Here is a 57,671-nt window from a genome sequence, read left to right on the forward strand (position 1 = left end):
AATCACTCAATATTTCTGCAAAATTTTTCGGTGATGATGCTTTAGTTGACCGTGCAATTGTGACGTTATTAGGTAAACAAGGGTTAATGTTAGTCGGGGAGCCTGGGACGGCAAAATCCATGTTATCGGAGTTATTAGCTGCCGCAATTAGTGGTGATTCAGGTTTAACCATTCAAGGAACCGCGGGTACAACTGAAGATCATATTAAATATTCATGGAATTATGCATTGCTACTCGCTGAAGGCCCGACAGAGAAGGCACTGGTTAGCTCGCCATTATACCAAGGTATGCAAGAAGGTAAAATTGTGCGTTTTGAAGAGATCACGCGCTGCCCTCCTGAAATTCAAGATGTACTGGTTAGTTTGATGTCAGAAAAGCAAATGATGATCCCTGAAATGAAAGACAATGCACGGATCAGCGCGAAGCAAGGGTTTAATTTAATTGGTACAGCAAACTTGCGTGATCGCGGCGTTCATGAAATGTCATCAGCGTTAAAACGTCGATTTAATTTTGAAACGGTACGGCCTATCCAAGATCCCGCATTTGAAATTGAGCTGATCAATAAGCAATTAACCGTAGAGTTAGCTGACCTCAATGGTCAAGTAACCATCCCAAGCAACGTGATAGAGCTGTTGGTCACCACGTTCCAAGAATTACGTTCAGGAAATACCAAAGGTGGGGGCAATATTAAAACGCCAGACGCGGTGATGTCGACAGCTGAAGCCGTTAATATTGCTTATGCATGTGCACTTGAAGCCCATTACTTGGGTGATGGCACACTCAATGCAGGAGCAGTTGCACACCAGCTTATTGGCGTGGTTTTAAAAGATAACGCAGACGATATCAAACGGATGCGTTATTACATTGATAATGTCGCGAGAGAAAGGGCGAAACATAGCCAAGAGTGGAAAGCCTTTTTTGATGCTTCGAGGGCATATTGGCAATAAATTTTCATAACAAGGGTAGAGCCACTATGGTTCTACCAACCCTTCGTCATGATGACTGAATCAGTACAAGGCCATTCAAGACGAATAACCCTTAGGGAAATCAGCGGTGAGCTTGCTATCTATACCTTTACCAAAACGCATTGAAAATGCATTACACGACAGGCAACAACTTGAATCAGCCGGTATCTACTTTGCACCTATTCGGCATCATAGTCCTGCATGTGCATACAGCACGTTGTCGTTGATTGAACACATCGAACCTGACTATGTTTTAATCGAGGGGCCCGATAGTTTTAATGGGCTACTGGCGAGCTTATTACATCATGATACCCAGCCACCTGTCGCTATTATGGCACAAACAGAAGTAAAACCCGCACAGGTAGAAGATAAAAGTGACACTGTCACTCGATCTGCTTATTTTCCTTTCTGTGAATATTCCCCTGAATGGCAGGCGTTACAAATCGGCCAGCAACACCAAGCCCAGTTGCGTTTCATTGACTTACCATGGACAGCGCAAGTTAATGAAGACGAAGCCAATGATTTGCAATCTCAAAGTTTGCAGAAAGAGCGCTACTTAGCCCATAGCCTATTTATTAGCCAGCTTGCGAAGAAAAGTGGCTGCCGTGACCATGATGAATTATGGGAACAAATTTTTGAATTGCGGGCGATTGAACAACTCGCGGATTGGCAGACATTTTTCATGGATAGCTTTATTTGGTGTGGATTGGCACGACTTGATTATGAGCCCCAAGTCCTTGAATCAGAAGGCTCCATTCAGCGTGAACACTATATGCAAGCACATATCCAGACTATTAAAGCCCAGCACCCACAAGCTAAAATTGTGGTGGTGACGGGAGGATTCCATACCCTTGCACTTCTTGAAGGGTTAGAAGAGGCTCGCAATCAACAATTTAAGCTTTCTGCGGCACAACAAAAAACGTTTATTCAACAACAAAAATTGGGCGAACAAGACAAAGCTTGGTTTATTCGCTATAGCTATGACAAACTCGATGCATTAAATGGTTATGCATCTGGAATGCCATCACCTGCATTTTACCAACAATCATGGTTGTCATTATTGCAGCAGCGCCAAGCGCAGTTGACAGGCGATAGCCAGCCTACGCAAGCTTATCGGAACCGTTTAGGTGTTGCCTATCTTTCTAAAGTTGCGAATGTCTTACGTGAAAAGCAATTTGAAGCGGCTCCTGGGTTTTTATCGGTTAAACTTGCTGCAGAGCAAAGCATTCGCCTTGCCGTCTTTCGTGGGCATGCAGGCCCTGGGCGTTATGATCTGTTGGATGGGTTACAAAGCGTTTTTATCAAAGGTAGCTTAGATGAAAGCCAAATTGAACTTTGGCAGGAAATAAAAACCTGTTTTTCCGGCTTTTTACTCGGAAAAATTCCCAAAGGGACAGCAACACCTCCGTTAGTCACTGAAACTTATGAAATAGCAAAAAGCTTTCGTTTCAAACTTGATGACACATTAACTAAGGTGAGCCGCTTAGATGTTTATCGTAACCAACAACATCGTGCGCGCAGCCGATTTCTGCATTTATTAGCATTTCTTGATATCCATTTTGCTAAGCTTCTGTCTGGGCCAAACTTTTTGTCTGGTAACCAAATGGATTTATTATTTGAAGAATGGCAATACGCGTGGACGCCCAATGTTGAAGGGGAATTGATTGCATTATCGGAAAAAGGAACGCAATTAAAAGCTATCGCGTTAGCCCGTTTGTTTGAAATGGAAAAAAACTTAGAACAACAAGGGATTAGTCGCTCTAGCCAAAGTGCAGTTGCACTCCTTATGCAAGCCGCATTAATTGGGTTACATCAACGGACGCCCGCATTATTTTCTTTGTTGGATGGTTATATTCAGCAGGATACAAAGTTTGAATCATTGATTGCTTGTGGCCATAAACTGGTTCATCTATGGCGTGGGCGCCAATTCTTTGATATTGAAGATGGTTTTGCTATTGAGGCGCGTTTAGATGCCTTATTACAACAAGCATTTTATTGTTTTGCACAAATTACACAAGGGGATGAACAGCAGCAAGAGCTGCATTTTTCAGCATTACTTTCTTGCCGTGAATTAATCACTTTTATGCCTGAAATTAATAAAAACCATGACTACACCAATGATTTTTATCAGGCATTAGACCGTTGTGAAGGTCAGTTAAACCAGACACCTCTTTTAAAAGGCGCAGTGGATGCTTTGCGTTACCTTGGGGCGAAAATTGATGAAACCGTCCTGACAGATGAAATTAGGCGCGCGTTCAGCACAGGCAGTGATCCTGAAATGGCAATTGGCTATTTTATCGGTGTGATGCGAACCGCACCAGAGTTAGTCTTACGAATACCATTATTAATTGATATGTTAAATCAGTTGCTTAGTGAATGGGATGAAGGGCGTTTTATTCAGGTGTTACCTGATTTACGGTTTGCGTTTAGCCAGTTAACGCCTAAACAAAATGCACAAATGGCACAATATGTGGCACAAGACTTGGCGATTGAGGCAAAAGAACTCACATTGCACCAAACAGAATTTAATGAACAACAGATGATGGAAGTGATTCAACTCGAACAACAATTACAGAGCCAGCTGATTGAACTAGGGTTACAGGATTGGTTTGCGCGTGCTCAGGATGACAAATAATGAGTCATAAAAATACGACATTAACCCCTGAACAACTTCAATTGGCTAAGCGCTGGCGCTTAGTACTCGGGCAATATGCTGATAACGCACTGGGCCAAGCCACCTTTAGTGCTGAAGAGTTGAAAATAGAACGTTCTTTGGATTTTTTATATCGCCGAGAATACCAACGTCGAGGTTTAAAACAAGAAGCTGGGCGCCACGGCTCCTTAGATGCTTCCCAATTAACGGCGGTTAACTGGTTAAATCAAGCACGTAAATTATTTCCTAATAGTACCTTTGAGCGGATGCAATCCCAAGCGTTAGAACGTTATGAGATCAGTAGCTTACTAAAGGATCCGCAGGCGCTCAATGCCATGGAACCGACAAAATCCCTCGCAAAAGCCTTGTTAAGCTTACGTGGGAAAATGAATGAAGAAACCCGTGATGCTGTTAAAAATATTATACGTAAAGTGGTTGATGATATTTTAAGTCAAATGCGTAACCAATTTCGTCACGCATTAACAGGGCGGCGTAACCGTTTTCAACGTTCACTGATCCCAAATAGTCGTAATTTTGATTGGCGAGGGACTATCGCTGCCAATTTGAAGAATTACGATAAGCAAAATCAACGGTTAGTTATCAAAACACCTCATTTTAATTCTCGTCAGCAACAGCATTTACCGTGGGATGTGATCTTGTGTGTGGACCAAAGTGGCTCAATGGCGAGCTCTATTATGTATGCCGCTGTGTGTGCGAGTATATTGGCAGCATTGCCGACAGTGCGCGTCTCTTTAGTGATTTTTGATACTCAAGTGGTAGATTTAAGCCATCTTGCGCATGATCCCGTTGAAGTGTTAATGACCGTACAACTGGGTGGCGGAACAGATATCGCTAAAGCCATGCAATATTGCGAAAGCTTAATACGGAACCCAAAACGTACCGTGATTAGCTTAATTAGTGATTTTGAAGAGGGTGGCGCGCTGAATCATTTACTCAATTGCACACAGCGTTTGCATAGCCAACAAGTGAAATTATTAGGTTTAGCTGCGTTGGATGACGAGGCACTCCCTGTTTATGACCCTGAAATTGCCCAAAAACTCGCAGATAGAGGGATGCATGTTGCGGCATTAACACCGGAACATTTTGCGCAATGGTTAGCAGAGGTCATGCAATGAGTTGGAAAAACAGTTACCTACAGTATGACGACGACGCGTTAGTCGTATTTGCGAATGTGGGGTTACTCAGGCGCGCACGCAAAGACGTTGAAAACCAAAAGGTTAATCCAACGGACTTAGACCTTGGAACATTCACGAGTGATGGGCAATGTGTTTCTTTAGATGCGCAAGGGATCCAAAAAGCCACTTGCGATTGTCCAGCAACGGGATGTTGTAAACACATTTTGGCAGCAGTTTTGTGGGTTCAATCGAATACAGCCGCAGAAATGACTTCAGCAGAGCCGCTAGTCAGTGAAACGGTATTAAGTGAATTATTAGCATTATTACCAGAAGACCTAATCAAACAAACATCGAAACCTGATGTTCGTTTAGCGTTGAAATTTATGCAGCAATGGCAAGATAAAGAACTGGTTTATGAAGCACAATCTAACCAATTAAAAATTGGCCTACCAGAATATGATGAGCCAATTATTTATATGCGAGGTAGCGGTTTGCAGGGCATGATTTCATCAATACCTGAAAAACAAAAAAATGCAGTTCATCTCGCTATTATTGCAAAATTAATGCTTCAGCATGGCCAACAATGGCAATGGCCAGAGGAGATAAGCGTAGGTCAAACTCATCAACAAGAGCTTACCCAAGATGACAAAATGGTGATGGGTTCAGTCGACCAATTCATTCAGGATATGTTACGACAAGGGCTATCGCATATTAGCCAAAGCAGTGCTAGCCAGTTGCAATTACTGAATATGTCAGCACGTGCGGAAGGGCTGCCTCGCTTAGCCAATTATATGAAACGCCTTAGCCAGCAAGTTAAGCGCCTAGCCGACAAACATTTTACGATGGATGAAGGGCAAGTTTTACGGTTAATTGCTGAAATATCTGCTTATATGCATCAATTATCAACAGCCAATGAACATCAGCTTATTGTACTCAAAGGGTTACAAAGACGGCAGTATACCGACCAACCCATAGAGTTTGATTTGTTGCCTATCGATGCGAACTGGTGGAAAACAGATAGCGGTGCGATCGGTGCTACATTGAGTTTTTGGGATCAACAAAATAAAAAAATTATTCAATGTACACAGGGGCGTGGAAATAGCCTTGACCCGACGTTTAACCGGCAAAATGTTTGGCAAACCTTGGCGTTATGGAAACACCCCGCAGAAAGTTTGATGAAAAGCCCCTTTAAATTGCATTCACCAAGGTTATCAGAGGAAGGGAAAATATCAGCCAGCGGTGAAAGCTATGCAGTTAGCGGCAAAGATAAGGGGTTAACAACCGATGATTACCTTAATATCAAAGCTGAATTCGGTTATACCGACTGGCAATCAGCGGCTAACGAATTACCGACATTTATACAAGAGAATAGTTTTTCGCCCATTTTATTGCATATTACTGATTATGAACCGCTCTATTGGGATGAAACAGAACAATGTGTATTGTGGACGGTGATTGATTCACAAAAAAAACGGGCGTTTTTACGGCTAAATTGGCAAGGAAGTGATGACCATAAAATTGAAGAATTGCGTTTTATTACAAAGCAGCAATGGCCAATTTGTGCTGTGACGGTACAGGTGAGCCACTCACAAGAGATGGTTCAGTTAATACCCAAAACATTATGGTTAAAAAAAGAACATGGTATTGAGCTGTTCTATTTAGACTTTGAAAGTACACCGCGTAAGAAACAACGTTCAGGTTTTTTTAATAAAATCATCGAATATATGGCGAAAAAACAGCAAAAAAACCAAGTTTTTGTGCCTGAATTAACGTTGGCTAGTCAGCTTGTTCGGCCGATACTTTCAGTATTAGAAACACAAGCGTGTACAGGAAGGCAACGCTTGTCTCAGACTCAACAAGATGAAATAGCGTATGTTATTAGAACACTTGAGGATTTGGGGGCGCTTTGGTTGGCTAATCAGTTCAAACCTTTGGTGGCTTCTGGCGCCATACAACCCCAATTACTTTTACAGTTAGTCTATTTATGTAGCCATTTTGAACGGTTACAAATGCCATTACCTTTTCAATTTAGCCAATAACATGAGGGGAGGTATTCCCCCATGTTATGTTCAACACAACGTATTATTATTCATTAGATTCAAATGATGCTAAGAATGTCCGTAATAACTGGTTCAACGCATGTTGTTCTTGTTGAGACAATTTAGCGACGAGGCGAGCCTGGTTTTGTGTATGTGCTTCAATAAGTTGGTTAATTAACGTTAGCCCTTCGGGAGTTAACGAAACCAAAAAACCGCGGCCGTCATCAGGGTTAGTATGGCGGCTGACTAATCCCACTTTTTCCAATTGGTCTATTCGGTTGGTCATTGTCCCCGATGTAACCATCAACGTTGATAACATTTCTCCCGGGCTCAGCGTATAGGGAGCACCTGCGCGCCGCAAAGTCGCGAGTACATCAAAGCTTGAACGGTTAAGGCCAAATTGAGCGAAGACCTTTTCCATTTCCCGAGTTAAGTGGAACGCGACATTACCTAGCCGACCAATTAGCCCCATTGGGCTAATATCGAGGTCAGGGCGCTCTCTTTCCCACTGTTGAGTGATTTTATCTATTCTATCCATAGGCAAATAATGGCGGTTATTTATCTTGACGTCAAGGTAAAATGCACATATCTTGACGTCAAGATAAATTAAGAGAATAGAAATATGAATCGTATAACGGTTTTAGGGTTGACAGCATTAGCACCAATTGTGTGGGGAAGCACATACTTAGTGACAACAGAGATGTTACCAGCAGGGATCCCATTAACATTGGCGGTATTACGTGCGTTACCCGCAGGGTTACTATTGATACTTGTGTTACGAAAACTCCCCGAAGGCATTTGGTGGCTGCGGGTAGTGGTATTAGGTGTTTTAAACTTTTCTTTATTTTGGTGGCTATTGTTTATTGCTGCGTATCGCTTACCTGGTGGTGTCGCCGCAACGGTTGGCGCTGTACAACCATTAATTGTGCTATTTTTAAGTCGCTGGCTGTTAAATAACCGTTTATCTGCGGTATCTATTATGGCATCAATAACAGGGGTATTCGGGGTGGCTATACTGCTCTTAACACCGAATGCGGCTTTGGACCCTTTAGGTATTATTGCTGGGTTAGCAGGGGCGCTTTCAATGGCAGCAGGGACGGTTTTGAGTCGTCGATGGCAGCCACCAGTCAGTGCTTTAACCTTTACTTCATGGCAATTAACGGCGGGAGGATTAGTATTATTACCATTTGCCATTATATTCGAGCCGGCTTTGCCAACGTTAAATTCACTAAATTTAATTGGGTTAGGGTATCTCACGCTTATTGGCGGTGCATTAACTTACGCCTTATGGTTCCGCGGACTTGCAATATTAGGCCCAAGTTCAGTGGCGTCGCTGGGTTTTTTAAGCCCCGTGAGTGCGGTGGTTTTGGGATGGTTTTATCTCAACCAACAGCTTAGTACCTTGCAATTTATCGGCATGGTTGTCATTTTACTCAGTGTGTGGGCGAGCCAGCGAGCGGAAACAAGAAAGGTCATTCTAGCTTATCAACGTTAAAGTCAACTCTGTAGGTTGCTCATTGAATGTGATGAGCAACTTTTTTTCCTGTGTTAACATTCATTAGAGCATTCAATCAGACTATTAAACAGTGGCTAATATGTTATTTCCTGATGAAGATAATACCGTACAAATTGCACCAGAGGCTTTTTTACTCAAAGGGTTTCTACTGGGGCAAACTGATGCATTATTGCAGTCATTAAACAACATTATTGCAGCTAATCCCTTAAGGCATATGACGACACCAAATGGCTACTCAATGTCTGCCGCAATGACTAACTGCGGTGACTGGGGTTGGGTAACTGATGAAAAGGGATATCGCTATAGTCAGCGTGACCCTGTCACTAATGAGCCTTGGCAACCGATACCAATTCCCTTTATTCAATTGGCCATTTCTGCAGCGAGTACTGCTGGCTTTGATCATTTTATCCCTGATGCTTGCTTGATTAACCGCTATGCCGTTGGCGCGGCGATGGCATTGCACCAAGACAAAGACGAAACTGATTTTACTCAGCCGATTGTCTCTTTTTCTTTAGGGTTACCCACAACATTTGATTTTGGTGGAGTAACACGAGATGCGCCAAAAGTTGCTATTTATATAGAGCATGGCGATGTTTTGGTATGGGGAGGCCAGTCACGATTAAATTACCATGGGGTGCGTCGAGTTAAATCAGGTGTACACCCGTTGTTAGGCCCGTATCGATATAACTTGACGTTTAGGCGCTCTCAACCCTGAATTCACCTTTTACAGTATGCCAATTTATCAATGAAATAGACTATGAATGACTTAATATTTAATTTCAGTAGCTTAAATAATATTAATCGTTAAATTTAGTATATGTATAGAAAAAATATCATTGAATAATGAATTGGAACCCCCTATAAATGATGGCTATGAATTAATATAACTAGTTATTGATAGGTAAGTGAATGTATAGCTTTTTAAATGATTATAACGAAATAGCTCATCCGGCAGTTATGCAAGTTCTAAATGATTTATCAGGGAAACGTTTCAAGGGTTATGGCACTGATGAGGTTTGTCGTCGCGTAGCAGATAAAATTAGATTAAGAATAGGCCAGCCTAATGCGGATATTCATTTTTTTAATGGCGGTACAATCACTAACCTAACCACGATTTCCCATGTTTTACGACCTCACCAAGCGGTTATCACCGTAGACAGCGGGCATATCGCAGTCCATGAAACGGGAGCAATTGAAGCAACAGGGCATAAAGTCATCACCGTTGACTCGTTAACAGGCAAATTAGCACCAGAACACATCATTAAGGTGCTGTCTGAGCATAATGATGAACATACGGTCCAACCTAAGCTTGTTTATATTAGTAATTCAACTGAAATTGGTACCATTTACTGTAAAGAAGAGTTAGTTGCGTTACGTGAGGTTTGTGATGCTCATAACTTACTGTTATTTATGGATGGTGCTCGCTTATCTTCAGGCTTAATGTCGAAATATAGTGATCTAACGATTGAAGATGTTGCGCAGTTAACTGATATTTTTTATATCGGTGGAACGAAAATTGGCGCATTAACCGGGGAGATCTTGGTGATTTTAAACCCAGCACTGCAATCTGATTTTCGTTTTAGTATTAAACAAAAAGGTGGGTTACAAGCAAAAGGTTGGTTGCTCGCTGCTCAATTTGAACCATTGTTTAATGATGATTTGTATTTTAAATTGGGGCGTCATCTTAATGAGATGGCAGCACAATTAGCTTCATTTTTTGCTGAAAAGGGATTTCAGTTTCTTGCGCCCGTTGAATCAAACCAGGTTTTCGTTATTTTCCCAGATGCACTGGCGAATAAATTATTAGGGCATTATCAATTAAGTCAAATATGTAAACCGACACCAGAGACGACCTGTATTCGTTTTTGTACCTCGTGGTCAACAACTCAGCAAGATGTCGATAAATTAAAACAAACTTTCCAAACTCTAATTTAGATAATTCATTAACCCAATAAATATTTCCGCTCTTTCGCCTATATTTATTGGGTTTTATTTATCATGATGGCCGTTTATTGATGATTTTACTGAGCAATTATATTGTTGGTACTGATTAAATATCCGTGCCAGCGAAAGGTAACGCAGAGCTAATCTTTCGAGAGTAATAGCCCTGATAACATTATATCTATGGCTTCGACACTTTTCTTTAGTCGCTGTTGACTATCACCTTGTGAGATCCAATAAGCGGCCTCAGCGAGTCCACCATTGATTAAAAAAGCCAATGCATGGGTATCAATATTTTTAATAACGCCATTTTGGGCTAGCTCATGAAGCAGGCGTTCAATTTGTTCAGTACACTGTAAGTTTGATTTAGCCAAAAAATCGCCTAAAACGGCTTTCGCATCCCGCAAAATAATTTGTTGATACTCCGGTTCTAATGCCATTTCTAAGTAGGCGTGACAACGCTGACAAAAACTGTTCCATAGGTCTTCTGTATGGAGAGTAATTGCTTGTAAACGGGCATTCATTTGTGAGTCAATTTGTTCTACAACGGCAGTAAATAAGCCTTGTTTATCACCAAAGTGGTGGTAAAGGGCGCCGCGTGTGAGATTAACGCTTGCTGCTATTTCATCCATTGAGGTTTCTGCATAACCAAGCCGGCTAAAGTGCTCTCGTGCTGTAGTTAATAAATTTGCACGTGTTTCTGCCATTTGAGCTTGCGTTCTTCTTGCCATTAAAAGCCTCTTACATACATAGCGTATAATTATTTACATTCAATGTGTATGATTATATCATGATTATACATACACAAAGTATGTATAATTAAATTTCATTTTGGAGTTCATATGATAGGTCGCTATCAGCAGTTATTTCAGGCAAAAGAAAACCAACGTTTTGTGATAGCGGGGTTACTGGCGCGTTTATCGTTACCGATGATGGGGATCGGGATCATCACCTTGTTAGCGCAACTAAAAGGAAGCTATACCTTAGCAGGGCTTGTTTCTGCAACTTTTGTCTTAACTTATGCGTTGCTATCCCCACAAGTTTCTCGCTTAGTGGATAAATATGGTCAATTTCGCGTCTTGCCGGTGGTGACCGTAATCAGTGTGCTAGGTGTGTTTATTATTATCCTTACCACGTGGTTATCATTACCCGATATTGGCTTATTTATCGGAGCGTTATTAACGGGGGCGATGCCCAGTATGTCTGCCATGGTAAGGGCTAGGTGGACTGCGCTGTATAAAGATCAACCCATACTACAAACAGCCTATTCATTAGAAACCGTATTTGATGATGCCACTTTTATTGTTGGCCCTCCGTTATCTGTCGGGATCACTGTCGCTTTATTTCCTCAAGCAGGTTTACTGGTTGCGGCAATTTTATTAGCCGTGGGAATGGCTTTGTTTATTTCACAGCGAAGCACAGAGCCTAAAGTTGTGGCGCATGACTCTCTTGTACTGGCGAATAAATCAATTATTTCAATGATTGGGTTGCAGTTGTTGATTGTATTAATGATTGCTTTAGGTGTGATTGTTGGCAGTGTGGATATTTTAAGTGTCACGTTGGCTCAATTACAACAGCAACCAGCGATGGCCAGTTTAGTGTTATCGGCCTATGCGATCGGTTCATGTGCAATGGGTATCGTATTTGGCGGGTTAACCTTTAACACACCGTTATCACGCTTGCTATTCCTCAGTGGCTTAATGACGTTTCTTTCTATTGTGCCAATGTGGTGGGTTGTAGGCGTTTATTCTTTGTCTGCTGTGGTATTTATTTCAGGGTTATTCTTTGCTCCGACGATGATCATTGCAATGACATTAGTTGAGAGAATTGTTCCACAGAATAAATTAACAGAAGGAATGACATGGTTACTCGCAGGGTTAAATATTGGCGTTGCGATTGGTGCGATGCTAACGGGTAAAATGGTGGATACCTACGGTCCTTATGCAGGTTATGCCGTCGCAATCTCCGGTGGCGTTTTAGTTTTCATTTCAACGTGGCTGAGCTACTTACGGGATAAAACACAACAAAAAATGGCAATTGAATGTGAGAATTACCATTAAAAACAACGAAAATATAAACCATGTAGTGATAAAATCATAAAAAATAATTTAATGAGGTAATTTCATGCATTCTCCAGTCTTTCGCACTGCCACACTTGATGATGTTGACGCCTGTTATACGATTGAAATCGAATCCTATGAAGGGGATGAAGCGGCAACAAAAGAAAAAATAGCAACACGGATTCAGCAATATCCAGACGGTTTTTTATGTATGGAATTAGCCGGGGAAGTCGTTGGTTTTATTAATTCGGGTTGTGCATGGGATGTTGTGATGTCGGATGAAGAGTTTAAAGAACTCATTGGGCATGATCCACAAGCACCAAATGTCGTTATTATGTCAGTGGTCGTACATCCCAAATATCAAGGTAAAGGCTATTCATCTTTACTGATGAAAAGGTTTATCAATGCCATGAAGGAAATGAATAAAAAAACGATTCATCTTATGTGCAAAGAACGCCATATTGACCTGTATAAGCATTTTGGCTACCAATATGTTAAACCGTCAGAATCTGACCATGGCGGAATGACGTGGCATGAAATGGTAATGAAACTGTAAACCTATTTTCTCAAGCTCGCTATTTTGAGGCAGTCTGAATGAGCTTGGGAGTTTTTCAATACGAAGTATCTAACGTGTAGTTTTGTTGTCTGATATGATATCTCATCATAGATAATCACCATTTGGGAAGTAAGAATGATAATTTGGGTTGATGCGGATGCATGTCCAAAAGTAATTAAAGAAGTTTTATACCGAGCAGCAGATAGGGAAAAAGTGCAAATAACATTTGTTGCGAACCAGCGTTTAACGGTACCCTCATCACCTTTTTTAAAAACCTTGCAGGTACCTGCAGGATTTGATGTAGCGGATAATGAAATTGTATTACGAGCTCAAAAAGATGATTTAGTGATCACGGCAGATATCCCATTAGCCGCAGAAGTTATGGAAAAGGGTGCCAATGCATTGAATCCTCGTGGAGAACGCTATAGCGAAGCGACTATTCGTGAGCGCCTTAATATTCGTGACTTTATGGATACCATGAGAGCCAGTGGCATCCAAACGGGAGGGCCTGCAAGTCTAAACCAAAAAGACAGGCAACAATTTGCTAATGAGTTAGATAAATGGCTGTTGCAACGTAAGAAATCACTAACGTCATCATAAGCCAGCACATTTTTTGATTTAAGCTCAGAAAATGTGCATAGTAAAACAGAATTACAATCTATACCGTGTCTATAATGGTTAACCTTAAATTTTTGAAGAAGAATGATGGACCCATTACACAGTATTATCATCACGCTATTCTTATTTATACTGACCTTTTTTAATCCTGGAGCAAATTTGTTTATTGTGGTGCAAACCACATTGAGCTCCGGTAAAAAAGCAGGATTAACTTGTGGTTATGGTGTGGTGCTAGGCAATGCCATTTATTCGGGGCTTGGCTTATTCGGTCTTGTCACATTAATGGCTGAATTTGGCTCATTATTTTCACTGATTAAAATTCTTGGTGGCTTATATTTGCTTTATTACGCGTTAAGTGTATTTAATAACAAAACACAACTTAACCTGTCCACCGAAAATACGACGGAACATTTCCCATCTGGTGTCTATTTTAGGCGAGGGCTAATTTCTGATTTATCAAACCCCCAAACCGTTTTATTTTTTATGAGTATTTTTTCAACGACCATTTCGCCATCAACACCATTATGGGCTAAGTTAGTCATTTGGCTGGGAATTGTTATTGCATCATTAATTTGGCGGGTTATTTTATGCCAAACATTCTCTTTAACTTCTGTTCGTAGAACCTATTCACGAGTTCATAAGGTGGTCGGTAAAGGTGTTGGGTTAATTCTAGGAGCGTTGGCAACAAGGTTGATTTACCAAGGGTTCAGCGAATTGGCTATGAAGAAATCACTGTTCTAGATTTACTGATTATGAAGAAATCACCGTTCTAGATTTACTGATTATGAAGAAGTCATTGCTATATAAAATAGCCTCAGACTTTACGATGAGGCTATTTGCAGTGGAATAAAATGAATTTATTGATGCGTTAACCAATGTTCAACTTCTTGATAATTACCGCGAAAAATGATGCGATGTTGTTTTTTACTTAATTGATAGCGATACATTGGGTCGTAATACTCATTCAACAATGGGATTAACCAAGAAAAATGTGTCTGGGTATCTCCGGTTACTTTTTGGTCTGCTAAAGCACGCTCAAGTAAATGCGTCAATTCGATTGTCCGTTGTGATCCTAACCGTTTACGGATGGCAAACAGACCATGATGTAAATAGTCACTATATTCCTGCCAGCCACGCTCGAAACCAAAAGTCGCTAAAAAATCTTGCGTCATACGATCAAAATATTCATATTTTAAACGCTCAAGACGTAGTTCAAAAGGGTCATTAATAATAGCGATTGGCGCTTTTTCCATTTGTGTGCGTAGTTCAAGTGGCAGGCTATTCGCACCAATGGCTCGCCCTTCATCTTCCAGTACCCAACGCTGACATTTTTGGGCTTTCTTCAATAGCGTAACTGCTAAATAATTTTCAAAAGTGGCTTGGGTGTGCTGTTGTTGTAATGTACGACCAAACGAAGAGCCACGATGATGTGCGAGACCTTCTAAATCAATTCCGTTCGCTAAATGATGTACGAGAGTGGTTTTACCATTACCCGTACAGCCTCCCACTAAAATAATAGGACGTTGAACCAATTCATTAACGGCATCAATTGCTGTTTGTCGTAATGTTTTGTAACCACCATTGATGAGAGGGTATTCAATACCGGCCTCTTTTAACCAAGATTGCACGATATGTGACCGCATGCCACCGCGTGCACAGCAGATATAGCCATTCGTATTTTGTTTACAAGTTGCTATCCACGCAGTGATCCGAGCCATTTTAAGGTCACCACTGACAAGCTGGTGGCCTAATTCAACAGCTTTAGCCGAACCTTGTTGTTTATAGCATGTACCAACAGCTGCGCGTTCATCATCATTCATCAAAGGCAGGTTAATGGTATTCGGCATTGACCCTTGTTGAAATTCGATAGGCGCTCTGACATCGATGAGTGGTGTGTCAGTGGTTAAGATTTGACGAATATTTTGCGAAGAAATGGTTAATTCCATAATAACAGCGAGATTCTTTAAAGTTGCAATGGGGTTACTATACTCTTAATCCTATTGCTTGGCATTAATGTTAGGTTTAAAACGAGGGTTAGTATTTTATTGCGTAATAATGATATATTGTCGTTAGGTATTTTAATATGAGTAAGGGGTAATACGATGAAGATGCTAACGATTCAAGAAATGACCGAAACTCAAAAAATCCAAGTGCGCACGAGACTCGCGCAAGAAAGGAAGAAACTAGGCCGTGAATTAACCAATTCTGAGCAGAGCAAGGTAAGAAAACAAATTATTACCGAAATATCTCAAGAAGTCGAAAAACAAGCTAAAAAACGACGAGCAGAAAAGAAAAAAGATAAATTAGTCCCCAGTGATACAACATACAGTTGGTCTTCACAAAATCACAAAAGAGGGTATCGTTAATTTTTAATCAGAGTGTTCCGCTAGTGATTTGCATTAAGTAATTGTAATTTTATGCAATTCAAATCATTAAAAGACCTCTAAGATGAAAAAGATTGCGTTATTATTCTTGTTATTTAGTAGTTTTGCTGTCGCAAAATCCAATTATCATGGGAAACTATCCCGTAATGATTCTGTTGTTGTGCATGTTTGCGCTTTATCTCCTTTTTCTAATTTCTATGCAGAAGCTGCAATGTCCGAGCAAACAGCACGACACAAAACCTCTCGGCGTTGTGAATTAGGGCAAGGGCAAGGCAGTATTTTTTGTAAAGCTCAAGATGCGAAATGCAGCACCAGTAAATTATCGTTTGGTGATCAATATATTGAAGAAAGCCTAGTTGTTTACGCTAAATCGTGGCAAAAGGGCGATTATATTGAAGTCTTTGACGACATTCCGTATCTTTCCCGTCACCATTTTGCAGATAAAATATCTTCTTATACAATTCCTGATGGTTGGTCAGTACGGTTTTACGAAGGGGATAATTACACGGGCAAATATCATACAGAAATGGGTGGTTCACACAATACGCTGGGATATAGCCAAAAAACGCGCTCAATCAAAATTATGAAACGGCCATAAAGTAAAGGCCAGAGTGTCTGGCCCCGTACTTTCATTCCATAGTACGAATATGGGGGGCAGTTTAAACATATCGGAAATATTAGATACACAAACTTGTTAGTATCTATTTATCTGCAAAATCACATTAATTTTTTCTTTTGCTGGTGGCCTATTATTCTCTTTTTTTATTGGCGGCTAGATTAAAATTAACTTTCTTATTCTGATTACGGATATGTTCTTTAATTTCTTTTTCTAAAAATGGCAAATCACCGGTACAAATTTTATCTAACGTCAGGAGCCATAGGTGAACTGTATGAACACCTTCACGAGCAGATGAGCTATATCATTTCTGGCTCATTTATTTAGCCGCTTTTCTCTATTTACTGATTATGGTATTTCAACAGATAAAAGAAATATTCCAGAATATTCATTTGGGGGAATATCTTTTGTTTTAATTAATTGACTAGAAACCTGAAATTGCTTTTGGGTAAATGCATCAACGCGCAGTGTGGTTTCAGGAGAACCATCAATATTAATTTCTGATTCTAGACCATCTGCAATAAATATAAAATTATCGCCATCAAGCCCAGCAGTCGCTGTAATTTTTACATCGGTTGTTTCTGTACAGCTCACACGAAAATCAGCAGAGACCTTATCACCATTGAGTGAGCTATTCGATAATGTGCCATGATCTAAATAATCAGGTCCGTCGATATTACAACTAATATTGGTTGGGTCTAGCGGGGAACATAATATAATCGGATTATTCGCTGTTTGAGCTATTTGCATCTTTTGGCGATATAGAATCCCTAGGTTAAAACAAAAGCCGACCCCCGGCCTTCTTGGATAAAATTGCCAGCGACCTTGTATTTTTTTATTCAATAAATTGCCTTTTTCTAGCGCTCTGGCAACTTCACTAAAGGTGACGGGTTTTTCATCCCAAGTGCTTCTTTCGGTTAACCTAACTGAATGGGTATCGAAACTAACAATATGTGAGTTTCCTGCGCCATAGTTACCATCTGCATAGGTTCCCCACGAACCAAGTTCAATATCGCAAGGGCAGGAACCGGAAGTTTGCATGGCCATCGGGCGGTTATCATGCTCTAAATCACCACGTAAAATATACCTAGCTTCGATCCAAGCACCATAATCAGCAACAAATTCACCTTGAGCAGCAAACTCGGCATGAGCGCCTTTTAACGATGAAATAAGTAATAAAAGGGTGAAAATAATTTTTTTCATAATATTATTGCCAAATGCGCTATTCATAATAAATATTAAAAGTTGTTGTAGCCGTGAAATCGCCAAGCTGAATACTCTTATTATTAATAGCCTCTTCCTCAGCTAAAATATAGGCTTTAAAGGCAATATCAGTAGGAAAGCTATTTTTAGCATTCACCTGTAATGGGTAATGGGTATTTAATTGAATTTCACCATGCTCATTCATTAATTTAATACCATAACCCGCATTTCTGTTATCGCTATCAATTGCCACGGCACCTTTGATATTCGTATTTTCTATACCAGTAAACGCCATCGAGTAGGAAAAGTCAGGTAAATATTCACAGTCAGAGAGTGTGATAACAAATGGTTGTATAACATCTCTTTTCTTGTAGAGGTCTTTATCATTAACTTCATTAAAAGCCACAATTAAATCAGAATCACTATTGATATTGCAGGGCGTGGCATTCCTCAGTACACCTGAAAAATTAACTTGATCGGCGAATGTAATATTAACTGATAAAAAGCACAGTAGAATAAACATGTTTTTTTTCATTGATATGCTACCGTTAATGTCGCATTTGCAGTAAACGCACCGGCATACACTCGTGCTGAATTCGAACTGTTTTTGACTAAGCTGGCTTTCAGATCTGGTGTATCGCTATCTGAGCGATAAGTATATGTAAAATCTGAGTTTAGTTTTAATGAGCTAGAACCTTGATAAAGTTGTAATGCGATATCATCCTGCTCATTAATTGCCAATAGATCTTTGTCAAAATCAGATGGTGCACCATCAAAGCTAAAAACAACATCAGTTCCAGATGAAATCCCATTGCATTCCCATTCAAAATCAATGTCTTGTATATAAGTTTTTCCATCTTTTGTTGGTACAAGAGCGACCACTAAATCATCCCCAAAATCAATATTAATAGGGCGATTATTGTTGATAACACAAGGTACACCTTCTATTAAACGCCCACTAAAATTTACGGGCACAGCCGATGCCGTATTTATTGTGATGATAAATAATGGTAATAAAAAATGTCTTATTTTCATAATAAAATATCCTAGTGGTATCCTACAGTAAGAGTTGCGGCCGTAGAAAATTCACCACCAACAGGCCGAATTCCATTTGCTAATGCTAATTCAGCAGTTAAAGCAGGTAAGTTTGAGTAATTATCTATGTAATAACGACTCCCGATCACCATAGGTTTATTATCAATGAATAATTTAATATTAAGCCCTGGCGTATCGGAGACATCAAGGCTATTTGTTGTTTCACCTTGAACACCGTCAAAAATGAGATATAGCTCATCGAAATTAGAGTCACAATATAAGTCATAGTCAATGGCTTCTATGTATTTACCTGAATCTATTTGAGATATGACAATATCATCACCAAAATCTACAAAGATGGCTTCATTATCGTTTAAAACACAACCACCGGATAACACATTCACTTTTACCGTGACAAATTTGCCATCAGCCCACGTGAAAGCTGGTAAAAATAATAGTAAATAGAAGCATAGATATTTTATTATTTTAAGCATTAGGTTATCCATCTTTAGTAAAGAATATTATTTTACTGGTTGTGCTTGGCACTGAGTTGCAGAACAATGAAAAGATAAATAAACTTGCCCACCATAGTCATTGATGTAATTAATAACAGGGGTTGTACCGAGTTGCTCTGCACTAATGGATAATTTTTTTTCTCCAAATGGCTCAACATCGATTACTGTAAAATTAGCTAACTTCTCAGCCGACTGGCTCTTTTTAATGCTATTTAAAATAATAAAATAAGGTGTAGGATTTTTTGCATAGACACCATCACTTTTTTTAATCAAAACAAGCTTATTTTGCCATGGTGAATTTCTCATTTCAGTTGAATCCATGACTAACGAAGCTGGGCGATAAAATAATTTGACGCGTGTTTGAAGTGCAATTTGTAATACATTACTTTTTTTACTTGCCGGTGGGATTTCTCGTAAGTTAAAGAAAAATAAACTTTCTCTATCTTGAGGTAATTTCCCAATATCAGGTAAAGATTCAATACGTAGTTGACTAGTTTGCCCTGCATTTATACGCTGAATTGGTGGTAATATCGTAAAGTAAGATGTAAGTTTTTCACCGTTAGCATCTTGTAGCCATCCTTGAGCTAAATAAGGTAACTGAGGGTTTTTATTACTTATAGTTAATGACACGGAGTTGCTATTCCCATCAAAAATAACTCTGGTTCTGTCCATTGAAATTGCAGAATACGCATGAGTTGCTACTAAGCTAGTTAATAGAAAAGTGGATATTTTTTTCATCATGATTGATTACCTTTTAATGAGTTTTATTAATTACAGGGTAATAATAATTTGTCATAAACATTGTGTTCTTCAATATTTTGTGGAAATTGAATAACACATTCAGAACCTTGCCATGAAACAGTCATTGTTTCTCCAGCACGAATACCACCAATATAGGCCTCTCCTTGGTCCCCGATAATACCTGTTACCTTTTCGTCTTTATTTTTAATGTCCGAGGCAAAAGGAGGATAACTGCCATCTTTTAGTCGTAATATCACCATTAATTTTAAGCCATAAATAACATCAAAATTACGGTAACCAATCGCTCCCTCTGTTAATGTTGATTGTGTCACTGATTCTGCAACTTCAACGTTTTTTGGTAGTTGGTTAATATCGATAACTAAGTTACTTTTATAGTAACTATTTAAATCAGGTATAATTGCTGTCCCAAAACGATTAGAGCGTATATGGCTGCCGTTATATTTAATAGGAACGTCTTTAACACCGTTTGTATCAACAAGAATACGGGTTCCACCTAATGCAGTGATAGGGTGCAGACCAACTCCATAACCCGTTAATGTCATTCCACCTTGTAATGTAGATGAGACATTCATTGAGCTATTACTTATATAGTTAAAGCTAGAATTAAAATCAGTACTATTCCCTTTATGGGAGTAATATCCACTAAGTAAAGCACTATGTCTGTTGTTACCGACACTGAGTGATGCGTTATTTTTTGCATCAATTCGGGTATTTGCAGTCAGTTTATTTGTATTGTCATTCTTTCCGTTATAGGTTGAGTAGTTAATATTTGTCCCACTGGATAAAGGAACTGAAATACTCATGTAGGCACCATTATCATGGTAACTCTGCATTTTACTGCTAAAAACATTAATGGATAGGCCGACATTACTGAACATTTCTGTATCTGAGTACTTTGAAAATGTTAGGTTGTATCGATGGCTATTTGGCCTGTTCCAATAAGTTTGGTGGTTATAGCTTAAATTCATCGATGAACGCCAATCAGTAAAATTTTTACTTATCGAAGCGGTATACAAATTTTTATTAAATCCAGTATAAATTAACTCCTGATCATTATTATAATTAATGAAGTCTGTCATCGTCATAAACTCACGATCAAGGACTCGTTGTGTTGATAACATCAGCTGACTATTTTGTTCTTGAATGCTTTTAAAATAATCGATTTTAATCGATTTCCCTTTACGTGCTGATTCAGAGTTTATTGATGTAATCGATTGACTCAAAGAGGTTGATATAGCGCCAGCTTGAGACAAGTCTCGACCAATACCGATAGAAAAGGAATTGTAGTCATGGCTATTTATTGCTCCGCCAAAAAGAGACCAACCATTATTAACTCCCCAAGATATTTCGCTTTGTGCAAATAGGTCACCATCAATATGGTGTGCTAAATCTGTTGGTCTTCCGGCACTAATTTTATAACGAATAGCTCCAGGACGAGATAGAAAAGGGACGTTTGTCGCTTCAACTTCAAATTCAGAGATACGACCATCACTTTCTTCCACGGTGACCTGTAAAGTCCCTGAAATACCACTATTCAGATTTTGAATTCTAAATGGCCCTGCAGGGACTAAACTTTCATAAATAATACGCCCATCTTGACTGATTTTAACAATCGCATTTGTTTCAGCAAACCCCGTAACCTCTGGGGCATAAGAACGCAGATTGGGTGGAAGCATATTATCATCAGACCGCAATGCTACACCGGTATATTTAAAGCTATCAAACAAATCAGACTGTAGATAATCTTCACCAACAATCAGCTTTGCTTTTAAGCCTCTTACTGCGCGGTAGGCATAAATATTGTTCCATTTTAATTCTTTTACATCTTCGGCTCTGCTTGTTTGAATATGATTATAGGTTCCTTGCCAATGACCACGAACTCGCCAGCTCTGTAAATTAGCACCAATAACACCTAATCCTGAAAGATATATTGCATCGCTTGCATGATTGTTTCCAAGATTATGGTTATATTGTGATGTCAAACTGTAATCTGAAATAATGCCAGTGACGCCATCTTCCCATCGTGAGGCTGGCTCCCAATCAAAAGTTGAATATTCCTGATACATTTTAGGAATATTAATTGTCAATGAGTTGTTTGACAGCTCAGGTTTTACAGTCATTCCCGATAAGCTAGCCATTACTAAGCAATTTAATTCATCGATTTCTTGCCATTTTAATGAGCTTAGTGCCGATTTATTTAGGTTGAATTTTTCAACAATATTAGGTGTTAAGCAAGCTTCTGATTTTTCATCGCCTAAGTTTACAATATGAATTTTTTCTTCGGGTAAATACGAGTTATTAATGTAAATTTTAAAGGGATAAATTCCTGGAACAATATATAAATCACGGGAAAATACCGCTAGGTTGATATTTTGTCTATCTTCAGCATTTAAAATATTAACATTGAATTCAATGTCATCTTCATCTGCAAATGAGATGAAACTATATACTATAGTGAATGACAGAATTATTTTTTTCATAATAGCAGCATAATTTATTTCAAAAAGCACAGAAAATACCATGTTATTTTTCTTCATTGCTATGCCTTTATCTTATTAAGCTGAGGCAACGATTTATCATTACCTCAGCTTATTGCTATCGATAATTAATTTAATTATATGAAAGCACGAAATCAGTTACTGCTTGAAATTCTCCTGGTACAATTTCAACGGGATCTTGTTGGCCTGTTGGCGTACCTAAACCTTTCACATATGCCGCAAACTGTAATGTATTTGTTTGCTCTTGCAATTGGTGACTAGATTTAGTTGTTTCATTTAAAACGATTGGTGAGTTATTGCTATCAACTATTTGAATACCAGCACCAGATGCAGTTCCTGTAATTGCTAATAGTGACTTTGGCTCATTTGTTGCCGCAGCACCGGTAAAGGTGACATTAACAGACTGCTCGGTTTCTAGCGTACAATCAATTAATTTAATATCAAACATAACAGGTGAAGATTGGCCATCTGATTTACCATTATTACTTAATACTGAATCCGCAATTTGACCCAAATCGACAGTTTGGTCTAATGATGCAGGGTCAATAGAGCAGGGGGCACTAATAATGCTACCAGTAAATGTAACTTTACCACTACCATGATTCACAGGGGCGGAGACAGCGCTGAAGCTTATTACGCTTGTTAATGCAATACTTATTATTGACTTCGTAAATGACATAGATAATTCCTCTATTAAATAGAAACTAAATTTTGAATAAAATATTCAAATATCCCTTAATTCAAAAAGGGAGAAGGGAGTTAATAACCAATATTAAGCTAATTGGCATGCATAAATACTATATATACACCAATGCTAAGTAAAGGCAATCAATCCTATCGAAATTGTGTTTTTTGATAGGTTTCTATTTTTTATTGCCTAAAAGTCACTCTTTTAAATTATTAAACTCCTTTTAAATCAGATGGTTGGTTTTTTGTAAATATATTTTTAATATTAAACCTTTTTAATAGTAGAAAGTACTTACTTTCATTTTGTTACAGTTTTAATATGAAATTTATATTTATTACTGCAATTTTGAGTAATGCAATTTCCAAATATTCAAGCGATAAAGGTTATTATTTTGAAGAGCAGGGGAGTTAATACGCTAAGAATGGGTATTAAGTATAAGTGATTTTTTGAAGGTAATTAATTCATATTTCCGATGCAGCTTTCATTCCTAAATATAAGACACTTCTTAATGATAGAGAAATCGAAGCATATGATTATAACTTAATTTTCAATTAACTTGAAATTATAATAAGTATTATTACCTAATTGCATGTGAACATCATTATAAATAACCAAAAAATTTATTACCGAAGAGCACGATCATGTATGTCTATTTTCCCATGGTAGCTAGAAAATGATTGTTATCCTATAAATAATTCCGTAGTATTATTAGTAGTTGTCACTATCCACATCGTGGGTATATTGTTTCCGATGTAAAGATGATTATGTGAATGATTATTACATCAATTATTTATGAGATCTTTACATGCTAAACTCATCTTTCTTTACTCGTTTTCGTAAACTGCCGAATCGTGCCTTGCATATTCTAGTCCCCTTTTTTTTATCACTGATTATGAGTGGGTTAGTTTCATTTATTAGTACATTGAAAAGTATAGGCTTTGAAAATCATCTCGTGCTTACTTGGTTAACGGCTTGGATGATTTCGTGGGCGGTGGCATTTCCTGCAGTTCTAGTTACGCTGCCATTAGCCCGGAAGTTTTCATTGCTATTTGTTCGACTAGACTAATGATCGATGTATTATTGAAAATCCCAACAACTTAAATAAATCTTGGTAAGAGTTATCGTGCCAGTTGAACGATAACTCCCTACTTTATCAGCATTTCGATAGTTTCATCTTGCGTTGGCTAGCGATTTCTTACTGCTTTATCGCTATCAGAGTTTTCAGTTGTATTTTTCATGATTTATAGTCAACGACTAAATGGCAGGTGGTTTTATAAGGGATTAAGTCTGGATTTTTATTTTCTATCCAATCTATGATTAATTGTAATGCCCCTGGTGAGTAAGCTTTACGCCCAGACCATAGAAAGTACCATTGATGTAATATTGGCCAATCACTCTCTAATTGATAGTTAAATTCAGGTGCACGAAGTAACCCATGACTCGCGTTCGGAAAAACAATGATATAGGCTTGATGATTAGTATCTAATGCGGATCTATAACGGCAGGCATTTAACTGTGCATCCACATTCATATCATCATTACCCCAAACAGCTAATATGCGGCCATTCATTTTAGTTAGAGAAGCGGATGAGTCACTTAAATAGTTTTTGACAACAAAGCTAAATCGATCCGTGCTCATCTCATTGCGATGATTCGGGTTTTTTGTGCCATTTTCCCCAAAAATAGCATCATTTTCTTTTTGTTCTTTCGCTAATAATTGTGAAATTTCCTCTGAAGTTTTACCTTGCTTAGCATAACGAAGCCCTTGGTAGAATTGCCCTTGTTCACGCCAATTAACGGCACCACCAATAATAACGGAAAATGCTGGCTGTGAATGGCTTGCTGCGATAGGGATAACCCATCCTGCTTGGGAAAAACCGAAAAATCCTACTTGAATGTTAGGGTAGCGTGATTGCATTAAATGCAGAGCGATAATTGCTTCTTCTGCACGGTCACCCATAGATTGGTACAACCAATTTCCTTGACTATGGCCTATACCGGCTTTATCCCAAGAAAATATAGCGATATTATTATCTAGCAGCGTATTAAATAATGGGTTATACCCATTATTTGAAAAGCGGTCTTGTGGGCCATCACCATGAATGATCACTGCAATTGCAGATGGTTGCTTGTTTTTAGGTAAAAGTAGGGTACCTGATAAATTGTTCCCTTGTGATATAAACGTTATTTCTTCTTCAATCGCATTATCGAAATCAAAATCATCAAGGTGACTAGTAAAAAATACGATAAGGCTAAGTAAACATAGTGATGCAAGCAATCCAATAATAATGCGACCACGAGTATAACGTTTCATTTTATTATCCTTACCAATTTATCTTTATATCATCATAACAAATGATATGGACCAACCTAATCCATGAATGCTATGAGTTAATACAACGGCTTTCCATTAGTACTGTGCGACTTTGGGCATTTGGCATGTTGATAGGAAATACTGATATGCACCATGGTAATTTATCATTTATTAGTAGCCATGGTCGTCCATATCAGCTTGCGCTTAAATCGGGGCGGTGAAATCGTAAACTCACTTCGAGTGGCAACGCTACTCGATTTCGTGAAAGGTGTATTAACCTGTGGGGTACCATAATGCCTAAACCTTAAACATCATTAAGGTAGATTTAAGGCTTAAGTGGATATTTGTTATGCATGATTGTGGTCATTAGTGAGGCGTTAATATTATCTTTGCTTTTAACGTCGCGAATTACACCATGGGTCATTAGAATATGCTCCCGTATTATCAATCGAATTGTTTTCTATCATATCCAAATAGAGTAACTCAACTTCAGTTCTTGCCCATGGCGTGCGACGAAGAAACTTTAAGCTAGATTTAATACTTGGATCTTTGTTAAAACAGTTTATTTTTATAATGCGTCCAAGTTGGCTCCAACCGTATCTATCAACCAATGCATTAACTTGCATTTCTAGTGTAACTCCATGTAAAGGGTCTTTCGATTTATATTCACTCATTACGGCATATCCGAAGCATAGGCAGGTTATTATTAAGCGCATATAAATAAGCTGAATACCAATCTAAGTCAATAGGGTGTTAACAATGACTGAACGAGCAAGGCCTATTTTGCTTTGATATTCTATTTAACATAATATGCATTATGCGAATCTAAGTGTGAAATGAAGAAATACAGCGTTTTGGCTGGTTAATCGTGTTGTTTCTTTTTTGGTTCTAGACCCAATTCGACTTCATAAATCTTCCGTTTTGCAATGACTTCTATGGGTTCTGCAATTGCTCTGATATCTGTTAGTTCCCATGCTAACCAACCTAATTCATAATATGATGCACAAGCTGCTGCCATATCACTCTCGATAAATGGTCTGACTTTATTGACCTTGACGATTGCAACTGCCTTACCCATTTCTTCATCATCGTCGCTTAACAGGTAACGTGAATTTTCGACGATTAACAATTCTTCTTCTGCATCTATGTTTGGTGGCCATTTTCTAATTTCTAACGTTTTTTCACCCAATGCAATTTTCTGCCCACTCGGTCTAACTATAGATATCGCTTTCATATTCTATTCGCCTAAATAAAAATCATCAGTTAACCATAAGGTAGCCAATACTGAATGATAAATCCTATCAATGTCTTACCAATAAGCTAATACGTTATTTGATAGCAAATTTTAATAGTAAATGAAGTATCTAAAATGCTAAACCACAGATTACTTAACTGATTTTTTTGATATTTTGCCTCTTTGTGCTAAATAAATTTTGGCAATATGCTACGGGTATTCCCACAAAAGTTATTGACCGACGTTTGATGCCAAACAAGAATATGACGGTGCATTACTTCTATAATTACCTGCTAATTTACTCATATAGATGTGGTCACATGGCTTACAAACTGAATCTTAACTGGCCTGAATTTTTAGAAAAATACTGGCAGAAAAAACCCGTTGTATTGAAAAATGCATTTCCTGATTTTGTCGACCCTATCACACCGGATGAACTGGCCGGCTTGGCCATGGAGCCGGAAGTTGACAGTCGCCTAGTCAGCTTTATTGATAACAAATGGGAAGCGAGTCACGGCCCGTTTGAAGATTTCAGCGAACTAGGCGAAAAAGGATGGTCACTACTGGTACAAGCAGTCAACCATTGGCATATGCCGGCGGCCGAACTGGTGAAACCGTTTCGTGTACTGCCCGAGTGGCGTCTTGATGATTTGATGATCTCCTATTCTGTGCCTGAAGGTGGTGTTGGACCACATATTGATAACTATGATGTTTTCATCATCCAAGGTATGGGACGCCGCCGCTGGCGTGTGGGTGATGCCCTACCGATGCGTCAATTCTGTTCACATCCGGCATTATTACATGTCGACCCATTTGAACCGATTATTGATGTGGAAATGGCGCCAGGAGATATTCTGTATATTCCGCCGGGATTCCCTCATGATGGTTTCACTTTCGAAGATACCATGAACTATTCTGTCGGCTTTCGCGGGCCGACTGGACGCGATCTGCTGAGCAGTTTTGCAGACTATGCGCTGGAACAGGATTTGGGTGGCATAAATTATGGCGATCCTGACCTCACGGTGACTAAAAATACAGGCACCATGAAACCTCATGAGGTTGAACGTCTACGAGGTATGATGATTGAAATGATCAACAAGCCGGGTGATTTTGAACAGTGGTTAGGCCGTTTTGCAACGACACTACGTCATGAGCTGGATATTGCGCCTCCGGAACCACCATACCAACCAGAAGAAGTGCTAAGTGCGTTAAATGATGGCCAAAAACTGATCCGACTGAGCGGCTTGCGTGTGATGTGTATCAATGAGCACTTTTTCGTGAATTCTGAAGGCTGGATTACCACAGAAACAAAGGGTGCGGATGCATTGTGCCAGTTTACGGAAGTCGACAGCAATGAACTCGGTGAAGCACTTGAGAGCCCCGCTTTTATCGCGCAATTAACCGAATTTATCAATCAAGGATATTGGTATTTCGAAGAATAAGTCGCACCTACCCAACAAGATAAAACACCTACTGATGGGTGTTTTATCCCTTCTGTCCTTGTACTTTTGTCAGCTTTTAGGTTTTATCTGTTATCTAATAAAAGTCAAATAAGCTAGTTTTAGTCATTATCTTACTTAGCGGCACTTATGATTGGAGTTAAAAATGACAGTTCCTACTCGGCTGGTCAGCGGCTTATTATTCGCAACACTTTTGGCTTCTCAACACGTACGTGCTGATGCTGAAACAAAATTAAATCAAGATGTTAAACTAAATCATGCAACTGTGTTTTTACGCGGTGCTACCTTGGACAATAGTGTGACACTGTCACTTAATAAGGGGCAGACTGAGGTTGTTCTTACAAATATAGCAAGCAATATTGACGCTCAAACACTCTCAATTGACTTTGATAATAGTGATGTGACTATTCGTTCTGTAAATGTACAAAATGTGGCAGTTACACCTACATACCCTGCCAATATTGTTGAATTACAAGAACAACAAAAGGACTTAGTTCAGCAAGTTGAAAACTTAAATATTGCAATTAAAGTCGGTGAAGAACAATTAAGCTTATTGAAAGATCAGCGCTTTTTTGGGGAAAATAACACGCAATCATTAGAGCAATCCTCTCAGAAGTTAGACTTTATACGTCAACAAATGACTTCAATACTGCATGAACAACAAAAACACCAATTAGCGATTGATAAATTAGAAGAAAAACTTGCGATATTGCAAACGCAGATCGATGAAAAAATGCCTTCGTCTGTTGGCCAGCAAACTCAGATTGTCATGTCGGTCGATGCGGCTAAACCAACCACTGCACAGCTTCAATTGTCCTATTTAACGCCTGATGCCGCGTGGTCACCGAGTTATGACATTCATAGTCAGGACGTTGGGTCGCCAATCACCCTCACGTATAAAGCCAATCTAATTCAAAATACAGGCATTGATTGGGAAAAAGTCAATTTGACCTTATCGACGGTTAACCCATCAAAAAATATCATGCCTTCTGTTTTACAACCCTGGCGCTTATCCGTTTATGATGATAATGCTCAAATAGCGCGTCAGGTTCGAATGAGGATGCCTGCAGCCCCTGTGGCAATGTATGAGGAAAATGGTGTTAGTGAGAAGAAAAAAACAATCAGTTCGGGTGTATCAGACTTTGTTACAACGTCTAATAACGGTATCAATTTAAATTATCAAATCGCCCTGCCTTATTCACTAAAAAGCGCGAACAAGCCGAATACGGTTACCATCAAACAACAAAATCTCGATGTAAAATACAAATATACCACCACGCCAAAACTGATTGAAGAGGTGTTCTTACAAGCAGATATCGACAATTGGCAATCACTTAACCTATTGAATGGAAATGCTAATATTTATTATGGTAATACTTATATCGGCAACTTTATGATTAATGCAAATCAATTGGTTGATACATTGCGAATTCCTTTTGGTGTTGACAAGAGTATTCAAGTTTCCCGCGAACCAAATGAAAAAATAAAGAAAAAACCGAGTTTTATGGGATCAACAATCCAACAAACAGAAAGTTACTTGGTCAAAGTAAAAAATATGCATGCGAAACCAGTTGAATTAACGGTTTATGACCAAATTCCGCTAAGTGAGGACAGTGAGATAAAAGTGTCTGAAATAGAGGATAAAAGCGCAGTCACCAATAAAAGTACCGGCGAAATAGCCTGGGATATTACCTTAGAGCCTAATGAAGAAAAGCAAATTTCATTCAGTTATACATTGAGCTATCCAAAAGATAAGCAAATCTTGGGGTTATAACAATTTTTGTAGTTAATGTTAGATAGCGTTAAAATAAACCCACGCTAACATGACAATAACAACTATGAGGTTTCCATGATTATTTTAGTAACAGGTGCTTCTTCTGGTTTTGGTGAATCAATTGCCCGTAGATTTATCAAACATAATTACACCGTTATAGGCACTGGGCGCAGAACAGAGCGTTTAGACGCTCTCCATCAAGAATTAGGGGATAAATTTTACCCGTTAACATTGGATATCCAAGACAGAAAAGCCATTCATGATGCCATTGCCAATTTGCCTGCACACCTCAAAAATATCGATGTTTTAGTTAATAACGCAGGTTTAGCATTAGGCTTAGAACCTGCATTTAACGCCAATCCTGATGATTGGGACGTTATGATTAATACAAATACCAAAGGTTTAGTGAATATGACCTATGAGGTATTGCAAGACATGGTTGCGAAAAATCACGGTCATATTATTAATATTGGTTCTACTGCGGCGAGTTGGCCTTACAAAGGTGGTAATGTTTATGGTGCAACCAAAGCCTTTGTGAAACAATTTTCACTTGGTTTACGTGCTGATTTACAAGGGAAAAAAATTCGAGTTACCGATATTGAACCAGGCTTAGTGGGTGGCACAGAGTTTTCAAATATTCGCTTTAAAGGGGATGACGATAAAGCAGCTAGTACTTATCAAGGCGCAGACGCTCTGACCCCTGAAGATATTGCTGAAACAGTGTATTGGGTTGCCACGCTACCTGCTCATATGAACGTAAATACATTAGAATTAATGCCTGTTTGCCAAACGTTTGCAGGTTTAACCGTACATAAACAACTTTAAATTTTAGTACTATTCTATACAGACGCACTAGCACTCTTTTGGCTATACTCAGATTATCTGTCCTGTTTAGTAAGGAATTACCATGAATTCACACAAAATGTTGAAAACTGGCTTAACTGCGATATGTTTTTGTCTCCCTCTACTTTGGGCTACGTCGTCTTCTGCTGCACAGTCGACAACATCATGTACTGCAGGTAGTACATGCGTTTCAGTAGGTAAAGGCGATGACTCTCTTAATAAAGAGCAAGCGCGTCAAGAAAAGGAACAATGGGACAATACTCGTATGTTGCGTAACAAGGTTAATACGCGTACTGAAAAAGAGTTTGATAAAGTAGATGCGGCTTTTGATGCAAAAGATAAATGTGAAAAAAGTCTTAATCTAAATGCTTATTGGGAGCCAAGCACCAAACGTTGCCTTGATGTGAGTAATGGTCGTCCAATTAGTAATCCATAACCTTATAATAGGTTGCTTTATGGAGTTGTTGATCAAGGAGATAAGATGAAAAAGAAATTATTGTTACCCTTATTTGTACTGATGTTAGCGCCCGCTTTTGCGCAAGCTTCATGTGAAAGTGTGATTGAGGAAATCAAGCAAAAGATTATCAATAATGGCGTTCCTGCTGATAATTTTAGTTTGGTTGCAGTACCTAATGATGAAGTTGACTCATCTAAAGGTCAAGTTGTAGGTCACTGCCAAAATGATTCTTATAAAATTATTTATACCCGCCATTAGTCTATATTTTAGGTAAAATAAAGGGCGCTATTTTATGATGGCGCCCTTTTTCTTTGTTGGATTATTAACGCAATTAGTTAGGAATAGCGATAAGTTCTTGCAGTTTATCTGTATTGAGATAATGCCCTAGCTCTCTTTCTTCGGGCCGCAATAAATACGGGATTTCCCCAATTAATGGTGCCTTAATATGATGTTGTAACCGATCAATTATTTGGGCATAGTGCGCTAACCCTGGGTTGATACGGTTTGCCATCCAACCGATTAATGGTAACCCATCTGCTCGAATTGCATCCGCAGTTAATAGGGCATGATTAACACAGCCATGTTGAATGCCAACGACTAAGATAACACCGACTGGCTGGCCTTTTAACCAGTCTGCATAAAAAGTATTGTCATCAAGCAAATAGCGCCATCCCCCATTACCTTCGATAACAACCATGTCACATTGGTGATGTAAATGGTCTAGGCCATGCTTTATTTTATTGAAATCAATGCTGTTCTCATGGCTGTAATTATCCGTGATACGTACAGGATTAACTTCATCGTAGGAAACAAGGTCTTTAGAAACACTGTGAATTAGCAATGCATCTTTATTTCTGATTCCTTCAGGGGTATCAATGCATTGGTCAGCAATAGGTTTGTAACCCACGGCCTTAATTCCTTGGTTATTTAGTGCTTGCAGGATGGCAAGCGTCGATACTGTCTTCCCGACATCTGTATCTGTCCCGGTAACAAATAGATTGATCATGGTCTTTTTCTATCCTGAAGTGACAGACTTGTACAGCAATAAGCTGCAAAAATGATATGGATTCAGTTTATTGGAATGGGTAAGTGAGAAGTTTGCGTTAGCTCAATTTTGTGTACGATAGTATAAATATTATCGAATTGTTTTAGCCTTGTAATAGTTGTAGCAGTAGTGAACCATCGTATAACGCTCGCTGTATTAATGAAGTTTCACTATCTTTAATGCTAAATGTGGATTTTTCTATCGATAATTTGGATGAGTACAGAGGAATGGAATATTTGTTTATATGTTTATGTAAACATTTTAAAAACAGATCAGAACCTTGATTCAAAGGAGAATTAATCAAAATGAGCTCACTACCCAATAAATTTACCATCAGTGCCAACGGCTTTGCCAACTGTTGTGCAGCTTTATTAATAAGATAAACACAAAGACTGTCGTTTAGAATTGCGCCAGCGCAAATTTTATCCATTGAGATATCTTGCTGATGCAAAAATGAATCAGGGTAGTTTATTAGCAAATTATTAGCTTGTTGTAATATTGCAGGAATGGAAGTTTGGGTTTCTAAGCAATCATAGCTACCACAGTAGCAAGCGTTATTTTGTTCAGACTCACATTGAGTATGGCCGAACTGAATAGGCCGATGGGTACTCGTATCCAATGTTGTCCCATGGCTTAATACCATGACATTAACAACATCTTGTAGCTGTAAGTAAATGATATTTTTTTCTTTTCTTTTCTTCTGATGGGAGAAGTGGTCCATTAATGCCAAAGCATCCACTGGCGGATGCAAATAAACGGGTAAACCAGTTTGCTTAGTAAGATGCTCCGCGATGGCAAGTTGGTGAATTTTAAAAGAAGAATGCTGATAAATAACGCCAGTATGGGGATCTAAAATACCATCAATAAGAATACTTATCGCGGTGACTCTTTCTAATATTTTTTGCTGGCTGGCAAAGAATTGACTAATTAATTCAGAAAGAAAATCGATAAATTCACTATTTCCTAACGGTGTAAATGAATACTCTGTTTGAGCTAAGGTAACCGCGTTAATTTCTTTCAGAGAAATAGTGAGTTTTTGACCATCGATACGAATGGCTAAAAATTGCCACCCTTCACTTTCAATGACTAACCCGACTGCTGGGCGTCCGCGCAAACCAAGTACTGGAAACTCTAATTCTTTAATTAAGTGAGCATCCATAAGCTCACGTGTAATTTTGGTAATACTAGCGGGCGCAAGCTGTGCTTGTTTTGACAACGCAATACGCGAAATTGGACCATGTTGATCAATGATACGGTAGACAATACCTGTATTTAATTGTTTGATTTGGTCTATATGACCAGTTTGATTCACCATGGTAATAATTCAATTCCTTTATAAAGCAATGAGTTATTATGCCTTAAACTGTGTATGAATGATTTCGTTTACATTGAAAATGTGAACTCGCTCACTCTTGGTTGCCAACAATGTTGGCTATCAAAAGATTTGTTAATTTTTTGGCGACGGATGGCAATGTTCTACGTGTATTGTAGACTAACCAGACTTCAGATGAAGCATTAATATTAGTGAGTTTTAAGTATTTTACACCATCAATTTTCATTCGTGTAAATGACTCTGTAATCACCGAGATTCCCATGCCAGCAGAAACTAATCCCAAAATAGTCATAGCTTCCCCGGCTTCTTGAGAAATGGTTGGAACCACTCCCGCAGATGTTAATAATTGACTGATTTCATCATATAACGCCGTACCGACATCACGCTCAAAGAAAATAAAAGGATAATCAGCAAGTTGTTGAATATCTACACCTACATCAATAAATTCTAATAATGGATGACCTTCATAGACGGCCACCATAAAAGGCTCTTTAAATAATAATTTATAATCCAATTGTTCTGGTAATACCGTATTTCTCATAATACCAATATCAATTCGTCCAGTAATTAATGGTGCTATCTGTTGTTTGGTATTCATCTGGTGCATATGAATAGAAACTTCAGGGTAAGCTTCTCGATATTGCCGTAAGCTCATCGTCACTTTGTGCATAAATGGCGTAGTTGAAGTAAAACCAATGGATAACTCTCCAAGTTCACCCTTTTCCATGCGAGCTGCTTTTGTTGCAGCTGCATCGACTTGAGCTAAAATTTGATATGCTTCTTTTAAGAACATCGTGCCCGCTGCTGTTAAGGCCACATTTCGGTTATTTCTTTCCAATAGTTTTGCATTAATTTTCTCTTCAAGTATTTGTATTTGCTGACTTAAAGGGGGCTGCGAAATATGCAATCGTTCAGCAGCTCTGCCAAAATGAAGTTCTTCAGCGACAGCAATAAAGTATCGAAGATGTCTAAGTTCTATACTCATCGTTTGATTAACACTCATTGATATGTTTAAAGTATTATTGTTAATAATTAATATATTAGACAAAAAACTAAAAAATTTCTATTCTTTGATCGAAATCAAACGTGATGGTATGACAAGGAATATACATGGAACACTCACAAAATAGCCTTACATCTGAGCAAGCTAATGAAGGAATAAGAACACCCTTGCAGGGACATACCACACCAAAAAAACATTACATACAAAGAGATGACGCGCTGTATTTACGTGTGACCTTATCTTTTTTTACCGTTGGCTTTGCCACATTTGCTTTGCTGTATTTCGTTCAGCCAATTTTACCTATGCTGTCAGAAGATTTTAACATTTCCCCTGCGACAGCAAGTTTATCATTATCACTGAGCACGGGCTTAATGGCATTAGGGTTATTAATTACTGGGCCAATTTCAGATGCAATAGGCCGTAAGAATGTGATGGTTATTGCATTGACCTGCGCCGCATTATTTACCCTACTCAGCTCAATCATGCAGAGCTGGCAAGGGATCTTAATTGCCAGAGCATTAGTTGGTTTATCGCTAAGTGGTGTTGCTGCCGTGGCTATGACCTATTTAAGTGAAGAGATCCATCCAAGTTATGTTGCACTATCTATGGGGTTGTATATTAGTGGCAACTCGCTGGGAGGTATGAGCGGCAGGTTAATGACGGGGGTGATCGCTGATTTTTATTCATGGCGTGTTGCTGTCGTTATTTTAGGTTCGTTAGCCCTTATTGCCGCAATTGGCTTTTGGCGCTTACTGCCCCCTTCTCAACATTTCCGCGCGAGTTCTTTAAAACCTAAAAATCTATGGGTTAATTTACATCTACACTTTAGAGACAAAGGTTTACCTTTTCTATTTATCGAAGGTTTTGTCTTGATGGGTGGTTTTGTCACAATGTATAACTACATCGGATACCGTTTACTTGACGCTCCTTATTTATTTTCTCAGTCTACGGTTGGCTTGCTATCCGTTATTTATTTAACAGGGACTTACAGTGCGACTAAAACGGGAAGCCTAACTCAAAAATATGGGCTTGGTCGAGTGCTGATAGCGTCTATTACTATGATGTTAGTCGGCATTTTAATTACATTATATTCAAATATATGGTTAGTTTTATTCGGAATGACAGTACTGACAACCGGTTTTTTTGCTGCGCACTCTGTTGCCAGTAGTTGGGTGGGACGCCGAGCTAAACGAGCACGTGGACAAGCTTCTTCTCTGTATTTATTCAGTTATTATGCAGGGTCAAGTATCGCAGGTACAGTCGGTGGGTTATTCTGGGAACACTTCGGTTGGACGGGTGTTGCGCTATTTATCGCTGGCATACTGTTTATCGGTCTTATCATCGCTTGTCGTTTAAAATCAATTTGTTATAACCAGTAGATTAGAGTCTGATAAAGGTTAAACTACCATCTTCCCCCGTTATTAGTGGATGATATGAGTGTCTATTAATAACGAGGAAACCTAATGAAATCATTCTCTATAAAAGCATTTTTATTTGCACCATTGCTTTTTTGTTGCAGTTTTGTGGTCTGGTCGCATGGCTATGTTGAGTCCCCTGAAAGTCGTTCATACTATTGTAAGTTAGGGGTAAATAAGCAATGTGGCCCAGTGCAATATGAACCGCAATCCATTGAAGGCAAAAAAGGTTTCCCTCAATACGGCCCTGCTGATGGTAAAATTGCCAGTGCAGCTATTGCCGCTTTTTCTCCCTTAGACATACAAACTACTGATCGGTGGCAACGAGCTATTATAAATTCACCAAATGTTAGGTTTAAATGGCGCATTACTGCGAAACATAAAACAACAAAATGGGAATACTTCATCACTAAGCCAGACTGGCAACCAAATGCCTTGCTATCGCGTAATCAATTTACACTAACCCCATTTTGTAAATTTGAACGTGTAGAAATTCCAGGGGAGATCGTGGAACACAATTGTGTATTACCGAAAAACCAAAAAGGTTACCATGTAATTTTAGCAATTTGGACGATAGATGATACACCAAATGCGTTTTACCAAGTCATTGATGCAGAAATAAATTAGCGTAAACGTAAGTCATATATAAGAGAAGGACAAGTGTTAAAATACCCACTTGCCCTTTTAGGCTGTATTTTCTTGTTGATAAACACGATAGTTAATGTAATTATTGTTTATCATAAATCGAATGTTGTAACTAAATGACAAATAAACAAGACCTAATTGATACGTTTAATGAATTGGAATCACAAATAAACCAATTTAGCCTCTTACTATTAGAGCAATCAAAGCAAGTTCCATTTACAGCCCATGTATTTCAGTTACCTTCAGTCATCAAAGGTGAAGAAAATAATGAGATAGAACAAATCGCCGTGCAAACGGTGGTGAGTCATGAAGCAGTAAAGGAAACAATAAAATTAATTAACTTATTATTTTTACAGAATAAATCGGAAGAAATTAGCAATAAAGCCGCTATCCGCTTACCTGGGGCAATATGTATACAAACCAATTTACAGACGTATCGTGACTTTAATTCATTGATTTCGAGGATCAATGAGTTAAAGATGCATATAAAAGCGATAGTCACTCAAGTTAACGAACCACATCGATTCGAATTTATACACAGCAGTTTACATGGACTGCTAACATTAAATACTTACCGCACACTCACCTCATTGGTTGATGTCGATACGATTAATTTTGGTTGGGCAAATAAAAAAGTCATCAATAAAGTGACCAAAGAAACAGTACTAGACCGCTTACAAGCAAGTTTAGAAAGTGGTCGCCCCCCTCTTCATTTACCTAAAGAACATTGGCTTTTACAATTGGAAAATGAAATTCGGTTAATTGATTCCCTACCCCATAATGCGGTTTTGAAAATTCAACGTCCTGTCAAAGTTCAGCCAATAGCGCGAGTGTGGGATAAAGAACAACAGAAACAAACGCAGTTTGCCTGTGCAACACCTTTATTTGTTTTTGCACTTGAAAAAACGGTGACAGAAATTAAAATCGGTGAACTCCCCGATTACCATGCAAATAACATTGCTATTCGTAATCGCCCTAAAGCAAAAGCAGTTGAATTATTAATACCACGTTTAAATTTGTATATTGAGCGCTAAAAAAACACCCATCTGTAAAACAGTATGGGTGTTATATATTCGCTAGTTTAATTGGCTAGCTTAAGATTTCATGCTGCCAACCATATCTTCTGGACGAACCCAATCATTGAACTGTTCTTCAGTTAAATAGTTGAGTTTCAATGCAGATTCTTTCAATGTCAGCCCTTCTTTGTGAGCTTTTTTAGCAATTTCTGCCGCTTTATCGTACCCAATGTGAGTATTTAAAGCCGTTACTAACATTAACGATTCATGAAGTAATTTCTCAATGCGCTCACGGTTTGGTTCAATGCCAATCGCACAGTGCTCATTAAAGCTACGCATACCATCCGCTAACAAACGAACGGATTGTAAGAAGTTATCAATTAGCATTGGGCGGAATACATTCAGCTCAAAATTACCGGATGCACCACCAATATTAACAGCAACGTCATTTCCCATCACTTGTGCACATAACATGGTTAATGCTTCACATTGCGTAGGATTAACTTTACCGGGCATGATTGAGCTGCCTGGCTCATTTTCTGGGATCGAAATTTCACCAATGCCGCAACGTGGGCCAGATGCTAACCACCTAACATCGTTCGCGATTTTCATTAAAGAGGCAGCCAAACCTTTTAAAGCACCGTGTGCGTGCACAAGACTATCGCAAGTTGCCAATGCTTCAAATTTATTAGGAGCTGTAACAAATGGCTGGCCAGTTAATTCTGCGATTTTTTTCGCAACACGCACTGCATATTCTGGATGCGTATTTAAACCAGTTCCTACTGCTGTACCACCTAACGCTAATTCACACACATGCGGAACAGAATTTTCAATGTGTTTTTCATTATGCGCCAACATTGCGGCCCAACCTGAAATTTCTTGACCTAATGTCAGCGGGGTTGCGTCTTGTAAGTGAGTACGACCGATTTTTACGATATCTTTAAATTCTTTCGCTTTTGCATCTAATGTTTGATGCAAAACTTTCAGTTCTGGGAGAAGATGTTCGCGGATTGCGACAACCGCAGCAACGTGCATTGCTGTTGGGAAAACATCATTTGAACTTTGACTTTTATTCACATCATCATTAGGGTGAATAAGACGATCGTTGCCACGTTGGCCACCGAGAATTTCGCTACCACGGTTAGCTAAAACCTCGTTCATGTTCATGTTACTTTGCGTACCAGAACCTGTTTGCCAAATGGCTAGTGGAAATTCCGTTGGATGTTTGCCAGCTAAGACTTCGTCAGCAGCAGCAATGATTGCATCACCGCGCTCTTTGGCTAATAATCCAAGATCCATATTGACACTAGCAGCGGCTTTTTTTGTTATAGCGAGTGCGTGAATCAACGCGACGGGCATTTTTTCTACAGATATACGGAAATGTTCTAAAGAACGCTGCGTTTGCGCGCCCCACAATTGGTCAGCAGGTACTTCAATTGGTCCCATTGAGTCTTTTTCAATGCGAGTGGCTGCCATTACTATCTCCTTAGGTACATACACAGAATAATTGATTTTAGAATCATCTGCTTGCAGGTAAGCAAATAACCGAGCAGTATAATGCCACAAATTGAATTTCATTTATGAGACTTAGTCGAGCTTATTGTACTGTAGTGAAAAGGAAATGAGTTGATTTTTATGAAAAAGAGAATTTTGCTATGCTTAAAATGATAAACAAAGTCCAAAATTATGACTGGGGCAGCAAAACGGCCCTGACTAAGCTATATGGGATTTCAAACCCTGATAACTTACCTATGGCTGAACTTTGGATGGGCGCTCATCCAAAAGCAAGCTCTGAAGTTCTCGATATACAAAAAAAACAAAGTATTCCACTTAACACCTTAATTGAAAGTGCCCCTGAATCCTATTTAGGTCAGCATGTTGCACAAACTTATCACCGTTTACCTTATTTATTTAAGGTGTTATGCGCAGCTCAACCGTTGTCTGTTCAGGTACACCCAAATAAAACTTACGCTGAAGTTGGATTTGCCAAAGAAAATTCAGCCGGAATCCCATTAGATTCCCCAATACGCAACTATAAAGATGATAACCATAAACCTGAATTAATTTTTGCGTTAACATCTTTTAAAGCCATGAATGCGTTTCGCCCACTCGATGAAATTGCACAACTGCTGGATTTTGTTTCAGCTGCACATCCTGATATTCAGTTATTTGTTCAAGACCCAACTGAAGAAAAATTATCACGTTTATTTGCACAAATTCTTAATCTGACAGGTGAACAAAAAGATTTAGCGCTTGGTGTATTGAAAGCAGCGTTAAATAGCCGACAAGGTGAACCATGGAACTCCATAAAACAAATGGTTAGCCTGTATCCTGAAGATAATGGGCTATTTACCCCGCTTCTTCTTAACATCGTTGAATTAGAGCCTGGTGAAGCGATGTTCTTATATGCAAGAACACCACATGCTTATCTTGAAGGTGTTGGGTTAGAGGTAATGGCAAATTCTGATAATGTGCTGCGTGCTGGATTAACAAACAAGCACATAGATATTCCAGAGCTAATTGCTAATATTGACTTTAAGCCTACGTTTGCAAAGGATTTATTAAGTATTCCCGAAAAATCTGGAAATATCTGGAAATATAATATTCCAGTAGAAGATTTTGCATTTAATATATATTCTATAGACCACTCGGAAGTTGCGCTATCTAACAATAGTGCCTCAATTTTGTTCTGTATTGAAGGCCAGTTAGTTTTGCATTCAGGTAATGATGAAATATGCATTAATTCAGGTGAATCTGTTTTTTTACCGGCTTATGAGAAAAGCATAACCATTAATGGCAGTGGTAAACTAGCCCGAGTATTTAACAAATAGAGTCATATTCTGTATTTAACCGTCTTCATTCAATGAAGACGATTATTTAAAACTTATATAAATTTATAAGTACGGCAATAACGTACTGAAAGGATGGATGTTTATAATGAAAAAGTCATTAGTCGCGGTTGGTGTTATTGTTGCTCTGGGTGCAGTGTGGACCGGAGCTTCATGGTATACAGGTTCTAAAGTAAAAGATGAACTTGATAGAGTAATCCTCAAAACCAACGATTTTTTTGCTGTAAATGTGCCTGAGTCAGGTTTGAATTTTAAAGTAGAAAATTATGAAAAAGGCGTTTTTTCATCTAAAGCGGATATCGTAATCACCTCTGCTGATTCTGCATCACCAGACGACTCTATCGTATTTAAAACGAATATTGATCATGGTCCATTCCCATTATCACAAGTTGCTAAGTTTAATTTATTACCAAAATTAGCAGCGACACAAATTGAATTAGCTAACAACGCAACAACAAAAGAATTGTTTGAAGCGACACAAGGTAAGCCATTTATTCATGGTTCTGCTGTCATTGGTTATAGCAAAAGTATTGATACCAATTTAGAGCTGATCCCTCTCGAGTATAAGAAAGATGACGTTTCATTATCTTTCAGTGGTTCTAAGTTTGATGTATCAACGACTTCTGACCTTGCTGCTGTTGATGCAACTTTAGTCACTGATAATTTAGTTATCGGTAAGAAAGATAACTCTGAATCTATGACACTAAAAGGCTTAAAATTAGTCTCTAATGTGACAAAATCACAATATGGCTTCTACACTGGAACCCAGTCATTTGTTATTGCGGATACAGATTTCAACATTCCTGAAACCAAATTCTCTTTTAAAGATTTCAAAATTTCAAGCGACACCTCTATTACTGGCGAAGATGTGAAAGGCAATATTTCTTATAGCATCTCTGACTTGAAAGCATTAGAGCAAAACTTAGGTTCAGGCGAACTGACGGTTGCTATTGAAAAATTAGATGCGAAAGCATTAGGCAAATTTGTTGAACAATATAATGAAGCTTTAGCACAAGGTTTAGCTAATGGCGACCCAACTGAAGCAACAGAGCGTTTAGCTATGGAAATGATGTCGACAACATTGCCTGAGCTAATGAAGAGCAAACCCGTGTTCACGATTAGTCCCTTCTACTGGAAAAATGAAGCTGGCCAAAGCTCAGTTGACCTAAACATCACATTCAATAAATGGAACCAAGACGAAATCACTGCGTTAGCAATGTCTAACAAAGTTGATGAAGCTATCAAGCAACTCATTACTTCTTTTGATTTCAATTTAAAACTGAATAAACCAATGATGATCGAATCAATGACTCAAGCAATGATTTTAGATCAGGGTGTTCCAGTTGATGCTAACACGAAAAAAGAAATGAAAGGCATGGTCACTTCTGAGTTTGAAGGTGTTCAGCAAATGCTGACTTCAGATATGTTCTCTTCTCCGTTTGAAGAAATGTTTATGACAGATGAAGAACGTGCTGAAAAAGCTAAACAGAAAAAATCACCTTGGATGATTGATAGCGAAAATGATTTAACTATGACTATCAAATTTGCAGGTAATGACCTGACATTCAATAATGACAAATATACCTTAGCTGAGTTCCTCACTAAGATGAAAGTAATGTCTAACCCAGAAGATGCATTAGAATATGAAGCAGTCCCTGCTCCAGATGCAGAACCAGCACCAGAAATGGAAGTTGAGCCTGAATTAGCACCACAAGATGCAGCGCCAGCTAACTAATCTAATTGATATAATTTAATCATAAAAGCCAGTTAATATCAGCTGGCTTTTTTATTTGCACACCAAAGTAAATGTGATGCAAATCACATTTAAAATGTAATTATTGATTTTGTTTCACATTTTTCGTGATTAACATTTGCCTTTAACGAAATAAAAGCCAAAATGAGGACAGAAAATAGATAAAGGATCATTCCGTGATTAAAACACATTTACCTTTAACCGATTTACACCGCCATCTTGATGGCAATATCCGTCCAGAAACAATTCTCTCCTTAGCAGAGCAACACCATATTCAATTACCTGCTTCAGAGCTTGAAGCACTGCGCCCTCATGTCCAAATTATAGGACAAGAAGCTGATTTAGTGGGTTTCTTAGCAAAACTTGATTGGGGTGTCGCTGTTTTAGCTGATTTAGATGCCTGTCGCCGCGTGGCGCTTGAAAATGTTGAAGATGCCTTTAATGCAGGTATTGATTACGCAGAACTGCGTTTTTCCCCTTATTACATGGCGATGAAACACCAATTGCCTGTTGAGGGTGTAGTTGAAGCGATTGTTGATGGTGTACGTGCAGGGTGCCAACAATTTGATATTAAAATTAATCTAATTGGTATTTTAAGCCGCACTTTTGGCCAACAAGCCTGTACAACTGAGCTGCAAGGATTATTAGCGCATCGAAGTCATTTATGTGCATTAGATTTAGCAGGAGATGAGCTCGGATTTCCTGGAGAGCTCTTTGAGTCACATTTTATTAAAGCTAGAGATACTGGGTTAAATATTACTGTTCATGCAGGTGAAGCAGCGGGAGCAGACAGTATTTGGCATGCTATTAAGGTATTAGGCGCACAACGAATTGGTCATGGCGTTAAAGCAATAGAAGATCCTACTCTAATTGAGTATTTAGTAAAACATCAAATTGGCATGGAAAGCTGTTTAACGTCAAATATTCAAACAAGTACAGTTCCATCTTTAGCTCAACACCCATTAAAAAACTTTTTACAACAAGGTGTTCTGGCTTCAATTAATACAGATGACCCTGCAGTTCAAGGGATTGAGTTACGCCATGAATATGAAGTGGCTGCCCCACAAGCTGGTTTAACAGCAGCAGAAATAGAACAAGCACAACGAAATGGTCTGAGTATGGCATTTTTATCGGATAGTGAGAAAAAAATGCTCTTAGATAAAGTCGCTACCCGCTAATTTAGATATATTAAGGGCATTAGTTTTAATGCCCTCTTAAATTTAACACTCAAGTTACTCCATATAGCTAGTTCTACGCTGTAAACTAATAGACTGGCACCGTTAATCAACCTCCCCCTTCCTCTAGTTGGCCAACTTAACTTAGATACACAATTGTTAATGTATACATTATTAATCATATTGTATGTTGTAACTAAACTAAAGGTGACCTATAAATCAATATGACAAACATAGGGGGTAAATCCCCCCCCCTCTCAATCTTAGGTTGATAATCGCTTAGCATAACGCTGAGCAAGTACAGCGCTGACCATCAGTTGTATTTGGTGAAAGATCATCAATGGCAATAAAATAACCCCCACTGTCGCAGCAGGAAACAACACGTTCGCCATGGGTACTCCATTCGCTAAACTCTTTTTCGAGCCACAGAAAACGATGGTAATTTCATCTTCTTTGCTAAAACCTAACAGCCGTGCAGCTAACGTATTAAATACAATGACAATAAATAAAATAACGCATGTAACAACCACTATCATCAAGAGTGAAAATGCATCTATTTTCTGCCAAATCCCCTCAACAACGGCTTCACTAAATGCCACGTAAACCACTAACAATATTGAAGACCGGTCAGTCATATTCACTAACTTACGATTACGGTTAATCCAATTGGCAATCAATGGTCGAGATAAATGCCCCACGACAAAGGGTAGCATTAATTGCATTAAGATGGAGCCTATCGCATTGAGTGTATCCATGGCTTGGCTACCATCAGCATCCATCAATAAGCCAACTAAGATTGGCGAAAGAAAAACCCCAAGAATACTCGACGCCGATGCACTACAAATAGCTGCGGCAATATTCCCACCGGCCACTGATGTGAACGCAATTGCTGATTGTACGGTTGCAGGTAAAGCACATAGGTATAAAAAGCCCATATATACCGTCGGTGACATCCATTTAGGTACAATCACCGCGAGTCCTAATCCTACAATAGGAAATACAATAAATGTACTCGCAAATACCAGGAGATGTAGACGCCAGTGCCCTATCCCCGCCATGATTGATTCACGAGATAACTTGGCTCCATGCATGAAGAACAGCAATGCAATTGCAGCAGTAGTTAAATATTGAAACCCCGTTTTTATGTCACCTTCACAAGGAAAAAGACTGGCTAGAATGACAACACCAATCATGATAAGTAAAAATGGGTCTATTCTCAGTTTAGCTAGCAAATTCATTCGATTATCCATAATAAAAGCCAGTTATGTTAACTGGCCTTATAGTGAGCGTTGATGACGTTAAAATATTTCTTCGATAGTCCGTTTTTCTTTTGCCGAACGTATACCTGCTTCAATAAGTTTCATAATATCTATCGCTTCACTCGGGGTGACAGGATTTGGTTTACCATGGCGAATCGCATCATATATCCCTTGATAATAACCACCATAATTTCCGCGTTGGTTTGGCCAAGATTGAGTTATAAGCTCATCACCTTGTGACAGCGTCACATTACCCATATTGGTATCAATTCCCCAATCAGCCCCTTCTGGACGTTGGCCGCTCTTTAAGCTGTCTTCTTGGGTGTCTAAACCATATTTAACATAGCTACCATTCATACCATGAATAACATATATCGGTGTTGGTGCAGCGGCTAATGTTGTAGCATGTAATACCACTTTTTTATCAGCATATTGCAAAACGGCATGAAAGTAATCCACTGCCTGTGCATTAGGACGGATCATGACAAGATCAACGTTGATCCCTAACGGCCTACCAAAATATTGCAGGACTTGATCCAACAAATGCGGCCCTAAATCGTACCAAATACCGGCTCCAGGAATATTCGCTTCACGCCAGCGTTGCCTAACTAGAGGACGATAACGATCAAAATGTGATTCATAGTATTTAATATCCCCGAGCTTACCTTCTTCTAAGATTTTTTTAACGGTTAAAAAGCCGGAATCCCAACGGCGGTTATGATAAACCGACAGTAATTTTCCAGCTTGCTCCGCTTGTTGTTTCAATTGTTCAGCTTGTGAGACATCTAATGTAAATGGTTTATCAACAACCACGTGTTTTCCCGCTGCTAATGCCGCTTGCGCGAGAGGAAAGTGAGTATCATTAGGTGTAGGAATAACGACGAGTTCGATATCTTTATCAGCAAAAATAGCTTCCGGAGAGGCGGCAACATGAACATTTGGCCAATCAGCCTTAACCTTACTCGGGTCACTGCTAGAAATCGTTGTTAAATCATACCCTTCTAAAATGCCAAGGAAGGGAGCATGAAATGTTTTGCTCGCATAGCCATATCCGACGATCGCAACTTTAATTGGTTTAGACATTTAGACCTCATACAACGATAAACACAGGTGAAGATAAAAAGTACCATCAGAAGGAATGAAATGGCAAATAAATCTATGATAGGATTGTAAATTGTCCAGCGACTTCGCCAAAATGAGTTTTATTGATTATGACTTCAGTTTATGACGCTAACCGCATCACTGGCTGGTTATTAGTTCCAGCCATCTATTTGTTATTAACCTTTTTAGCTGTTTGCAGTATGACTGTCATGTACTGCATTAAATTTTATGAGATTGTCACGACTGTTGACCATTGGACAAGCTTTATTCCTGCCGCATGGTATCTGTCATTCGCAATTGCTATTGGGATGACTATTTTCAGTATCCATGTGCTGCAACTTATGTTTTCACGTTCAAAACATTTCCCTCGCCGCTTTATTATTTGGTTAATGATTTTATTATTGTTAGGTATAAAAACCTTCGCATTTTCACCGATTGATGATGAAACTGCTTTGCAAGTCTTGGCTTGGCCTTTAATTGGGGCAGGTTTCTTTGTCCCTTATTTAAAACGATCCCAACGTGTAAAAATGACTTTCACACAAGATCGATAAGCATCACATAAATTGCTTGATATCATAATGATAGTTTAACTGGCTTCGGCCAGTTTTTGTTCTTTTTTCATTTCAGGCAATAGCATGACTGATTATCTATTACTCTTTGTTGGAACAGTACTGGTTAACAACTTCGTTCTCGTTAAATTCCTAGGCTTATGCCCTTTTATGGGCGTCTCAAAAAAACTCGAACCGGCCATTGGAATGGGCTTAGCAACGACGTTTGTTATGACATTAGCGTCAATCAGTTCTTGGTTGATTGACACACTCATCCTCATTCCTCTCGATCTCATCTATTTGCGAACGCTAAGTTTTATTTTAGCGATTGCTGTAGTTGTACAATTTACTGAAATGGTGGTGAGGAAAACAAGCCCAACGCTTTACCGTTTACTCGGTATTTTTCTGCCTTTAATTACCACCAACTGCGCGGTTCTTGGTGTTGCCTTATTAAATATTAATATGTCTCATACTTTTATGCAGTCTGCCGTGTATGGTTTTGGCGCTGCAGTGGGTTTCTCATTAGTCATGGTATTATTTGCCGCTATTCGCGAACGCTTAGCTGTTGCCAATGTTCCGGCCCCTTTTAAGGGCTCGTCAATTGGGTTAATTACCGCTGGCTTGATGTCTCTCGCGTTTATGGGCTTTAGTGGTTTGGTGAAATTCTAATGATGTCTGTATGGATTGCTATCGGTATATTAGCCGTTTTTGGCCTTATTTTTGGGCTGATTTTAGGGTATGCCTCATTACGCTTCAAAGTTGAGGCGGACCCTATTGTCGAACAAGTTGAAGCGATATTACCTCAAAGCCAGTGCGGCCAATGCAGTTACCCTGGCTGCCGCCCTTACGCCGAAGCGGTTGCAAATAATGGGGAAATGATCAACAAATGCGCCCCTGGTGGTGAGCAAGTCATGCTAAAAATCGCTGAATTGCTTAATGTTGACCCTCAACCAATCGATGGTGATGAAGCCGCGCAAAATCCGGTTCGTAAAGTTGCGATTATCGACGAAGAAAACTGCATCGGGTGTACTAAATGCATTCAAGCCTGCCCTGTTGATGCTATTGTGGGTGCAACCCGCGCCATGCATACCGTCATTGAAGATTTGTGCACAGGATGTGACCTGTGTGTAGCCCCTTGCCCTACCGATTGTATTGAGCTTGTTCCCGTGAAAACCACCACAGCCAATTGGAAATGGGATTTAAACACCATCCCAGTCAAAAATATCAATGTTGAACCCAATGAACCATTTGTAACTAAAGCAAGGGGTGAAACTCATGCTTAAGCTCTTTAATTGGTTGAAAAAAGATAATATTTGGGATTTCAAAGGCGGGATCCATCCGCCTGAAATGAAGCTACAATCAAGCCAGACACCGATGCGTATTGCATCAATACCTGATGAACTGGTTATCCCATTACAACAGCATTTAGGCCCTGAAGGCGAGCTGATTGTTCAAGTCGGTGACTTCGTTTTAAAAGGCCAGCCTTTAACTAAAGGCCTTGGACGTACAGTGCCTGTTCATGCATCAACTTCAGGTGTTATCACTGCGATTGAGCCCATGGTGACGGCGCACCCTTCTGGCTTAAAAGAGTTATGTGTGCGCATTGCATCCGATGGCCAAGATACATGGTGTACTTTGTACCCAGAGCCTAACTACGTTCAATTAACCCGCGCTGAATTACTACAGAAAATTGAACAAGCGGGTATTGCGGGTCTCGGAGGTGCCGGTTTTCCAACCGCATCAAAATTGGCTGGTGGTAAAGATGCGATTAAAACATTAATCATTAATGCAGCTGAATGTGAGCCTTATATCACGGCAGATGATAGGTTAATGCAAGAACATGCACAGGAAGTTATTGAAGGCTGCCGTGTTTTACAGCATTTATTAAACCCAGACCAGGTACTAATTGGTATTGAAGACAATAAACCCGAGGCTATCCGTGCACTTAAAGATGCAATCACCTCGCAAGAGAAACAAATATTCATTCGCGTTATACCAACCAAGTACCCATCAGGTGGTGCTAAACAGCTGACAAAAATTTTAACGGGAAAAGAAGTACCATCCGGTGCACGTTCTTCTCAAATTGGCGTGTTAATGCAAAACGTCGGTACTGTGGTTGCTATCAAACGTGCGGTTATCGATGGCCAGCCATTAATCGAACGAGTAGTCACGGTCACAGGCGAAGCAATCAGCAAACCGGGTAATTTTTGGGCTCGTTTAGGGACTCCAGTTAAACATCTATTACAGCAATCAGGTTTTAACCCTGAACCCGAACAAATGGTGATTATGGGAGGGCCTTTGATGGGCTTTACCCTGCCCGACTTAAATGTTCCTGTCGTGAAAATTTGTAACTGTTTACTGGTTCCTACCATGGAAGAAATGGGGCCTAAAGCACTAGAAGAAGCGTGTATTCGTTGTGGGTTGTGTGTTGAAGCCTGCCCTGCTGCGCTACTACCTCAGCAACTTTACTGGTTCAGTAAAGGAGATGAACACGAAAAAGCGCAAAAACATAATTTATTTGACTGCATAGAGTGTGGTGCATGTGCTTATGTGTGCCCGAGTAATATTCCGTTAGTACAATATTACCGTCAAGAAAAAGCAGAAATTCGTGAAATTGCTCAAGAAGAGCGCCGTGCCGCTGAAGCAAAATTACGTTTTGAAGCAAAACAGTTGCGTATGGAACGTGATAAACAAGCACGAGAAGAACGCCATAAAAAAGCGGCTGTGCAAGTCGATAGTACAGATAAAGATGCCGTTAATGCCGCTTTAGCACGAGTTAAAGCCAAACAAACGGTAACAGCGGAACCCATTAAGATTGTTTCCGGTGAACTCCCAGACAATAGTGCAGTAATCGCTGCTCGCGAAGCCCGTAAAGCCCAAGCTCGAGCTAAACAAGCTGAAAAGCTGGCCAATGCACAAACAGAAACTGTTGATATAGCAGCAACGGATGATCCCCGTAAAGATGCCGTCGCTGCAGCGATTGCGCGTGCAAAAGCTAAAAAAGCCGCTCAAGAGCAACCTGCCACGCCGCCAGTCGCTGATGCGGTAGCGGATACCGAAATTGACCCACGTAAAGCGGCTGTCGCTGCGGCTATTGCACGTGCGAAAGCCAAAAAAGCGGCTCAAGAGCAACCTGCCACTCCGCCAGTCGCTGATGTGGTAGTGGATACCGAAGTTGACCCACGTAAAGCGGCTGTCGCCGCGGCTATTGCGCGTGCGAAAGCCAAAAAAGCGGCTCAAGAGCAACCAGCCACTTCGCCAGTCGCTGATGCGGTAGCAGATACTGACGTTGACCCACGTAAAGCGGCTGTCGCTGCGGCTATTGCAAGAGCGAAAGCTAAAAAAACAGCTCAAGAGCAACCTGCCACTCCGCCAGTCGCTGATGCGGTAGCGGATACCGAAGTTGACCCACGTAAAGCGGCTGTCGCTGCGGCTATTGCAAGAGCGAAAGCCAAAAAAGCCGCGCAAGCAGAACAACTCGCACAAGAAGAGCTCACTCCTGCTGCCGAACGACCCATTGACGAGGAAACCGACCCTCGAAAAATTGCCGTTGCTGCTGCGATCGCGCGAGTAAAAGCTAAGCAAGCACAAAAACAACATGAACAAACGACTACAGAGTAAGTGATAACGAGATGAAATTCAGGCCAATTGATGCGAAAAATCGCCGTTTAAAAATTGCTAGCGCGCCATTTACTCATAATAAACAAAGCACCAGTTTAGTCATGCTTTGGGTACTTTTAGCTGCAATACCCGGTATTGCGGCTCAAATTTATTTCTTTGGCGTTGGCACCTTATATCAAATTATTTTAGCGATGCTAACAGCCGTTATCACAGAAGCGGTTTCTATTCGTTTACGCCAACAACCTGTAGTTCCTGTACTAAAAGATAATTCAGCCATTGTAACTGCTTTATTATTAGCCATCAGCCTACCACCGCTCTCACCTTGGTGGTTAATCGTATTAGGGACATTTTTTGCTATTACGATTGCTAAACAATGTTATGGTGGATTGGGACAAAACCCTTTTAACCCCGCGATGGTGGGTTATGTTGTTTTGCTGATATCATTCCCTGTTCATATGACAAACTGGCTACCCCCGCATGAATTACAGAATATGTCGGTTTCAGCCCTTGATAGCCTATCAATTATTCTCAGTGGCCATACACCAACAGGTATTACTCTCGAGCAGCTACGAACGGGAATTGATGGTATGAGCCAAGCAACCCCGCTTGATAGCTTTAAAACGGGCCTACTGACTCATTCTATTTCTGAAGTATTACAACAACCTATTTTGCAAGGTTCCTTAGCCGGTATTGGTTGGCAATGGGTAAATATTGGCTATTTAGTTGGCGGTTTGTTCTTATTACAGCGCCGTATTATTAGCTGGCACATCCCAGTGTCGTTCTTAGGTACGTTGGCAATCTTAGCTATTGTTAGCCACTTAATTGATGATAGCCAGCATGCATCACCATGGGTTCATCTATTGTCTGGCGCCACTATGCTAGGGGCATTTTTTATTGCCACTGACCCTGTTACCGCATCGACAACACCTAAGGGACGAATTATTTTTGGTGTGATCATTGGTTTCCTTGTTTGGGTGATCCGTGTTTACGGTGGTTACCCTGACGCTGTCGCATTTGCCGTGTTACTCGCCAATATTACCGTTCCATTAATTGATTACTATACGCAACCTCGTGCGTACGGCCATGGGCATAAGTAAGGATAACCGTATGTTAAACACGATGAAACGCCATGGTGTAACGTTAGCAATCTTTGCGGCAGGCACGACCGCGCTTAGTGCTGCAGTGTACACGTTAACTAAAGAGACTATTGCTGAACAAGCCGCTATTGTTCAGAAAAAATTACTCGACCAAGTTATACCAAGTGATTTATATGACAACGACCTCGCAAAAGAGTGTTATTTAGTCACTAATGAAGCCATACTTGGTAACAAACAACCTAGGCGTTTGTATCTAGCCCGTAAAAATGGCGACCCCGTTGCTGCGGCATTAGAAACAACGGCATTAGACGGCTACTCTGGCGCGATACATTTATTAGTTGGAGCCGATTTTAACGGCACTGTACTGGGAGCTCGTGTTACAGAACATCATGAAACACCCGGGCTTGGTGACAAGATTGAGACACGAATATCTGATTGGATTACTTATTTTAGCGGTAAGAAAATAGCCTCTGACAATGACCCTAAATGGGCAGTTAAAAAAGACGGTGGTGAATTTGATCAGTTTACTGGAGCAACAATTACGCCCAGAGCAGTCGTCAATGCGACTAAACGTACTGCTGTATTTATGCAACAAATTCCACAACAATTATCGAATTATCCACGCTGTGGGGACGAATAATGAGCGATACATCTAAAGACTTATTAATGCAAGGTTTGTGGAAAAACAACTCTGCATTGGTTCAACTATTAGGGCTTTGTCCGCTTCTTGCTGTTTCATCAACAGCAACAAATGCATTAGGGCTAGGCTTAGCGACAACATTAGTCTTAGTTTGTACTAATGTTGCTGTTTCTGCTTTACGTCGTTGGGTACCATCTGAAATTCGTATCCCTATCTATGTGATGATTATTGCCTCTGTTGTTAGTGCCGTACAAATGCTAATCAACGCATATGCTTTTGGTTTATATGAATCTCTTGGGATCTTTATTCCATTAATCGTCACCAACTGTATTGTTATTGGACGAGCAGAAGCCTATGCATCTCGTAATCCTGTTGGGTTATCTGCTCTAGATGGGTTTGCCATGGGCTTAGGCGCAACGGCGACCTTGCTTGTTCTAGGGTCAATTCGTGAAATTTTAGGGAATGGTACCTTGTTTGATGGAGCTGACTTGCTACTTGGTTCTTGGGCCACCTCCCTTCGTATTGAAGTATTACATCTTGATTCGCCATTTTTACTCGCTATGCTACCGCCTGGTGCCTTCATTGGACTAGCGTTACTATTAGCAGCGAAGTACTTAATTGATGAAAAAATGAAAAAAAGAGCCGCACGACAATCCAGTATTCAACCCGAGCGTGAATATGAAAAACAGCAAGGTTGCGGTAGCCATATTTCTTAACAACGATATTTTGTGAGCAATGAATAAATCAAAACGCATTGAAATTCTAACTCGTCTACGGGATAACAACCCGCACCCTACAACAGAGTTAGAATTTAATTCCCCTTTTGAGCTATTAATCGCCGTTTTATTGTCAGCTCAAGCGACTGATGTGAGTGTCAATAAAGCGACAGCAAAGCTCTATCCTGTTGCTAATACACCTGAAGCTATTATGGCACTGGGTGTGGATGGGATAAAAGAGTACATTAAAACCATTGGCTTATTTAATACCAAAGCTGAAAGTGTCTATAAAACCTGCAAAATTTTAATCGAAAAACACAACAGTCAGGTTCCTGAAAACCGAGAGGCTTTAGAAGCCTTACCCGGTGTTGGCCGTAAAACTGCAAATGTGGTTCTTAATACCGCCTTTGGCTGGCCGACTATCGCTGTTGACACGCATATTTTTCGTGTCTGCAATCGTACTAACTTTGCTCCGGGTAAAAATGTTATTGAAGTAGAAGAAAAACTTCTTAAAGTTGTCCCCGCAGAGTTTAAAGTAGATTGCCACCATTGGTTTATTTTGCATGGACGTTATACTTGTATTGCCCGCAAACCCCGCTGTGGCTCATGTATTATCGAAGATTTATGCGAATTTAAAGATAAAATATACCCAAAAGATTGATCAAAATGCTATTTTTATACATTACCAATAAACGGTATTTTTAATGATGAATCTAGTCAGTAACGCATTTTTTCCTTGCTCTAAGACTTTGTCTTACGTAACAATAGAGCCAAACCCAATATCAATAAAACGGTAAGTATGTTCCAAGACAACCCACTGCTCGCACAACTTAAACAAAAACTACATGCCCAGACTCCACGTGTCGAAGGGCTGGTAAAAAGCACAGAAAAAGGTTTTGGCTTCCTCGAAGTTGATGGCCAAAAAAGCTATTTCATTCCACCGCCTCAAATGAAAAAAGTCATGCATGGCGATCGGGTTATTGCTGCAGTTCGTACAGATAAAGACCGTGAATTTGCAGAGCCAGAAGAACTGGTAGAACCTTTTTTAGATAGGTTTGTTGGGAAAATACAAAAAAAAGACAATGATAACCGCTTATTTGTCATTCCCGATCACCCATTACTGAAAGATATGATTTCTTGCCGTCCTGTTAATGGCATCAATCACGAATTCAAACAAGATGATTGGGTTGTTGCACAAATGCGTCGCCACCCATTAAAGGGCGATAAAACCTTCTATGCTGAAATAACTGAATTTATCACCGATGGTGATGACCATTTTGCCCCTTGGTGGGTAACGTTACGCCGTCACCAATTAGACCGTGATGAACCTAAAATGGTTGATAGTGAACGTGACGATCAAGGAATAGAACGCGTTGATTTAACTCACTTGCATTTCACGACGATAGACAATGCTAGTACTGAAGACATTGATGACGCGCTCTATGTTGAAAGAACCGATAATGGCGACTTAAAGCTGTATATCGCTATCGCTGACCCAACAAGTTATATACCCGAAGGCAGCGAACTGGATAAACTGGCATTAGCCCGTGGCTATACCAACTATTTGCCTGGTTTCAATATTCCAATGTTACCGCGCAAATTATCTGACGACCTGTGCTCTTTACGCCCAAATGAACGCCGCCCTGCTTTAGTTTGCATTGCGCTAATCAAAGAAGATGGTCGTATTGACGATAACATTGAGTTTTTCAGTGCTTGGGTTGAATCAAAATCTAAATTAGTTTATGACGAAGTCTCTGATTGGCTTGAAAATACAGGCAGTTGGCAGCCAGCAAATGATACTGATAAACAGCAAATTTTACTGCTTAAAGAAATGTCAGATAGACGTTTACAATGGCGTGAAAACAATGCCCTCGTCTTCAAAGACCGCCCCGATTACCGCTTTGTATTAGATGACAAAGGCAATGTGGTTGACATCGTAACTGAACGTCGCCGTAGCTCTAATCGCATTGTTGAAGAAGCTATGATCACCTCTAACCTCTGCGCTGCTGCGGTACTAAAAGAAAAATTAGGGTTTGGGGTGTTTAATGTGCATATGGGGTTTGAACCTCTGCAAATTGACCAAGTCGTGCAAACACTAAAAGATAACGGCATTGAAACAACGGCTGAATCGTTGTTATCACTAGAAGGTTTCCGTCAACTACGCCGTCAATTAGATGCACAGCCGACTCAATTCCTTGATAGCCGAATTCGTCGTTACCAAACTTTTGCGGAAGTCAAAGCTGAGCCCGGTCCACATTTTGGTTTAGGGTTTGATGCTTATGCGACTTGGACTTCACCAATTCGTAAATATACCGATATCGTCAATCATCGCTTAATAAAGTCTATTATTGCCGGCAAACCTTCTACGGATAAACCCTCCGAAGAATTATCAATCAAATTAGCTGAACGTCGTCGTGCAAATCGTATGGCTGAACGTGATGTTGGTGATTGGCTCTATTCGCGTTACTTAAAGCCTTTTGAGGGTACAGATACTAAATTTCCAGCTGAAATTATCGATATTACCCGTGGTGGAGTGCGAGTTCGCTTAGTCGACAATGGTGCCGTTGCATTTGTCCCTGCCCCCTTTATTCATAGCGTTCGTGATGAGATTCAATGTAGCCAAGAAACAGGCAATGTGCTTGTTAAAGGTGAAATAGCTTACCAACTTAACGATATTATTAATGTCACCATTAATGAAGTTCGTATGGAAACGCGTAATATCGTTGCTAGACCAGCCGAATAACAACTTTTCTGCTATTCTTAAAAGACCATAGTTTGATATCTATGGTCTTTTATTTTTCTATAAATTGTTTTTTAACATCATATTCGCATTAAACGTTAAACAGCGAGCACTTTTCCAGATCTTTTCCTGATTATTCTTATTCGTATAATTACCTATCATGATATTTTGTTAACTGTTAAATCTGTACTAAGGATCACTAAAATGAACACAGTAAGCAAACGTATTTTATCATTCATGGTGATAGCCACAGTCGCTATCAGTGTCAGTGCCTGTTCAAATATGTCTAAACGCGATAAAAACACAGCAATTGGTGCTGGTGTCGGTGCTGTTGGCGGTGCCGTATTGACAGGCGGAAGCTCTGTAGGAACCGTTGGCGGTGCTGCTATTGGCGGAATTATTGGTCACCAAGTCGGTAAATAAATCTCATTACATCCTTTATTTTCTCTCCTTAATCTAAAATAGCGTTCATCATGAACGCTATTTTATTTTTCATATCCGATAATCTATTAAACTATTGACGGAAAAAAGTGTACAAAGTACACTTATAATTAATGCAAAGGGAGGGAACCCTGTGAGTCACGCAATTGAATTTATTGAAACCAGCTTTTTTACCAAACAAATCCAATCGATAGCAACACAAGAAGAGCTTAGGATATTACAAAATGAACTTATCGCATTGCCAGATAAAGGCGATATCATCCAAGGAACAGGTGGTCTTCGCAAAATTAGGATGGCAACGGGTAATAAAGGAAAAAGTGTAAGTGTACGGGTTATTTATTTCCTAGCTACAGCAGAAATCATTTATTTTATAATGACTTACCCAAAGAATGTCAAAGATACGCTAAATGACTTAGAAAAAGCAGAATTAAAGAAACTAACGAAATTACTAAAAAATGAGGTATAAAATGAGTATATTCAACGAATTAAAAGCCTCTTTAGAAGAAGCTGTTGACATTAAACACGGTCACCAAAAAGCCGCTAATGTCACTCGTTACGAAATTACTGACGTCAAAGCAATTCGAGAACAACTTAATGTTTCACAAAGCGAATTAGCTCATGCGCTAGGGACGAGTATCGACACCATTAAAAGTTGGGAGCTTAAACGACGTAACCCAACAGGATTAGCGGCTAAAATACTCATCGCCATTAAGCGTAATCCTGCTTTATTTGCCGAGTTAGCAGCAATTTAACCACTTCTTCATTATAAAATGAGTGGCTCTCTCAGTCGCCACTCATGAAAAACAGCAAAATTGTCGAGACAATCAGCCACCAGCTAACTTGACTTGAAAACCTTTCGCCTCAAGGTACTGTTTGATAACATCACGTTTGTCGCCTTGAATTTCAACATTACCGTCTTTGACAGCCCCGCCACAGCCACATTTCTTTTTAAGGTCAGCCGCTAGTTTTGCTAATTCGCTATCTTCAAGGTCAAGACCTGTAACAACACAAACCCCTTTCCCTTTACGTCCTGATGTCTCACGGCGAATTCGCACAATACCATCGCCTTTAGGCCTTTCAACTTTGGGTTTTTCGTCAGCAATACGTCCTGTCTCTGTGCTGTAAACAAGACGACTATTTGTATCACTCATAGCAAACCTTCAATAGATTGATTGATTTGTTGTAATGTGACAGTTGGGTTTTCACTACGTGTAATCGGACGCCCAATCACCATATAATCGACACCTGCTTTCACTGCATCTTGTGGTGTCATAATGCGACGTTGGTCCCCGACATCACTACCTGTAGGGCGAATACCTGGGGTAACTAATTTGAAATCAGCACCACATAACTGTTTTAAACGTAGAGCTTCATGCGCAGAGCAAACAACACCGTCCAACCCACATTGCTTAGTCAATAAGGCCAAACGCTCTGCATGAGCTGCAGGTGAAGTGTTAATTCCAACACCTGAGAGGTCTGATTCATCCATACTCGTTAATACTGTTACCGCAGTGAGTAATGGTGCTTCTTTGCCATAAGGCTCAAGAGATTGGCGAGCTGCATCCATCATGCGAGCCCCACCACCAGCATGAACATTAACCATCCATACCCCCATTTCAGCTGCAGCCGCAACCGCACGAGCGACAGTATTTGGAATATCATGAAATTTCAAATCTAAGAAAATATCAAAACCACGTTCATGGAGTGACTTAACAAATTGAGGACCATTAAAAGTAAACATTTCTTTGCCAACTTTTAAGCGACAATCACGTGGGTCAATGCGATCCACAAAAGCCAAAGCTTCATTAGCATCTTCATAATCAAGTGCCACAATAATTGGTGAATGTGTGTGGTTCTCAGTTGAGGGAATCATTTCTTAGCCTTTAAAGAGTCGTTATTATTTAAAAAGTGACGCTGTCACTGACCATCTAACCCGCGAATAGGTTTAATGGTGTCCCAAGAGCGACAAGATGGACAATGCCAATATAATGCACGCGATGTAAACCC

General features: G+C 39.5%; 59 protein-coding genes and 1 pseudogene (2 of these 60 only partly in view). 38 read left to right on the forward strand and 22 right to left on the reverse strand.

Annotation, left to right across the window (positions count from 1 at the left end; all coding sequences use genetic code 11):
• The 4 genes from PSF09_RS07175 to PSF09_RS07190 form a co-directional block, all read left to right on the forward strand.
• On the forward strand, positions 1-947 hold the 3' portion of the coding sequence (locus PSF09_RS07175; protein WP_272683673.1) for an ATP-binding protein. Its footprint begins 163 nt before the window's first position; 947 of the gene's 1,110 nt are visible here — the last part of the coding sequence; its start codon lies beyond the left edge, outside the window; its stop codon occupies positions 945-947.
• 106 nt (positions 948-1,053) lie between these two features.
• Positions 1,054-3,600 (forward strand): DUF5682 family protein, encoded by a 2,547-nt coding sequence (locus PSF09_RS07180; protein WP_272664886.1) that lies wholly within the window; start codon positions 1,054-1,056, stop codon positions 3,598-3,600.
• Positions 3,600-4,754, forward strand: a complete 1,155-nt coding sequence (locus tag PSF09_RS07185; RefSeq protein WP_272664885.1) for a VWA domain-containing protein — start codon at positions 3,600-3,602, stop codon at positions 4,752-4,754. Before PSF09_RS07180 ends, PSF09_RS07185 begins: the two co-directional genes overlap by 1 nt.
• Positions 4,751-6,793 carry an SWIM zinc finger family protein gene (locus tag PSF09_RS07190; RefSeq protein ID WP_272683674.1) on the forward strand — a complete coding sequence of 681 codons (2,043 nt, stop codon included), beginning with the start codon at positions 4,751-4,753 and terminating at the stop codon, positions 6,791-6,793. The genes PSF09_RS07185 and PSF09_RS07190 overlap by 4 nt, the downstream gene beginning before the upstream one ends.
• Before the next feature lie 46 nt (positions 6,794-6,839).
• On the opposite strand, the gene PSF09_RS07195 is transcribed toward PSF09_RS07190, so the two are convergent.
• Complete coding sequence (locus PSF09_RS07195; RefSeq protein ID WP_272664883.1) at positions 6,840-7,331, reverse strand: MarR family winged helix-turn-helix transcriptional regulator; 492 nt, start codon at positions 7,329-7,331, stop codon at positions 6,840-6,842.
• An 84-nt stretch (positions 7,332-7,415) separates the two neighbouring features.
• Between PSF09_RS07195 and PSF09_RS07200 the strand changes: the two genes are divergently transcribed.
• The 3 genes from PSF09_RS07200 (at position 7,416) to PSF09_RS07210 (ending at position 10,244) form a co-directional block, all read left to right on the forward strand.
• Positions 7,416-8,288, forward strand: a complete 873-nt coding sequence (locus PSF09_RS07200; protein ID WP_272664882.1) for an EamA family transporter — start codon at positions 7,416-7,418, stop codon at positions 8,286-8,288.
• Positions 8,289-8,388: 100 nt separating this feature from the next.
• The gene (gene alkB, locus PSF09_RS07205) at positions 8,389-9,024 is read left to right on the forward strand and encodes a DNA oxidative demethylase AlkB (protein ID WP_272664881.1); all 636 of its coding nucleotides are present in this window, start codon (positions 8,389-8,391) and stop codon (positions 9,022-9,024) included.
• A 194-nt stretch (positions 9,025-9,218) separates the two neighbouring features.
• Positions 9,219-10,244 (forward strand): threonine aldolase family protein, encoded by a 1,026-nt coding sequence (locus PSF09_RS07210; RefSeq protein WP_272664880.1) that lies wholly within the window; start codon positions 9,219-9,221, stop codon positions 10,242-10,244.
• Between the two features lie 149 nt (positions 10,245-10,393).
• On the opposite strand, the gene PSF09_RS07215 is transcribed toward PSF09_RS07210, so the two are convergent.
• On the reverse strand, positions 10,394-10,981 hold the full coding sequence (locus PSF09_RS07215; RefSeq protein ID WP_210837908.1) for a TetR/AcrR family transcriptional regulator: 588 nt from the start codon (positions 10,979-10,981) through the stop codon (positions 10,394-10,396).
• A gap of 111 nt (positions 10,982-11,092) precedes the next feature.
• On the opposite strand from PSF09_RS07215, the gene PSF09_RS07220 reads away from it, so the two are divergent.
• From PSF09_RS07220 to PSF09_RS07235, 4 genes are all read left to right on the forward strand, one after another.
• On the forward strand, positions 11,093-12,310 hold the full coding sequence (locus PSF09_RS07220; protein ID WP_272664879.1) for an MFS transporter: 1,218 nt from the start codon (positions 11,093-11,095) through the stop codon (positions 12,308-12,310).
• 64 nt (positions 12,311-12,374) lie between these two features.
• Entirely contained in the window at positions 12,375-12,866 is a 492-nt protein-coding gene (locus PSF09_RS07225) for a GNAT family N-acetyltransferase (protein ID WP_272683675.1), read from the forward strand.
• Between the two features lie 135 nt (positions 12,867-13,001).
• The gene (locus PSF09_RS07230) at positions 13,002-13,466 is read left to right on the forward strand and encodes a YaiI/YqxD family protein (protein ID WP_272683676.1); all 465 of its coding nucleotides are present in this window, start codon (positions 13,002-13,004) and stop codon (positions 13,464-13,466) included.
• Between the two features lie 105 nt (positions 13,467-13,571).
• Positions 13,572-14,225: a LysE family transporter gene (locus PSF09_RS07235; protein WP_272683770.1), complete on the forward strand. Its 654-nt coding sequence runs from the start codon at positions 13,572-13,574 to the stop codon at positions 14,223-14,225.
• A 116-nt stretch (positions 14,226-14,341) separates the two neighbouring features.
• On the opposite strand, the gene mnmH is transcribed toward PSF09_RS07235, so the two are convergent.
• Entirely contained in the window at positions 14,342-15,430 is a 1,089-nt protein-coding gene (mnmH, locus tag PSF09_RS07240) for a tRNA 2-selenouridine(34) synthase MnmH (RefSeq protein ID WP_272683677.1), read from the reverse strand.
• 156 nt (positions 15,431-15,586) lie between these two features.
• On the opposite strand from mnmH, the gene PSF09_RS07245 reads away from it, so the two are divergent.
• A complete protein-coding gene (locus PSF09_RS07245; RefSeq protein WP_004910935.1) occupies positions 15,587-15,850 on the forward strand; it encodes a DUF3811 domain-containing protein in 264 nt (87 codons plus the stop codon).
• A gap of 82 nt (positions 15,851-15,932) precedes the next feature.
• Complete coding sequence (locus PSF09_RS07250) at positions 15,933-16,466, forward strand: beta/gamma crystallin-related protein (protein WP_272664876.1); 534 nt, start codon at positions 15,933-15,935, stop codon at positions 16,464-16,466.
• Positions 16,467-16,832: 366 nt separating this feature from the next.
• Here the strand turns inward: PSF09_RS07250 and PSF09_RS07255 are convergent, their stop codons facing one another.
• From PSF09_RS07255 to PSF09_RS07285, 7 genes are all read right to left on the reverse strand, one after another.
• A complete protein-coding gene (locus tag PSF09_RS07255) occupies positions 16,833-17,687 on the reverse strand; it encodes an MrpH family fimbial adhesin (RefSeq protein ID WP_272683678.1) in 855 nt (284 codons plus the stop codon).
• 19 nt (positions 17,688-17,706) lie between these two features.
• Entirely contained in the window at positions 17,707-18,222 is a 516-nt protein-coding gene (locus tag PSF09_RS07260) for a fimbrial protein (RefSeq protein WP_272683679.1), read from the reverse strand.
• Positions 18,219-18,722 carry a fimbrial protein gene (locus PSF09_RS07265; protein WP_272664872.1) on the reverse strand — a complete coding sequence of 168 codons (504 nt, stop codon included), beginning with the start codon at positions 18,720-18,722 and terminating at the stop codon, positions 18,219-18,221. Before PSF09_RS07265 ends, PSF09_RS07260 begins: the two co-directional genes overlap by 4 nt.
• Before the next feature lie 11 nt (positions 18,723-18,733).
• Positions 18,734-19,216 carry a fimbrial protein gene (locus tag PSF09_RS07270; RefSeq protein WP_272664871.1) on the reverse strand — a complete coding sequence of 161 codons (483 nt, stop codon included), beginning with the start codon at positions 19,214-19,216 and terminating at the stop codon, positions 18,734-18,736.
• Between the two features lie 27 nt (positions 19,217-19,243).
• A complete protein-coding gene (locus tag PSF09_RS07275) occupies positions 19,244-19,978 on the reverse strand; it encodes a fimbria/pilus periplasmic chaperone (RefSeq protein WP_419182210.1) in 735 nt (244 codons plus the stop codon).
• Positions 19,979-20,004: 26 nt separating this feature from the next.
• Positions 20,005-22,479: a fimbria/pilus outer membrane usher protein gene (locus PSF09_RS07280; protein ID WP_272683680.1), complete on the reverse strand. Its 2,475-nt coding sequence runs from the start codon at positions 22,477-22,479 to the stop codon at positions 20,005-20,007.
• Positions 22,480-22,609: 130 nt separating this feature from the next.
• On the reverse strand, positions 22,610-23,176 hold the full coding sequence (locus tag PSF09_RS07285) for a fimbrial protein (protein ID WP_272664869.1): 567 nt from the start codon (positions 23,174-23,176) through the stop codon (positions 22,610-22,612).
• Positions 23,177-23,990: 814 nt separating this feature from the next.
• Here PSF09_RS07285 and PSF09_RS07290 point away from each other — a divergent pair.
• Positions 23,991-24,251, forward strand: coding sequence for a DUF2798 domain-containing protein (locus PSF09_RS07290; RefSeq protein WP_272664868.1), 261 nt, complete (start codon positions 23,991-23,993; stop codon positions 24,249-24,251).
• A gap of 168 nt (positions 24,252-24,419) precedes the next feature.
• Here PSF09_RS07290 and PSF09_RS07295 read toward each other — a convergent pair whose 3' ends face one another.
• Positions 24,420-25,499 carry an alpha/beta hydrolase family protein gene (locus PSF09_RS07295; protein ID WP_272683681.1) on the reverse strand — a complete coding sequence of 360 codons (1,080 nt, stop codon included), beginning with the start codon at positions 25,497-25,499 and terminating at the stop codon, positions 24,420-24,422.
• A gap of 98 nt (positions 25,500-25,597) precedes the next feature.
• Between PSF09_RS07295 and PSF09_RS20430 the strand changes: the two are divergent.
• Positions 25,598-25,757 (forward strand): annotated as a pseudogene (locus PSF09_RS20430) (type II toxin-antitoxin system HipA family toxin YjjJ); the annotation flags it as partial.
• Positions 25,758-25,894: 137 nt separating this feature from the next.
• Here PSF09_RS20430 and PSF09_RS07300 read toward each other — a convergent pair.
• Entirely contained in the window at positions 25,895-26,173 is a 279-nt protein-coding gene (locus PSF09_RS07300) for a VF530 family DNA-binding protein (protein WP_102138573.1), read from the reverse strand.
• Between the two features lie 188 nt (positions 26,174-26,361).
• Entirely contained in the window at positions 26,362-26,733 is a 372-nt protein-coding gene (locus tag PSF09_RS07305; protein WP_272664866.1) for an ASCH domain-containing protein, read from the reverse strand.
• A 320-nt stretch (positions 26,734-27,053) separates the two neighbouring features.
• On the opposite strand from PSF09_RS07305, the gene PSF09_RS07310 reads away from it, so the two are divergent.
• From PSF09_RS07310 to PSF09_RS07330, 5 genes are all read left to right on the forward strand, one after another.
• Positions 27,054-28,175, forward strand: a complete 1,122-nt coding sequence (locus PSF09_RS07310; protein ID WP_272664865.1) for a ribosomal protein uL16 3-hydroxylase — start codon at positions 27,054-27,056, stop codon at positions 28,173-28,175.
• 163 nt (positions 28,176-28,338) lie between these two features.
• Complete coding sequence (locus PSF09_RS07315; protein ID WP_272683682.1) at positions 28,339-29,967, forward strand: DUF4139 domain-containing protein; 1,629 nt, start codon at positions 28,339-28,341, stop codon at positions 29,965-29,967.
• 75 nt (positions 29,968-30,042) lie between these two features.
• Positions 30,043-30,792: a bifunctional NADP-dependent 3-hydroxy acid dehydrogenase/3-hydroxypropionate dehydrogenase YdfG gene (gene ydfG, locus PSF09_RS07320; protein ID WP_272664863.1), complete on the forward strand. Its 750-nt coding sequence runs from the start codon at positions 30,043-30,045 to the stop codon at positions 30,790-30,792.
• An 82-nt stretch (positions 30,793-30,874) separates the two neighbouring features.
• Positions 30,875-31,246: a DUF1283 family protein gene (locus PSF09_RS07325; RefSeq protein ID WP_272664862.1), complete on the forward strand. Its 372-nt coding sequence runs from the start codon at positions 30,875-30,877 to the stop codon at positions 31,244-31,246.
• A 45-nt stretch (positions 31,247-31,291) separates the two neighbouring features.
• The gene (locus tag PSF09_RS07330) at positions 31,292-31,525 is read left to right on the forward strand and encodes a DUF1161 domain-containing protein (protein ID WP_115167223.1); all 234 of its coding nucleotides are present in this window, start codon (positions 31,292-31,294) and stop codon (positions 31,523-31,525) included.
• A gap of 73 nt (positions 31,526-31,598) precedes the next feature.
• On the opposite strand, the gene bioD is transcribed toward PSF09_RS07330, so the two are convergent.
• The 3 genes from bioD to PSF09_RS07345 form a co-directional block, all read right to left on the reverse strand.
• Complete coding sequence (gene bioD, locus PSF09_RS07335) at positions 31,599-32,273, reverse strand: dethiobiotin synthase (RefSeq protein ID WP_210837330.1); 675 nt, start codon at positions 32,271-32,273, stop codon at positions 31,599-31,601.
• Positions 32,274-32,415: 142 nt separating this feature from the next.
• On the reverse strand, positions 32,416-33,627 hold the full coding sequence (locus PSF09_RS07340) for an ROK family protein (RefSeq protein WP_272683683.1): 1,212 nt from the start codon (positions 33,625-33,627) through the stop codon (positions 32,416-32,418).
• Positions 33,628-33,718: 91 nt separating this feature from the next.
• Positions 33,719-34,630 (reverse strand): LysR family transcriptional regulator, encoded by a 912-nt coding sequence (locus PSF09_RS07345; protein WP_210837326.1) that lies wholly within the window; start codon positions 34,628-34,630, stop codon positions 33,719-33,721.
• A gap of 125 nt (positions 34,631-34,755) precedes the next feature.
• Here PSF09_RS07345 and PSF09_RS07350 point away from each other — a divergent pair, with 125 nt between their 5' ends.
• The 3 genes from PSF09_RS07350 (at position 34,756) to tus (ending at position 37,742) form a co-directional block, all read left to right on the forward strand.
• Positions 34,756-36,027 carry an MFS transporter gene (locus tag PSF09_RS07350; protein WP_272664859.1) on the forward strand — a complete coding sequence of 424 codons (1,272 nt, stop codon included), beginning with the start codon at positions 34,756-34,758 and terminating at the stop codon, positions 36,025-36,027.
• Between the two features lie 84 nt (positions 36,028-36,111).
• The gene (locus tag PSF09_RS07355) at positions 36,112-36,690 is read left to right on the forward strand and encodes a lytic polysaccharide monooxygenase (RefSeq protein WP_272683684.1); all 579 of its coding nucleotides are present in this window, start codon (positions 36,112-36,114) and stop codon (positions 36,688-36,690) included.
• A 134-nt stretch (positions 36,691-36,824) separates the two neighbouring features.
• Entirely contained in the window at positions 36,825-37,742 is a 918-nt protein-coding gene (gene tus, locus PSF09_RS07360; protein ID WP_272683685.1) for a DNA replication terminus site-binding protein, read from the forward strand.
• A gap of 60 nt (positions 37,743-37,802) precedes the next feature.
• Here tus and fumC read toward each other — a convergent pair whose 3' ends face one another.
• On the reverse strand, positions 37,803-39,200 hold the full coding sequence (gene fumC / locus PSF09_RS07365; RefSeq protein ID WP_210837318.1) for a class II fumarate hydratase: 1,398 nt from the start codon (positions 39,198-39,200) through the stop codon (positions 37,803-37,805).
• Positions 39,201-39,379: 179 nt separating this feature from the next.
• Here fumC and manA point away from each other — a divergent pair, with 179 nt between their 5' ends.
• The 3 genes from manA to add all read left to right on the forward strand — a co-directional run bounded on the left by manA (position 39,380) and on the right by add (position 43,504).
• Positions 39,380-40,555 (forward strand): mannose-6-phosphate isomerase, encoded by a 1,176-nt coding sequence (gene manA / locus PSF09_RS07370; protein ID WP_272683686.1) that lies wholly within the window; start codon positions 39,380-39,382, stop codon positions 40,553-40,555.
• 106 nt (positions 40,556-40,661) lie between these two features.
• The gene (locus tag PSF09_RS07375; RefSeq protein ID WP_247605337.1) at positions 40,662-42,308 is read left to right on the forward strand and encodes a YdgA family protein; all 1,647 of its coding nucleotides are present in this window, start codon (positions 40,662-40,664) and stop codon (positions 42,306-42,308) included.
• A 194-nt stretch (positions 42,309-42,502) separates the two neighbouring features.
• The gene (gene add / locus PSF09_RS07380; RefSeq protein WP_272664855.1) at positions 42,503-43,504 is read left to right on the forward strand and encodes an adenosine deaminase; all 1,002 of its coding nucleotides are present in this window, start codon (positions 42,503-42,505) and stop codon (positions 43,502-43,504) included.
• 260 nt (positions 43,505-43,764) lie between these two features.
• Here add and PSF09_RS07385 read toward each other — a convergent pair whose 3' ends face one another.
• Positions 43,765-44,739, reverse strand: coding sequence for a bile acid:sodium symporter family protein (locus tag PSF09_RS07385; protein ID WP_115167219.1), 975 nt, complete (start codon positions 44,737-44,739; stop codon positions 43,765-43,767).
• Positions 44,740-44,799: 60 nt separating this feature from the next.
• Positions 44,800-45,843 (reverse strand): oxidoreductase, encoded by a 1,044-nt coding sequence (locus tag PSF09_RS07390; RefSeq protein WP_272683687.1) that lies wholly within the window; start codon positions 45,841-45,843, stop codon positions 44,800-44,802.
• A 128-nt stretch (positions 45,844-45,971) separates the two neighbouring features.
• Here PSF09_RS07390 and PSF09_RS07395 point away from each other — a divergent pair, with 128 nt between their 5' ends.
• The 12 genes from PSF09_RS07395 (at position 45,972) to nadS (ending at position 56,416) form a co-directional block, all read left to right on the forward strand.
• Positions 45,972-46,412: a DUF2569 domain-containing protein gene (locus PSF09_RS07395; protein ID WP_272664852.1), complete on the forward strand. Its 441-nt coding sequence runs from the start codon at positions 45,972-45,974 to the stop codon at positions 46,410-46,412.
• A gap of 84 nt (positions 46,413-46,496) precedes the next feature.
• A complete protein-coding gene (gene rsxA / locus PSF09_RS07400; protein WP_004910983.1) occupies positions 46,497-47,078 on the forward strand; it encodes an electron transport complex subunit RsxA in 582 nt (193 codons plus the stop codon).
• Complete coding sequence (gene rsxB, locus PSF09_RS07405; RefSeq protein WP_004910986.1) at positions 47,078-47,692, forward strand: electron transport complex subunit RsxB; 615 nt, start codon at positions 47,078-47,080, stop codon at positions 47,690-47,692. Before rsxA ends, rsxB begins: the two co-directional genes overlap by 1 nt.
• Positions 47,685-50,030, forward strand: a complete 2,346-nt coding sequence (gene rsxC, locus PSF09_RS07410) for an electron transport complex subunit RsxC (protein WP_272683688.1) — start codon at positions 47,685-47,687, stop codon at positions 50,028-50,030. The genes rsxB and rsxC overlap by 8 nt, the downstream gene beginning before the upstream one ends.
• Before the next feature lie 11 nt (positions 50,031-50,041).
• Positions 50,042-51,127, forward strand: coding sequence for an electron transport complex subunit RsxD (gene rsxD, locus PSF09_RS07415; protein WP_272683689.1), 1,086 nt, complete (start codon positions 50,042-50,044; stop codon positions 51,125-51,127).
• A 10-nt stretch (positions 51,128-51,137) separates the two neighbouring features.
• The gene (rsxG, locus tag PSF09_RS07420; RefSeq protein ID WP_272683690.1) at positions 51,138-51,767 is read left to right on the forward strand and encodes an electron transport complex subunit RsxG; all 630 of its coding nucleotides are present in this window, start codon (positions 51,138-51,140) and stop codon (positions 51,765-51,767) included.
• Entirely contained in the window at positions 51,767-52,483 is a 717-nt protein-coding gene (locus tag PSF09_RS07425; protein WP_004910994.1) for an electron transport complex subunit E, read from the forward strand. Before rsxG ends, PSF09_RS07425 begins: the two co-directional genes overlap by 1 nt.
• A 19-nt stretch (positions 52,484-52,502) precedes the next feature.
• Positions 52,503-53,144 (forward strand): endonuclease III, encoded by a 642-nt coding sequence (gene nth, locus PSF09_RS07430; protein ID WP_272664848.1) that lies wholly within the window; start codon positions 52,503-52,505, stop codon positions 53,142-53,144.
• A 138-nt stretch (positions 53,145-53,282) separates the two neighbouring features.
• Positions 53,283-55,226: an exoribonuclease II gene (locus tag PSF09_RS07435; RefSeq protein WP_272664847.1), complete on the forward strand. Its 1,944-nt coding sequence runs from the start codon at positions 53,283-53,285 to the stop codon at positions 55,224-55,226.
• A gap of 201 nt (positions 55,227-55,427) precedes the next feature.
• A complete protein-coding gene (gene osmB / locus PSF09_RS07440) occupies positions 55,428-55,646 on the forward strand; it encodes an osmotically-inducible lipoprotein OsmB (protein WP_004911006.1) in 219 nt (72 codons plus the stop codon).
• A 151-nt stretch (positions 55,647-55,797) separates the two neighbouring features.
• Entirely contained in the window at positions 55,798-56,130 is a 333-nt protein-coding gene (locus PSF09_RS07445) for a type II toxin-antitoxin system RelE/ParE family toxin (protein ID WP_272683691.1), read from the forward strand.
• Position 56,131: 1 nt separating this feature from the next.
• Entirely contained in the window at positions 56,132-56,416 is a 285-nt protein-coding gene (gene nadS, locus PSF09_RS07450) for a NadS family protein (RefSeq protein WP_004911011.1), read from the forward strand.
• 72 nt (positions 56,417-56,488) lie between these two features.
• Here the strand turns inward: nadS and yciH are convergent, their stop codons facing one another.
• The 3 genes in view from yciH to lapB are tightly spaced (at most 44 nt apart) and all read right to left on the reverse strand, a layout consistent with a single transcriptional unit that may run on beyond the window.
• The gene (gene yciH / locus PSF09_RS07455) at positions 56,489-56,815 is read right to left on the reverse strand and encodes a stress response translation initiation inhibitor YciH (protein ID WP_109912264.1); all 327 of its coding nucleotides are present in this window, start codon (positions 56,813-56,815) and stop codon (positions 56,489-56,491) included.
• Positions 56,812-57,537 carry an orotidine-5'-phosphate decarboxylase gene (gene pyrF, locus PSF09_RS07460; RefSeq protein WP_272683692.1) on the reverse strand — a complete coding sequence of 242 codons (726 nt, stop codon included), beginning with the start codon at positions 57,535-57,537 and terminating at the stop codon, positions 56,812-56,814. The genes yciH and pyrF overlap by 4 nt, the downstream gene beginning before the upstream one ends.
• Positions 57,538-57,581: 44 nt before the next feature.
• Positions 57,582-57,671 carry the end of a lipopolysaccharide assembly protein LapB gene (gene lapB, locus PSF09_RS07465; RefSeq protein ID WP_272664844.1) on the reverse strand. The gene runs 1,083 nt beyond the window's last position, so the window shows 90 of its 1,173 coding nt (coding positions 1,084-1,173); its start codon lies beyond the right edge, outside the window; the stop codon is at positions 57,582-57,584.

The organism is Providencia sp. PROV141, from assembly GCF_028481645.1.
GTDB lineage: Bacteria > Pseudomonadota > Gammaproteobacteria > Enterobacterales > Enterobacteriaceae > Providencia > Providencia rettgeri.

Excerpts from the sequence above, each read along its gene's own strand:
- PSF09_RS07340 (WP_272683683.1), bottom strand. The coding sequence starts at position 33,627 with ATGGTGAATCAAACTGGTCATATAGACCAAATCAAACAATTAAATACA.
- pyrF (WP_272683692.1), bottom strand. The coding sequence starts at position 57,537 with ATGATTCCCTCAACTGAGAACCACACACATTCACCAATTATTGTGGCA.
- manA (WP_272683686.1), top strand. The coding sequence starts at position 39,380 with ATGCTTAAAATGATAAACAAAGTCCAAAATTATGACTGGGGCAGCAAA.
- PSF09_RS07225 (WP_272683675.1), top strand. The coding sequence starts at position 12,375 with ATGCATTCTCCAGTCTTTCGCACTGCCACACTTGATGATGTTGACGCC.
- tus (WP_272683685.1), top strand. The coding sequence starts at position 36,825 with ATGACAAATAAACAAGACCTAATTGATACGTTTAATGAATTGGAATCA.
- PSF09_RS07355 (WP_272683684.1), top strand. The coding sequence starts at position 36,112 with ATGAAATCATTCTCTATAAAAGCATTTTTATTTGCACCATTGCTTTTT.
- nth (WP_272664848.1), top strand. The coding sequence starts at position 52,503 with ATGAATAAATCAAAACGCATTGAAATTCTAACTCGTCTACGGGATAAC.
- PSF09_RS07290 (WP_272664868.1), top strand. The coding sequence starts at position 23,991 with ATGCTAAACTCATCTTTCTTTACTCGTTTTCGTAAACTGCCGAATCGT.
- PSF09_RS07265 (WP_272664872.1), bottom strand. The coding sequence starts at position 18,722 with ATGAAAATAAGACATTTTTTATTACCATTATTTATCATCACAATAAAT.
- PSF09_RS07425 (WP_004910994.1), top strand. The coding sequence starts at position 51,767 with ATGAGCGATACATCTAAAGACTTATTAATGCAAGGTTTGTGGAAAAAC.
- PSF09_RS07305 (WP_272664866.1), bottom strand. The coding sequence starts at position 26,733 with ATGAAAGCGATATCTATAGTTAGACCGAGTGGGCAGAAAATTGCATTG.
- PSF09_RS07185 (WP_272664885.1), top strand. The coding sequence starts at position 3,600 with ATGAGTCATAAAAATACGACATTAACCCCTGAACAACTTCAATTGGCT.
- rsxA (WP_004910983.1), top strand. The coding sequence starts at position 46,497 with ATGACTGATTATCTATTACTCTTTGTTGGAACAGTACTGGTTAACAAC.
- PSF09_RS07255 (WP_272683678.1), bottom strand. The coding sequence starts at position 17,687 with ATGAAAAAAATTATTTTCACCCTTTTATTACTTATTTCATCGTTAAAA.
- bioD (WP_210837330.1), bottom strand. The coding sequence starts at position 32,273 with ATGATCAATCTATTTGTTACCGGGACAGATACAGATGTCGGGAAGACA.
- PSF09_RS07310 (WP_272664865.1), top strand. The coding sequence starts at position 27,054 with ATGGCTTACAAACTGAATCTTAACTGGCCTGAATTTTTAGAAAAATAC.
- PSF09_RS07195 (WP_272664883.1), bottom strand. The coding sequence starts at position 7,331 with ATGGATAGAATAGATAAAATCACTCAACAGTGGGAAAGAGAGCGCCCT.
- yciH (WP_109912264.1), bottom strand. The coding sequence starts at position 56,815 with ATGAGTGATACAAATAGTCGTCTTGTTTACAGCACAGAGACAGGACGT.
- rsxG (WP_272683690.1), top strand. The coding sequence starts at position 51,138 with ATGTTAAACACGATGAAACGCCATGGTGTAACGTTAGCAATCTTTGCG.
- alkB (WP_272664881.1), top strand. The coding sequence starts at position 8,389 with ATGTTATTTCCTGATGAAGATAATACCGTACAAATTGCACCAGAGGCT.
- PSF09_RS07390 (WP_272683687.1), bottom strand. The coding sequence starts at position 45,843 with ATGTCTAAACCAATTAAAGTTGCGATCGTCGGATATGGCTATGCGAGC.
- PSF09_RS07435 (WP_272664847.1), top strand. The coding sequence starts at position 53,283 with ATGTTCCAAGACAACCCACTGCTCGCACAACTTAAACAAAAACTACAT.
- PSF09_RS07260 (WP_272683679.1), bottom strand. The coding sequence starts at position 18,222 with ATGAAAAAAAACATGTTTATTCTACTGTGCTTTTTATCAGTTAATATT.
- fumC (WP_210837318.1), bottom strand. The coding sequence starts at position 39,200 with ATGGCAGCCACTCGCATTGAAAAAGACTCAATGGGACCAATTGAAGTA.
- PSF09_RS07325 (WP_272664862.1), top strand. The coding sequence starts at position 30,875 with ATGAATTCACACAAAATGTTGAAAACTGGCTTAACTGCGATATGTTTT.
- PSF09_RS07280 (WP_272683680.1), bottom strand. The coding sequence starts at position 22,479 with ATGAAAAAAATAATTCTGTCATTCACTATAGTATATAGTTTCATCTCA.
- rsxB (WP_004910986.1), top strand. The coding sequence starts at position 47,078 with ATGATGTCTGTATGGATTGCTATCGGTATATTAGCCGTTTTTGGCCTT.
- ydfG (WP_272664863.1), top strand. The coding sequence starts at position 30,043 with ATGATTATTTTAGTAACAGGTGCTTCTTCTGGTTTTGGTGAATCAATT.
- PSF09_RS07270 (WP_272664871.1), bottom strand. The coding sequence starts at position 19,216 with ATGCTTAAAATAATAAAATATCTATGCTTCTATTTACTATTATTTTTA.
- PSF09_RS07315 (WP_272683682.1), top strand. The coding sequence starts at position 28,339 with ATGACAGTTCCTACTCGGCTGGTCAGCGGCTTATTATTCGCAACACTT.
- PSF09_RS07230 (WP_272683676.1), top strand. The coding sequence starts at position 13,002 with ATGATAATTTGGGTTGATGCGGATGCATGTCCAAAAGTAATTAAAGAA.
- PSF09_RS07245 (WP_004910935.1), top strand. The coding sequence starts at position 15,587 with ATGAAGATGCTAACGATTCAAGAAATGACCGAAACTCAAAAAATCCAA.
- osmB (WP_004911006.1), top strand. The coding sequence starts at position 55,428 with ATGAACACAGTAAGCAAACGTATTTTATCATTCATGGTGATAGCCACA.
- rsxD (WP_272683689.1), top strand. The coding sequence starts at position 50,042 with ATGAAATTCAGGCCAATTGATGCGAAAAATCGCCGTTTAAAAATTGCT.
- PSF09_RS07210 (WP_272664880.1), top strand. The coding sequence starts at position 9,219 with ATGTATAGCTTTTTAAATGATTATAACGAAATAGCTCATCCGGCAGTT.
- mnmH (WP_272683677.1), bottom strand. The coding sequence starts at position 15,430 with ATGGAATTAACCATTTCTTCGCAAAATATTCGTCAAATCTTAACCACT.
- PSF09_RS07220 (WP_272664879.1), top strand. The coding sequence starts at position 11,093 with ATGATAGGTCGCTATCAGCAGTTATTTCAGGCAAAAGAAAACCAACGT.
- PSF09_RS07200 (WP_272664882.1), top strand. The coding sequence starts at position 7,416 with ATGAATCGTATAACGGTTTTAGGGTTGACAGCATTAGCACCAATTGTG.
- PSF09_RS07215 (WP_210837908.1), bottom strand. The coding sequence starts at position 10,981 with ATGGCAAGAAGAACGCAAGCTCAAATGGCAGAAACACGTGCAAATTTA.
- PSF09_RS07395 (WP_272664852.1), top strand. The coding sequence starts at position 45,972 with ATGACTTCAGTTTATGACGCTAACCGCATCACTGGCTGGTTATTAGTT.
- PSF09_RS07330 (WP_115167223.1), top strand. The coding sequence starts at position 31,292 with ATGAAAAAGAAATTATTGTTACCCTTATTTGTACTGATGTTAGCGCCC.
- PSF09_RS07250 (WP_272664876.1), top strand. The coding sequence starts at position 15,933 with ATGAAAAAGATTGCGTTATTATTCTTGTTATTTAGTAGTTTTGCTGTC.
- rsxC (WP_272683688.1), top strand. The coding sequence starts at position 47,685 with ATGCTTAAGCTCTTTAATTGGTTGAAAAAAGATAATATTTGGGATTTC.
- PSF09_RS07275 (WP_419182210.1), bottom strand. The coding sequence starts at position 19,978 with ATGATGAAAAAAATATCCACTTTTCTATTAACTAGCTTAGTAGCAACT.
- PSF09_RS07375 (WP_247605337.1), top strand. The coding sequence starts at position 40,662 with ATGAAAAAGTCATTAGTCGCGGTTGGTGTTATTGTTGCTCTGGGTGCA.
- nadS (WP_004911011.1), top strand. The coding sequence starts at position 56,132 with ATGAGTATATTCAACGAATTAAAAGCCTCTTTAGAAGAAGCTGTTGAC.
- PSF09_RS07235 (WP_272683770.1), top strand. The coding sequence starts at position 13,572 with ATGGACCCATTACACAGTATTATCATCACGCTATTCTTATTTATACTG.
- PSF09_RS07295 (WP_272683681.1), bottom strand. The coding sequence starts at position 25,499 with ATGAAACGTTATACTCGTGGTCGCATTATTATTGGATTGCTTGCATCA.
- PSF09_RS07385 (WP_115167219.1), bottom strand. The coding sequence starts at position 44,739 with ATGAATTTGCTAGCTAAACTGAGAATAGACCCATTTTTACTTATCATG.
- PSF09_RS07300 (WP_102138573.1), bottom strand. The coding sequence starts at position 26,173 with ATGAGTGAATATAAATCGAAAGACCCTTTACATGGAGTTACACTAGAA.
- PSF09_RS07285 (WP_272664869.1), bottom strand. The coding sequence starts at position 23,176 with ATGTCATTTACGAAGTCAATAATAAGTATTGCATTAACAAGCGTAATA.
- PSF09_RS07350 (WP_272664859.1), top strand. The coding sequence starts at position 34,756 with ATGGAACACTCACAAAATAGCCTTACATCTGAGCAAGCTAATGAAGGA.
- PSF09_RS07190 (WP_272683674.1), top strand. The coding sequence starts at position 4,751 with ATGAGTTGGAAAAACAGTTACCTACAGTATGACGACGACGCGTTAGTC.
- PSF09_RS07345 (WP_210837326.1), bottom strand. The coding sequence starts at position 34,630 with ATGAGTATAGAACTTAGACATCTTCGATACTTTATTGCTGTCGCTGAA.